The sequence below is a fragment of the Streptomyces sp. NPDC045026 genome, from assembly GCF_056432625.1.
In genome coordinates, this window is the sequence record NZ_JBWKIS010000008.1 from 1 (window position 1) to 56,103 (window position 56,103).

General features: G+C 70.9%; 51 protein-coding genes and 2 pseudogenes (1 of these 53 only partly in view). 26 read left to right on the forward strand and 27 right to left on the reverse strand.

Annotated features, from left to right (window positions below; genetic code table 11):
• From AC07EJ_RS18900 to pssA, 4 genes and pseudogenes are all read left to right on the forward strand, one after another.
• A pseudogene (locus AC07EJ_RS18900) lies at positions 1-135 on the forward strand (MaoC family dehydratase); the annotation flags it as partial.
• 2 nt (positions 136-137) lie between these two features.
• Entirely contained in the window at positions 138-1,343 is a 1,206-nt protein-coding gene (locus AC07EJ_RS18905) for an acyl-CoA dehydrogenase family protein (RefSeq protein WP_362901554.1), read from the forward strand.
• 172 nt (positions 1,344-1,515) lie between these two features.
• Complete coding sequence (locus AC07EJ_RS18910; protein WP_389483114.1) at positions 1,516-2,172, forward strand: phosphatidylserine decarboxylase; 657 nt, start codon at positions 1,516-1,518, stop codon at positions 2,170-2,172.
• Positions 2,159-3,013: a CDP-diacylglycerol--serine O-phosphatidyltransferase gene (gene pssA / locus AC07EJ_RS18915; protein WP_375983401.1), complete on the forward strand. Its 855-nt coding sequence runs from the start codon at positions 2,159-2,161 to the stop codon at positions 3,011-3,013. The genes AC07EJ_RS18910 and pssA overlap by 14 nt, the downstream gene beginning before the upstream one ends.
• 59 nt (positions 3,014-3,072) lie before the next feature.
• Here the strand turns inward: pssA and AC07EJ_RS18920 are convergent, their stop codons facing one another.
• Both AC07EJ_RS18920 and AC07EJ_RS18925 read right to left on the reverse strand, forming a co-directional pair.
• Positions 3,073-4,119: a zinc-binding dehydrogenase gene (locus AC07EJ_RS18920; RefSeq protein WP_478884568.1), complete on the reverse strand. Its 1,047-nt coding sequence runs from the start codon at positions 4,117-4,119 to the stop codon at positions 3,073-3,075.
• A complete protein-coding gene (locus tag AC07EJ_RS18925; protein ID WP_478884569.1) occupies positions 4,116-5,294 on the reverse strand; it encodes an LLM class flavin-dependent oxidoreductase in 1,179 nt (392 codons plus the stop codon). Before AC07EJ_RS18925 ends, AC07EJ_RS18920 begins: the two co-directional genes overlap by 4 nt.
• A 124-nt stretch (positions 5,295-5,418) precedes the next feature.
• Between AC07EJ_RS18925 and AC07EJ_RS18930 the strand changes: the two genes are divergently transcribed.
• Positions 5,419-6,282 carry a PaaX family transcriptional regulator gene (locus AC07EJ_RS18930; protein WP_478884570.1) on the forward strand — a complete coding sequence of 288 codons (864 nt, stop codon included), beginning with the start codon at positions 5,419-5,421 and terminating at the stop codon, positions 6,280-6,282.
• A gap of 65 nt (positions 6,283-6,347) precedes the next feature.
• Here the strand turns inward: AC07EJ_RS18930 and AC07EJ_RS18935 are convergent, their stop codons facing one another.
• On the reverse strand, positions 6,348-7,499 hold the full coding sequence (locus AC07EJ_RS18935) for a glycerate kinase (protein ID WP_393586286.1): 1,152 nt from the start codon (positions 7,497-7,499) through the stop codon (positions 6,348-6,350).
• A gap of 232 nt (positions 7,500-7,731) precedes the next feature.
• Between AC07EJ_RS18935 and AC07EJ_RS18940 the strand changes: the two genes are divergently transcribed.
• The 3 genes from AC07EJ_RS18940 to AC07EJ_RS18950 all read left to right on the forward strand — a co-directional run bounded on the left by AC07EJ_RS18940 (position 7,732) and on the right by AC07EJ_RS18950 (position 10,142).
• Entirely contained in the window at positions 7,732-8,790 is a 1,059-nt protein-coding gene (locus AC07EJ_RS18940) for an ADP-ribosylglycohydrolase family protein (protein ID WP_478884571.1), read from the forward strand.
• Positions 8,791-8,838: 48 nt separating this feature from the next.
• Positions 8,839-9,336 carry an NUDIX domain-containing protein gene (locus AC07EJ_RS18945; protein WP_389483128.1) on the forward strand — a complete coding sequence of 166 codons (498 nt, stop codon included), beginning with the start codon at positions 8,839-8,841 and terminating at the stop codon, positions 9,334-9,336.
• 68 nt (positions 9,337-9,404) lie between these two features.
• The gene (locus AC07EJ_RS18950; protein ID WP_478884572.1) at positions 9,405-10,142 is read left to right on the forward strand and encodes an SIR2 family NAD-dependent protein deacylase; all 738 of its coding nucleotides are present in this window, start codon (positions 9,405-9,407) and stop codon (positions 10,140-10,142) included.
• Between the two features lie 27 nt (positions 10,143-10,169).
• Here the strand turns inward: AC07EJ_RS18950 and AC07EJ_RS18955 are convergent, their stop codons facing one another.
• The 9 genes from AC07EJ_RS18955 to AC07EJ_RS18995 form a co-directional block, all read right to left on the reverse strand.
• Positions 10,170-11,408 carry a cytochrome P450 gene (locus AC07EJ_RS18955; RefSeq protein WP_389483133.1) on the reverse strand — a complete coding sequence of 413 codons (1,239 nt, stop codon included), beginning with the start codon at positions 11,406-11,408 and terminating at the stop codon, positions 10,170-10,172.
• A gap of 24 nt (positions 11,409-11,432) precedes the next feature.
• Positions 11,433-12,857 carry an NAD(P)/FAD-dependent oxidoreductase gene (locus tag AC07EJ_RS18960; RefSeq protein WP_478884573.1) on the reverse strand — a complete coding sequence of 475 codons (1,425 nt, stop codon included), beginning with the start codon at positions 12,855-12,857 and terminating at the stop codon, positions 11,433-11,435.
• Positions 12,814-13,038 carry a ferredoxin gene (locus AC07EJ_RS18965; protein WP_389483138.1) on the reverse strand — a complete coding sequence of 75 codons (225 nt, stop codon included), beginning with the start codon at positions 13,036-13,038 and terminating at the stop codon, positions 12,814-12,816. The genes AC07EJ_RS18960 and AC07EJ_RS18965 overlap by 44 nt, the downstream gene beginning before the upstream one ends.
• Before the next feature lie 111 nt (positions 13,039-13,149).
• Positions 13,150-13,788 (reverse strand): hypothetical protein, encoded by a 639-nt coding sequence (locus AC07EJ_RS18970; RefSeq protein WP_389483140.1) that lies wholly within the window; start codon positions 13,786-13,788, stop codon positions 13,150-13,152.
• Positions 13,789-13,892: 104 nt separating this feature from the next.
• Positions 13,893-14,411, reverse strand: coding sequence for a methylated-DNA--[protein]-cysteine S-methyltransferase (locus tag AC07EJ_RS18975; protein WP_389483142.1), 519 nt, complete (start codon positions 14,409-14,411; stop codon positions 13,893-13,895).
• Positions 14,412-14,424: 13 nt separating this feature from the next.
• Positions 14,425-15,891: an AlkA N-terminal domain-containing protein gene (locus AC07EJ_RS18980; RefSeq protein WP_478884574.1), complete on the reverse strand. Its 1,467-nt coding sequence runs from the start codon at positions 15,889-15,891 to the stop codon at positions 14,425-14,427.
• Between the two features lie 88 nt (positions 15,892-15,979).
• A complete protein-coding gene (locus tag AC07EJ_RS18985) occupies positions 15,980-16,495 on the reverse strand; it encodes an O-acetyl-ADP-ribose deacetylase (RefSeq protein WP_478884657.1) in 516 nt (171 codons plus the stop codon).
• Positions 16,496-16,506: 11 nt separating this feature from the next.
• Positions 16,507-17,916, reverse strand: a complete 1,410-nt coding sequence (locus AC07EJ_RS18990; protein ID WP_389483214.1) for a phytoene desaturase family protein — start codon at positions 17,914-17,916, stop codon at positions 16,507-16,509.
• Positions 17,917-18,307: 391 nt separating this feature from the next.
• Positions 18,308-19,159, reverse strand: a complete 852-nt coding sequence (locus tag AC07EJ_RS18995) for an inositol monophosphatase family protein (protein WP_393586300.1) — start codon at positions 19,157-19,159, stop codon at positions 18,308-18,310.
• 228 nt (positions 19,160-19,387) lie between these two features.
• Here AC07EJ_RS18995 and AC07EJ_RS19000 point away from each other — a divergent pair, with 228 nt between their 5' ends.
• Complete coding sequence (locus tag AC07EJ_RS19000; RefSeq protein ID WP_389483150.1) at positions 19,388-20,020, forward strand: DUF4956 domain-containing protein; 633 nt, start codon at positions 19,388-19,390, stop codon at positions 20,018-20,020.
• Positions 20,017-20,838: a VTC domain-containing protein gene (locus AC07EJ_RS19005; protein ID WP_389483153.1), complete on the forward strand. Its 822-nt coding sequence runs from the start codon at positions 20,017-20,019 to the stop codon at positions 20,836-20,838. The genes AC07EJ_RS19000 and AC07EJ_RS19005 overlap by 4 nt, the downstream gene beginning before the upstream one ends.
• On the opposite strand, the gene AC07EJ_RS19010 is transcribed toward AC07EJ_RS19005, so the two are convergent.
• Together AC07EJ_RS19010 and AC07EJ_RS19015 are read right to left on the reverse strand one after the other, a co-directional pair.
• Positions 20,762-22,174 (reverse strand): sensor histidine kinase, encoded by a 1,413-nt coding sequence (locus tag AC07EJ_RS19010; RefSeq protein ID WP_389483155.1) that lies wholly within the window; start codon positions 22,172-22,174, stop codon positions 20,762-20,764. The two genes, AC07EJ_RS19005 and AC07EJ_RS19010, sit on opposite strands and share 77 nt — an antisense overlap.
• Positions 22,174-22,887, reverse strand: coding sequence for a response regulator transcription factor (locus AC07EJ_RS19015; protein WP_389483157.1), 714 nt, complete (start codon positions 22,885-22,887; stop codon positions 22,174-22,176). Before AC07EJ_RS19015 ends, AC07EJ_RS19010 begins: the two co-directional genes overlap by 1 nt.
• Positions 22,888-23,045: 158 nt before the next feature.
• On the opposite strand from AC07EJ_RS19015, the gene AC07EJ_RS19020 reads away from it, so the two are divergent.
• Positions 23,046-23,555 carry a hypothetical protein gene (locus AC07EJ_RS19020; protein ID WP_389483159.1) on the forward strand — a complete coding sequence of 170 codons (510 nt, stop codon included), beginning with the start codon at positions 23,046-23,048 and terminating at the stop codon, positions 23,553-23,555.
• Between the two features lie 22 nt (positions 23,556-23,577).
• Here the strand turns inward: AC07EJ_RS19020 and AC07EJ_RS19025 are convergent, their stop codons facing one another.
• From AC07EJ_RS19025 to AC07EJ_RS19050, 6 genes are all read right to left on the reverse strand, one after another.
• On the reverse strand, positions 23,578-25,413 hold the full coding sequence (locus tag AC07EJ_RS19025) for a gamma-glutamyltransferase family protein (RefSeq protein ID WP_389483161.1): 1,836 nt from the start codon (positions 25,411-25,413) through the stop codon (positions 23,578-23,580).
• 19 nt (positions 25,414-25,432) lie between these two features.
• Positions 25,433-26,488: an ABC transporter ATP-binding protein gene (locus AC07EJ_RS19030; protein WP_389483163.1), complete on the reverse strand. Its 1,056-nt coding sequence runs from the start codon at positions 26,486-26,488 to the stop codon at positions 25,433-25,435.
• A complete protein-coding gene (locus tag AC07EJ_RS19035) occupies positions 26,485-27,510 on the reverse strand; it encodes an ABC transporter ATP-binding protein (protein ID WP_393586312.1) in 1,026 nt (341 codons plus the stop codon). The genes AC07EJ_RS19030 and AC07EJ_RS19035 overlap by 4 nt, the downstream gene beginning before the upstream one ends.
• Positions 27,507-28,328 carry an ABC transporter permease gene (locus AC07EJ_RS19040; protein WP_389483217.1) on the reverse strand — a complete coding sequence of 274 codons (822 nt, stop codon included), beginning with the start codon at positions 28,326-28,328 and terminating at the stop codon, positions 27,507-27,509. The genes AC07EJ_RS19035 and AC07EJ_RS19040 overlap by 4 nt, the downstream gene beginning before the upstream one ends.
• A gap of 50 nt (positions 28,329-28,378) precedes the next feature.
• Positions 28,379-29,332: an ABC transporter permease gene (locus AC07EJ_RS19045; RefSeq protein WP_389483220.1), complete on the reverse strand. Its 954-nt coding sequence runs from the start codon at positions 29,330-29,332 to the stop codon at positions 28,379-28,381.
• 80 nt (positions 29,333-29,412) lie between these two features.
• Positions 29,413-30,984, reverse strand: coding sequence for an ABC transporter substrate-binding protein (locus tag AC07EJ_RS19050; protein ID WP_393586313.1), 1,572 nt, complete (start codon positions 30,982-30,984; stop codon positions 29,413-29,415).
• A gap of 326 nt (positions 30,985-31,310) precedes the next feature.
• On the opposite strand from AC07EJ_RS19050, the gene AC07EJ_RS19055 reads away from it, so the two are divergent.
• From AC07EJ_RS19055 to AC07EJ_RS19065, 3 genes and pseudogenes are all read left to right on the forward strand, one after another.
• A complete protein-coding gene (locus AC07EJ_RS19055; protein ID WP_478884575.1) occupies positions 31,311-32,171 on the forward strand; it encodes an AraC family transcriptional regulator in 861 nt (286 codons plus the stop codon).
• A 517-nt stretch (positions 32,172-32,688) separates the two neighbouring features.
• Positions 32,689-33,955: pseudogene (locus tag AC07EJ_RS19060) on the forward strand (RNA-guided endonuclease InsQ/TnpB family protein).
• 262 nt (positions 33,956-34,217) lie between these two features.
• Positions 34,218-34,877: a hypothetical protein gene (locus AC07EJ_RS19065; protein ID WP_389483177.1), complete on the forward strand. Its 660-nt coding sequence runs from the start codon at positions 34,218-34,220 to the stop codon at positions 34,875-34,877.
• Here the strand turns inward: AC07EJ_RS19065 and AC07EJ_RS19070 are convergent.
• Together AC07EJ_RS19070 and AC07EJ_RS19075 are read right to left on the reverse strand one after the other, a co-directional pair.
• On the reverse strand, positions 34,874-36,394 hold the full coding sequence (locus tag AC07EJ_RS19070; RefSeq protein ID WP_478884576.1) for an NCS1 family nucleobase:cation symporter-1: 1,521 nt from the start codon (positions 36,392-36,394) through the stop codon (positions 34,874-34,876). The two genes, AC07EJ_RS19065 and AC07EJ_RS19070, sit on opposite strands and share 4 nt — an antisense overlap.
• Positions 36,395-36,502: 108 nt before the next feature.
• Entirely contained in the window at positions 36,503-37,522 is a 1,020-nt protein-coding gene (locus AC07EJ_RS19075) for a TIGR03842 family LLM class F420-dependent oxidoreductase (protein WP_478884577.1), read from the reverse strand.
• A 353-nt stretch (positions 37,523-37,875) separates the two neighbouring features.
• Between AC07EJ_RS19075 and rfbB the strand changes: the two genes are divergently transcribed.
• The 11 genes from rfbB (at position 37,876) to AC07EJ_RS19130 (ending at position 49,019) form a co-directional block, all read left to right on the forward strand.
• Positions 37,876-38,844 carry a dTDP-glucose 4,6-dehydratase gene (rfbB, locus tag AC07EJ_RS19080; RefSeq protein WP_389483185.1) on the forward strand — a complete coding sequence of 323 codons (969 nt, stop codon included), beginning with the start codon at positions 37,876-37,878 and terminating at the stop codon, positions 38,842-38,844.
• A 118-nt stretch (positions 38,845-38,962) separates the two neighbouring features.
• Positions 38,963-39,988: a zinc-binding dehydrogenase gene (locus AC07EJ_RS19085; protein ID WP_389483188.1), complete on the forward strand. Its 1,026-nt coding sequence runs from the start codon at positions 38,963-38,965 to the stop codon at positions 39,986-39,988.
• A gap of 82 nt (positions 39,989-40,070) precedes the next feature.
• Positions 40,071-41,504 (forward strand): MFS transporter, encoded by a 1,434-nt coding sequence (locus AC07EJ_RS19090; protein ID WP_389483190.1) that lies wholly within the window; start codon positions 40,071-40,073, stop codon positions 41,502-41,504.
• 169 nt (positions 41,505-41,673) lie between these two features.
• On the forward strand, positions 41,674-42,588 hold the full coding sequence (gene rfbA, locus AC07EJ_RS19095) for a glucose-1-phosphate thymidylyltransferase RfbA (RefSeq protein ID WP_389483193.1): 915 nt from the start codon (positions 41,674-41,676) through the stop codon (positions 42,586-42,588).
• Positions 42,589-42,600: 12 nt separating this feature from the next.
• Positions 42,601-43,209 carry a dTDP-4-dehydrorhamnose 3,5-epimerase family protein gene (locus AC07EJ_RS19100; RefSeq protein ID WP_478884578.1) on the forward strand — a complete coding sequence of 203 codons (609 nt, stop codon included), beginning with the start codon at positions 42,601-42,603 and terminating at the stop codon, positions 43,207-43,209.
• A 50-nt stretch (positions 43,210-43,259) separates the two neighbouring features.
• Positions 43,260-44,435 carry a macrolide family glycosyltransferase gene (locus tag AC07EJ_RS19105; RefSeq protein ID WP_478884579.1) on the forward strand — a complete coding sequence of 392 codons (1,176 nt, stop codon included), beginning with the start codon at positions 43,260-43,262 and terminating at the stop codon, positions 44,433-44,435.
• Between the two features lie 84 nt (positions 44,436-44,519).
• Positions 44,520-44,972 (forward strand): nuclear transport factor 2 family protein, encoded by a 453-nt coding sequence (locus tag AC07EJ_RS19110; protein ID WP_362901501.1) that lies wholly within the window; start codon positions 44,520-44,522, stop codon positions 44,970-44,972.
• A gap of 29 nt (positions 44,973-45,001) precedes the next feature.
• On the forward strand, positions 45,002-45,466 hold the full coding sequence (locus tag AC07EJ_RS19115) for a hypothetical protein (RefSeq protein ID WP_393586319.1): 465 nt from the start codon (positions 45,002-45,004) through the stop codon (positions 45,464-45,466).
• Positions 45,467-45,477: 11 nt separating this feature from the next.
• A complete protein-coding gene (locus AC07EJ_RS19120) occupies positions 45,478-46,590 on the forward strand; it encodes a DegT/DnrJ/EryC1/StrS family aminotransferase (RefSeq protein WP_478884580.1) in 1,113 nt (370 codons plus the stop codon).
• A gap of 177 nt (positions 46,591-46,767) precedes the next feature.
• Complete coding sequence (locus tag AC07EJ_RS19125) at positions 46,768-47,889, forward strand: epoxide hydrolase family protein (RefSeq protein WP_389489197.1); 1,122 nt, start codon at positions 46,768-46,770, stop codon at positions 47,887-47,889.
• An 8-nt stretch (positions 47,890-47,897) separates the two neighbouring features.
• Positions 47,898-49,019 carry a winged helix DNA-binding domain-containing protein gene (locus AC07EJ_RS19130; RefSeq protein ID WP_389489199.1) on the forward strand — a complete coding sequence of 374 codons (1,122 nt, stop codon included), beginning with the start codon at positions 47,898-47,900 and terminating at the stop codon, positions 49,017-49,019.
• A gap of 71 nt (positions 49,020-49,090) precedes the next feature.
• Here AC07EJ_RS19130 and AC07EJ_RS19135 read toward each other — a convergent pair whose 3' ends face one another.
• A complete protein-coding gene (locus tag AC07EJ_RS19135; protein ID WP_389489201.1) occupies positions 49,091-50,539 on the reverse strand; it encodes an alpha/beta fold hydrolase in 1,449 nt (482 codons plus the stop codon).
• Positions 50,540-50,662: 123 nt separating this feature from the next.
• On the opposite strand from AC07EJ_RS19135, the gene AC07EJ_RS19140 reads away from it, so the two are divergent.
• A complete protein-coding gene (locus AC07EJ_RS19140) occupies positions 50,663-51,130 on the forward strand; it encodes a hypothetical protein (RefSeq protein WP_389489203.1) in 468 nt (155 codons plus the stop codon).
• Positions 51,131-51,164: 34 nt separating this feature from the next.
• On the opposite strand, the gene hydA is transcribed toward AC07EJ_RS19140, so the two are convergent.
• The 4 genes from hydA to AC07EJ_RS19160 form a co-directional block, all read right to left on the reverse strand.
• Entirely contained in the window at positions 51,165-52,571 is a 1,407-nt protein-coding gene (gene hydA, locus AC07EJ_RS19145; protein ID WP_389489206.1) for a dihydropyrimidinase, read from the reverse strand.
• Positions 52,572-52,596: 25 nt separating this feature from the next.
• On the reverse strand, positions 52,597-53,439 hold the full coding sequence (locus AC07EJ_RS19150; protein WP_389489210.1) for a nitrilase-related carbon-nitrogen hydrolase: 843 nt from the start codon (positions 53,437-53,439) through the stop codon (positions 52,597-52,599).
• A gap of 102 nt (positions 53,440-53,541) precedes the next feature.
• The gene (locus AC07EJ_RS19155) at positions 53,542-55,125 is read right to left on the reverse strand and encodes a PucR family transcriptional regulator (protein ID WP_478884581.1); all 1,584 of its coding nucleotides are present in this window, start codon (positions 55,123-55,125) and stop codon (positions 53,542-53,544) included.
• 51 nt (positions 55,126-55,176) lie between these two features.
• Positions 55,177-56,103, reverse strand: the 3' portion of a protein-coding gene (locus AC07EJ_RS19160) for an aspartate aminotransferase family protein (protein ID WP_389489293.1). The gene runs 360 nt beyond the window's last position; the window shows 927 of its 1,287 coding nt (coding positions 361-1,287); its start codon lies beyond the right edge, outside the window; it ends in the stop codon at positions 55,177-55,179.

Consider the following 56,103-nt stretch of genomic DNA (forward strand, 5'->3'; position numbering starts at 1 on the left):
ACCAAGGGCTACAAGCAGGACGGCACGCTGGTCTGCGTGTTCCGCCGCAAGGTGATGGTCCCCACCGAGACGTACATCAAGGAGCGCGGCGGCGAGCAGCCCGGCCGCCCCCAGCTCAAGGAGCAGGAGAAGTAGCCATGGCGCGACTCGCCCAGACCGCCGGTCTCACCGACGTCCAGCAGGAGATCCTCTCCACCGTCCGCGACTTCGTGGACAAGGAGATCATCCCGGTCGCGACCGAGCTGGAGCACCGCGACGAGTACCCGCAGCAGATCGTCGACGGCCTCAAGGAGTTGGGCCTGTTCGGCCTGATGATCCCCGAGGAGTACGGGGGCCTGGGCGAGTCTCTTCTCACGTACGCCCTGTGCGTCGAGGAGATCGCCCGCGGCTGGATGTCGGTCTCCGGCATCATCAACACGCACTTCATCGTGGCGTACATGCTCAAGCAGCACGGCACGCAGGAACAGAAGGACCACTTCCTGCCGCGCATGGCGCTGGGCGAGACGCGGGGCGCGTTCTCGATGTCGGAGCCGGCGCTCGGCTCGGACGTGTCGGCGATCTCGTCGAAGGCGGTGAAGGACGGCGAGGAGTACGTCCTGAACGGCCAGAAGATGTGGCTGACGAACGGCGGCTCGTCGAATCTGGTGGCCGTTCTCGTCAAGAGTGACGAAGGACACCCCGAGGGCACGGCGCCCCACAAGTCGATGACGACCTTCCTCGTCGAGAAGGAGCCCGGCTTCGGAGAGGTCCGCCCCGGCCTCACCATTCCGGGGAAGATCGACAAGATGGGCTACAAGGGCGTCGACACGACCGAACTCATCATGGACGGACTGCGCATTCCGGCCAATCGGGTACTCGGCGGCGAGACCGGCCGAGGGTTTTACCAAATGATGGACGGAGTGGAAGTCGGCCGCGTGAACGTCGCGGCGCGTGGCTGCGGTGTCGCGCAGCGTGCGTTTGAACTGGGGGTTTCCTATGCCCAGCAACGCCACACGTTCGGCAAGCCGATCGCCCAGCACCAGGCCATCCAGTTCAAGCTCGCGGAGATGGCTACCAAGGTCGAGGCCGCCCATGCGATGATGGTCAATGCAGCACGCAAAAAGGACTCTGGGGAACGAAACGACCTGGAAGCGGGGATGGCGAAGTATCTCGCCTCCGAATACTGCAAGGAAGTGGTCGAGGACGCCTTCCGGATCCACGGCGGCTACGGCTTCTCCAAGGAGTACGAGATCGAGCGTCTCTACCGCGAGGCGCCGATGCTCCTGATCGGTGAAGGTACCGCCGAGATCCAGAAAATGATCATTGGCCGCCGCCTGCTCGAGGAGTATCGATTCCAGGGCTGAATGTCCGCTGCGGGGTGTTTTGTTCGAGAAGAAGATCACACCCTGTCAGCACTCTTCGGTCGCCGACTCAGCTTCCTGGCTTGCCCAGTTGTGGCCCGCAACCGATAGCATCCCGGAAAAGCCGCCGTCCCCCCCGTACAAAGCGCGGCATCATCCGCTACGAAGGTCATCCATGCCCCACAGCCAAACCTCTGCACCACGCGACGGCGTCCTCGGCGGACGCATTGCGCGCGGAGCATCGCCGTGGCTCCTGCCGACCGTCGCCACAGCCGCCCTGAGCCTGGCCCGTTCACGTCGCTCCAAGAAGGCCGCCGCAGTAGCCGTACCCGCCACCGCTCTGGCGGCCGGCATGCTGTGGTTCTTCCGCGACCCCGAGCGTGAGATCGCCTCCGGCCGGGTCATCTCCCCGGCCGACGGCGTGGTGCAGAGCATCATGCCGTGGAAGGACGGACGGACCCGGGTCGCGATCTTCATGAGCCCGCTGAACGTCCACGTCAACCGCGCGCCGCTGGCGGGCACGGTGACGTCCGTGGAGCACATCCCCGGCGGGTTCGTCCCGGCGTTCAACAAGGAGAGCGAGAACAACGAGCGCGTTGTCTGGCACTTCGACACCGAGCTCGGCGACATCGAGATGATCCAGATCGCCGGCGCCGTGGCCCGGCGCATCGTCCCCTACATCCCGCGGGGCACGAAGGTCGAGCAGGGCGAGCGCATCGGTCTGATCCGCTTCGGGTCGCGCGTCGACATCTACCTCCCCGAGGGTGTCGAGGTCGCGGTCGAGGTCGGTCAGAAGACCGTGGCTGGGGTGACTCGCATTGACCGTGACTGATCCAGAGACGCAGGCCGGGTGGGTGCCCGAGGCCGAGGAGGCGGACGAAGCGGAGGAAATGCCGCTTTCACTGCGCCTGTCGATAGCGGACACCCTCACGCTCGGTAACGCCACGTGCGGCTTCATGGCGGTGTACTTCACCACCACCGGCATCCTGATCCCGCACCTCCAGGGCAGCCAGGAGTCGGGCATGGCCCGGCACAGCGCGGCCACGGCCGTGATCCTGATGCTGGCCGCGGCGATCTTCGACCTGTTCGACGGTCTGGTGGCGCGCAAGCTCCGCTCGTCGCCGATGGGCGCCGAGCTGGACAACCTCTCGGACCTCATCAGCTTCGGCCTGGCACCCGCGTACTTCGTCCTCGTGTACGGCATGGTCGCGGACGACGCACATCAGCGGGTGGCGGCGGTGGGCGCCATCGTGGTGCTCCTGGCCGTCGTGCTCAGACTCGCGAGATTCTCGTGCGTGACGGTGAAGGACGGCACCTTCCAGGGCATGCCGAGCCCCTTCGGGGCGCTCACTGTCGTGTCGATCGTGCTCCTCGAGCTGCCGTTCGTGGCCACGGTCCTCGCGATCATCGGGACGGCCTGGCTGATGGTGAGCCGCGTCGAGTACCCGAAGCCGCGCGGTCCGCTCGCGGTCGCGATGCTGGGGTGGATCGTGGCGGCGATGGGGCTCCTGGCGGCCTGGGCGTTCGACGCCCCCGGCGGCCAGCTGCTGCTCCAGACCGGCTGCGCGCTCCAGCTGGTTCTCGGCGCCGTGATCCCGCTGTTCGCGACGGCCCGGAGGGTGAACAACTTCCGGGGCAACCGCCGCGAGGCACGCGCCGCTCAGCTGCCGTAACCCGTACCCGTACGTCCGAAGGGCCCCGAACCGCTTGGTTCGGGGCCCTTCGCTCTGTCTCAGGGCGCGGGGTGCAGGCCGGGGCCGGGCAGGCCGGGGCGCACCAGGACCTTCACGTGGTCGTCGGGCTGCCGCAGCGTGTCCAGGGCCGCGGACACCCCGCCGAGACCCACCTGGCCCGTCACGAGCGCGGCCGCGTCGATCGTGCCGTCCGCGATGCGCTCCAGGGTCCTGCCGAACTCCTCCGGCGGATACGCCATGCACATGGTCACGGTGATGTCCTTGTAGAGGCCGACGACGGGCATGAAGACGTCCTCCGTCATGCAGGCCCCGATCAGAAGCACTCGTGTCCTGCGCGGCGTCCTGTGCAGGATCTCGTTGAACATGCCGGCCCGGCCGGAGCACTCCAGGACCGTGAGCGGCGTGTCCGCGGGCGCGGCCGCCCGCCACGCGTCGAAGGGGTCCCGCGCCGCCGGGTCGACGCACACGTGCGCGCCGAAGCGCTCGGCGAGGGCACGCCGCCGCGGGGACGGCTCCGATACGACGACGGGCGCCACGCCCCGCTCCACGAGCGCGGCGACGGCGCCGAGGCCGATGGGCCCCGCCCCGATGACGACGGCCCCGGAGCCGAGCTCGGGCGCGGCCCGCGCGACGTTCCCGAAGCCGACGGCGAGGGGCTCGGTGAGCGCGGCGACGTGCGGCGCCACGTGGTCGGGCACGGGGATCAGCGCGGCCTCCTGGAGGACGACGCGCTCCCCGAAGCCGCCCGGGAAGGCGGTGGCGTATCCGACGGTGCGCAGGGTGCCGCCCGCGTCGAGCGCCCACGGCAGCCCGACGACGACGCGGCCCTGCCACTCACCCGGGCTCAGCACCCGCGCGCACAACTCGTGGCCCATGACCAGATCGGCATCCGGGTCGAACAGGAACGCCTCGGTACCGGAGTCGCGGGAGGCGCGCAGGAAGGCATCGGTGTGGCGCGCGGCGGACAGGTCGGAGCCGCAGATGCCCGTGGCGAGCGGCTCGGCAAGGACCTGCCCCGGGCCTGCCACGGGCTCGGGCACGTCGTCCTCGACGAACCGGCCCCGGCGCAGGACGGCGGCCCTCACCGGACCTCACCCCCGCCGCGCACCGCCGCCTCGACGGCGCTGCGCATCGCCCCGACGAACCGCTCGCTGTTCTCGTGGGCCCAGGCGGCCGACGCGGTCCGACGCCGGTTCGCGCCGGTGCAGTGCGGGACGACGTACTCGGCGAAGAGCTCGTAGCTGCGGCGCTTGGCGGCCGGTGTGCCGGTCGGCAGGTCGAGCAGGAGGAGCGTGCCGAAGCCGCCGCAGGCTTCGGTGAGCGCCTCGATACGGGCCAGGGCGTCGTCCGGAGTGCCGATGGTGGCGACCCCGAAGACCGGGAAGCCCTCGGACGTCCACCGGTCGAGCGCGTCCTGCGCGGTGCGGCCCCAGGGCAGCTGCGTGCCGGACAGGCCCTCGATGTAGCGCACCAGGTGCAGCACCCCGTACGCCGCCTGCTCGCGGGCCGCCTCGCGGGTCTCGGCGAGGTGCATCGGCACGACGAGGCGCCAGGCGGTGCGGTCGGCGGTGTGGCCGTGCCGGGCGCAGGACTTCTCGTACGCCGTCCAGTTCCCGTTCAGGGCGGCGAGCCCGGCCGGGTCGGCGGCGGCGAGGGACAGCAGGCCGATGCCGTGCCGGCCCGCCTGGACGGAGCCCGAGGGCGAGACGGTGGACGCGACGGCCATGTCGAGGCCCTCGGGCCGGTAGGGGCCGAGCTGGAGGCGCGCGTCGGCGAGCTCGTACCAGTCCGTCCGCTCGGTCACCGTCTCGCCGCGCACCAGACGGACGATCGCGTCGAGCGCCTCGGCCATCATGGCGCGCTGGCGCAGCGGGTCGATGCCCATCATGAACGCGTCGGAGGCCAGCTGGCCCGGACCCGCCCCGAACATCACGCGGCCCATCGTCTGGTGGTCGAGCTGGAGCAGCCGGTCGGCGAGGATCAGCGGGTGGTGGTACGGCAGGGAGTTCACGCCCGTGCCGAGCCTGATGCGGTGCGTGAGCTCGGCGGCCGCCGCGATGAACACCTCGGGCGACGCGACGGTCTCGTACCCGACGGAGTGGTGCTCCCCGATCCACGCCTCGTCGTAGCCGAGGGTGTCGAGATGGCGGACCAGGTCGAGGTCGCCGCGGATCTGGAGGGCGGGGCTGCCGTCGGTTCCGTGGTACGGGGCGATGAACGCGCCGAAGCGCGTGGGCGGTTGAGGCGCTGAAGGGTGCACGCGTACGCCTTTCGTCGGCCGGGACGTGAGACATAAGGTCGGGCATCGTGCCTCTTACGTCCTATAGTGGCGCGGCGTATAAATCAACAGAGGCACACGGCAACAGCGACTGAGGGAGCGGGAGTTGGAAGAGCCGAAGACCCGGCGGCGGGGCGACGGGTCGCCCAGTGCGCGCACGCTCGCGCTCACCGTCCTCGGCGAGTACGTCCGCTATCCCGGCGACGAGAAGGTGTGGTCGGGGGCCGTCGTGGGCGCGCTCGGCGCCTGCGGCATCGGCGAGGCGGCGACGCGGCGCGCCCTGACGCGGCTCGCACGCGAGGGCTGGTTGCGCACGGAGCCGGCCGGGCGCAGGACCCGCCTCGTCCTGGAGCCACGCCTGGTGACGCTGCTGACCGCGTGGACGCACCGACTGGAGCGCGCCGTCGAAGAGACGGCCTGGGGCGGCGAGTGGCAGCAGCTGCTGCTGCGCGTCCCGGCCGGAGAGTGGCGTGAACGGGCGCTGGTGGAACAGCAGTTGGCGTTCGAGGGGTTCGGACCGCTCGGGCAGGGCGTGTGGGTGGCCGCCGACGCCGGCGGGGTGCCGGTGCTGCGTGAGCTGCTGTCCGAGCAGGGCCTCGCCCCGTACGCGCTGTGGCTGACGTCGCGCACCCCCGACGACGCGCGGCTCATCGAGCGGGCCTGGGACCTGGCCGCGGTCCGGGAGGGCCACGAGCGGTTCGTGGCGCGCTTCGGTGACCTCCGCGCGGCGGGGAGCGCGGCCGGTGGCCGGGAGGGGGACGCGTCCGCTTTCGTGGCCAGGACCCGGCTGGTGCACGCCTGGCGCGGGACGTTCGAGCGGGATCCGCGGCTGCCCGGCGCGCTGCTGCCGGACGACTGGCCGGGCCGCGCCGCGACCCGGCTGTTCATCGACGCGTGGCGGGCGCTGCGGGACCCCGCCGACCGCTACTGGCGCGGCCTCACCGGGGTTCGGGCCACGGACGGCGGGTAGCCCTTGGCGACCTCCGGGGTGGGGGTCACCCCCTCCCCCGGCGCGCTCACCCGTCACATGTCACGTCACACCAGGAAATCCCGGGCGATCCGCTCAGCAACCGTCTCCAGGATCGGGCCCGCCTCGGCGATGCAGCGGGCCACGTCCGGCTCCACGTCCGTGAGGGCGTAGGCGCGGCGGATGCCCGCGCGGCCCAGCGCCTCCGGGTGAAGAGTGAGCCGGCCGCAGACCGCCACGACCTCGACGCCCGCCGCGCGGGCCGCCGCCGCGACGCCCGCCGGGGCCTTGCCGTGGAGCGTCTGCTCGTCGAGGGAACCCTCGCCCGTGATGACGAGGGTGGCGCGGGCGAGCGCGGGCGCGAAGCCGAGGACGTCGAGCATGACCTCGATCCCGGCCCGGAAGCCCGCTCCGAGGCCGACGAGGGCGCCGTAGCCAATGCCGCCGGCGGCTCCGGCGCCGGGCGAGTCGGCGTACTCGAGTGCCTTCGGGCCGATCGACTCGGCGAGGACCTGCGCGAAGTGGGCCAGCGCCGCGTCCAGGGCGGCGACATCGTCCGTCGTCGCGCCCTTCTGCGGGCCGTACACCGCGGGCGCGCCCTTCGGCCCGGTCAGCGGGTTGTCGACGTCGCTGGCGAGGACGATCTCCACGTCGGCCAGGCGCGGGTCGAGCCCCGAGAGGTCGGCCGTGGCCAGATCCGCGAGGGGCCCGCCGCCGGGGCCGACGGGCTTGCCGTCCGCGTCCAGGAAGCGCGCGCCGAGCGCGGCCAGCATCCCGGCGCCGCCGTCCGTCGTGGCGCTGCCGCCCACGCCGAACACGATGGAACGGGCGCCCGCGTCGAGCGCCGCGGCGAGCAGTTCGCCGGACCCGTACGTGGTCGAGGTCAGCGGCGCGAAGACGCCTTCGGGCAGCAGCTGGAGCCCGGACGCCTCGGCCATCTCGACGACGGCCGTGCCGTCCCGCAGGGCGTAGGTCGCCGTGACCTCGTCACCGAGCGGCCCTGTGACCCGTACCTCGCGGCGCTCGAAACCGGCCGCCACGGCCGCGGCCACCGTGCCGTCGCCGCCGTCCGCGACGGGCACGGACTCGACCGTCACCCCGGGCGCGATCCGCCGCAGACCGGCCGTGACCCGCTCCGCGACCTGCACGGCCGTGAGCGAGCCCTTGAACTTGTCCGCGGCGATGAGCACGTGCTCCGCCGTCACTCCAGCGTCCGCCACCTTGCATTCCCCTTGCTTTCGCGCCTTGCTCACACAAGGCAGTCGCGCCGCTGCGACCTTAACCGGAGGTGGGGGCCGCTGCCCATGGCCGTCCGGTCCGCGAAACGGCGTGCCGGGATGATAAGCCCCGATATACCCGCTCAAAGCGGGGCGTCATGAGCGCGGAAATGATCGATCAGCCGGGCGCGGTGCGGACGGTCGGGCGCGGTGCACCAGTGGGTACACCAAAGACATGACCCCAGTGGGCGGCGACCTCCAGGACCGCGTGCTCGGCGGCTGGCTCGGCCGGATCGCGGGCAACATGCTCGGCAAGCCGGTGGAAGCGGGCGAGCTCTGGACCCGGGCGCGCATCGACGGCTATCTGCGACGGGCCGCCGCCCTGCCGCTCACCGACTATCTTCCCGAGCCCGCCGACGAGTCCGACAGCCTCGCGCTGCGCCCCGAGTGGCGCCGGTGCGTGCGCGGGCGGATCCACGGCAGCTGCCGGGACGACGACGTGGACTACGCGATCCTCGGCCTGCACCTCCTGGAGACGCACGGCTTCGCCTTCTCCACGGAACAGGTGGGTGATCTGTGGCTGCTGAGGCTGCCGTATCTGCAGACGTTCACCGCTGAGCGTGCGGCGTACCGCAACCTCGCGAACGGGCTGAAGCCGCCGCTCACGGCGACCTACGACAACCCGTACCAGGAGTGGATCGGCGCGCTGATCCGTGCCGACGTCTTCGGGTGGACGTGTCCGGGCGACCCGCGCCGCGCCGCCTCCCTGGCGCGCCGCGACGCGGTCCTGTCCCATACGGGCAACGGCGTGTACGGGGCGATGTGGGCGGCGGCGCTCGTCGCGGCGGCCTTCACGGCGCCGGGCCCGCGCGCCGCGCTCGACTCGGCGCTCACCGTGATCCCGGCGAGCAGCCGCCTGGCCCGCACGGTGCGCCGCGCGGCGTCGCTCCACGAGTCGCGGCTGAGCTGGGAGGAGACGCTGGCCGCGCTGGAGGAGGAGACGGCCGGGCTCGGCTGGATCCACACGGTCCCGAACGCGGCCGTCATCACGGCCGGGCTCCTGTACGGCGACGGGGACTTCACCCGCACCCTCGCGCTCACGGTGCGCGGCGGCCTGGACACGGACTCGAACGGCGCGACGGCGGGGTCCGTGGCCGGTGTGCTGTGCGGGGCGGCGGCCGTCCCGGCACAGTGGAAGGAGCCGCTGGAGGACCGGGTGCGCAGCGCGGTGTTCGGGTTCGACGGCGCGCGGATCAGTGAACTCGCCGCACGTACGGCCGAGTTGGCCGGATGACAGTCCGGCGTACGCGGTCCCCGGCGCGCCCTCGTTACGCTTTCCCCCATGACCACCACTGCCGAGTTCGCCGCGTACATCGCGGGTCTCCCCCGTGTCCTGTGCGGCGCCGCCGCGCTCTTCCGCGACGTCGAGGGGCGTGTGCTGCTCGTCGAGCCGAACTACCGCGACGGGTGGGCGCTGCCCGGCGGCACCGTCGAGTCCGACACAGGTGAGACGCCGCGCCAGGGCGCCCGGCGCGAGACCCTGGAGGAGATCGGCCTCGACGTGGAACTCGGCCGGCTGCTCGCGGTCGACTGGGTGCCGGGCACGCCCGCACAGCCGCCGCTCGTGGCCTATCTGTACGACGGCGGGGTCCTGGACGAGGACCTCTTCAAGGAGATCAGGCTCCAGGAGGAGGAGCTGCTCTCCTGGCGCCTGGTGGAGCCGGCGGACCTGCCGGAACATCTGCCGGCCTCGCTCGGCCGTCGCGTCCAGGCGGCGCTCGATGTACTCACACGGGGCGAGGGAACGGCCGAGCTGGAGGACGGCAACCGCGTGAGCTGACCCGGCCCCGCGCGGCGGGCGCCCATACTGCCTCGCGGCCGCCCGGCCGGGCGCCTACCCTCGGCGGCATGAGCAGCCAGCCTCTCGTCGCGATTCTCAGTGGTGCAGGCATCTCCACGGACTCCGGGATCCCGGACTACCGCGGGCCCAACGGTCTGTGGCGGCGTGATCCGGAGCCGGAGAAGCTGGTCACGTACGAGCACTACATGGGCGATCCGGAGATCCGCCGCCGGTCGTGGCAGATGCGGCGGAAGAACCGGACCCTTGCCGCCGAGCCGAACGACGCGCACCGGGCCGTCGCCGATCTGGAGCAGGCCGGTGTTCCGGTGCGGGTGATCACGCAGAACGTGGACGGGCTGCACCAGCTCGCCGGGATGCCCGCCCGCAAGGTCCTCGAACTGCACGGATCCGCACGGAGCTTCGTGTGTACCGGCTGTCAGGCGCGTGGGCCCATGGAGGACGCCCTCGCCCGGGTCGAGGCCGGCGAAGACGATCCGCCGTGCCTGGAGTGCGGGGGGATCCTCAAGTCGGCGACCGTGATGTTCGGGGAACAGCTCGATCCGGTGGTCCTTGGCGAGGCCGTCGCGATCACCAAGGCGTGTCAGGTGTTCGTCGCCGTGGGGAGCAGTCTTCAGGTGCAGCCCGCCGCCGGGCTCACCGGTGTTGCCGCGGATCATGGGGCGCGGCTCGTCATCGTCAACGCCGAGGCGACGCCGTACGACGCATTGGCCGACGAACTCATCCGCGAACCCATCGGCACGGCGCTGCCGAAGCTGCTGCGCCAACTCGGCAGGGCGCACCCCTAGGGACAGCCCCAAGGCCAGGGCAAGGCCCTAAGGGCGGATCCCGTCGCAGGAGATGTGCAGATGCCGCGGCCCGCGCAGCACGGCGTTCTGCCGGTAGGGCGGCGGGTCCTCTAGGAGCCGTGGGTTTTCCAGCCTCCGGGCCAGTTCCGACAGGGCGAACTGGGCCTCCAGCCGGGCGAGAGGTGCGCCGAAACAGCTGTGGATGCCGCTGCCCAGGCCGAGATGCTGGATGTCCCCGCGGTCCGGGTCGAAGCGGTCGGGATTCTCGAAGCGCTGAGGGTCGCGGTTGCCGGACGCCAGGACCAGCCAGAGGGAGGCGCCCTTGGGGATGGTGACGCCCCGGACCTCGATGTCGGCGAGGGTGGTGCGCTGCGGCACCAGTTGTACGGGCGGCTCGAAGCGCAGCAGTTCCTCGACGATGGGTACGGCCAGCCGTGGATCCGCACGCAGCCGCTCAAGGACGTCGGGGTTGCGCAGCAGGGTCAGCATTCCGTTGGTGACCAGGTTGACGGTCGTCTCGTGGCCCGCGATCAGCAGCAGCGCCGCAGTGCTGAGGAGTTCCATCGTGGTCATCGAGCCGTCTTCGCCCTTGGCCGTCGCCAGCTCGGAGAGCAGGTCCTTCCCGGGCTTCTTGCGGCGCTCCTCGATCAGGCCGGCCAAGTACATGCCCAGTTGCATCCGGGCGTCGTTCGACTTCTTGCCCCGCTCGGCGGGATCCGCGTCCGGGTCGGGGTCCAGGCTCGCGGCGATCGTGTCCGCCCAGACGTGGAAGCGCGCCTCGTCCTCGCGCGGAATCCCGAGCAGCCGGCAGATCACCGTCACGGGGAAGGGGTAGGAGACCTGGTCCACCAGGTCGATCCGGCCCGGGTCGCCGATGCCGTCGATGAGGCCGGAGACGATGCCATGGAGTTCTCCGCGCATCCCGTCGATCAGGTGGGGGGAGTGCGGCGGGCCGAAGGGCCGGTTCGTCATGCGTCGCAGCCGGTCGTGTTCCGGAGGGTCGAGCCGCAGGAAGCTGGGCGGCAGGGCGCTCTCCTCCTCCTGGGCCGACGCGGCCAGCGGGTCGAGGGCGGTCGAGGCCAGATTGCGGGCGTCGGAACTGATCCGAGGATCGTGCAGGAGGCTGCGGATCTCGTAGTAGGTGCTGACGACGAACGGCCCGTCCTCTTCGTGGTGGACCGGCGTCTTCCGCAGCTCTTCGTAAATCGGGTACGGATTGGCGCGGTTGGCGTAGTCCAGGATCTGGTGCAGGAAGGATTGCGTCATGGCGAGTCCTCGTGGCCGTGCGGGTCAGTGCGCAGGGATGAACGTGATCCGGCGGTCGGCCGGGGAGTATCCGCTGAGGGTCACGGTGGGGCCGTGCGTGGGAACCGACGGGTCGGGGAAGTCCGCGTCCATCGGCTGCTGTCCATCCGAGCGCCGGTCGACCGTGGGGAACGGCGGCGGGAACGGCGCGGTGGTCTCGATCAACTCCTGGTAGAACGGCATCCACTTGGCCTGGTCGAAGCCGACCGCCCCGATGACGCGCCCCTGGTACCCGTAGACGCCGACGAACCGGTGCTCCTCGAGCGAACCCTGTGAGATGAGGATCTCCGTCCCCAGTGACGGCACCCCGACCGACTTGATGTTGACCCCGAACTGCGAGGACCAGAAGGCCGGCATCCACATGTGGGGGACGCGGTCGGTGCTTTCGCTCAGCATGTTGTGCGCCGCGATCTCTGCCTGGGCGACGGCATTGCCCCAGTGCTCCAGGGACAGGAACTGGTAGCCGAACAGGGCGTGCGGGGAGCGGGCGACGTCGCCCGCCACGTAGATGTCGTCGGTGACGATTCCCCGGATGTCGAACGCGCGGCAGCCGGCGTCGCACGCGATCCCGCGAGGGCCCGCCCCGAGTCCGGATCCGGCGAGCCAACCGGTGTTGCGGGTGGCGCCGAGCGAGACGACCACCACGTCGGTCTCCACGGTGGAGCCGTCGGACAGGTGCGCGGCGCGCACACGTCCCGTGGCGTCGCCCTCCAGAGCGGTCACCATGACTCCGCACCGCAGGTCCACACCGTGGCGGCGCTGGAGTTCGGCGGCGACCGCGCCGACCACCCCGCCGAGTGCGCCGACCAGGGGTGCCGCGGCGCGTTCGGCGACGGTGACCGGGAGGCCGCGTTCGCGGCAGGCGGAGGCGATCTCCGAGCCGGTGAACCCGGCGCCGATGACGAAGACCCGTTTGGGTCCCTCGTCGAGCCGCCGTGCGAGCCCGGCTGCGTCGTCGCGGGTCCGCAGTACGAAGACGCCGTCAAGTTCCGCCTCGGCCTCACGAGGCCACGGTCGCGCCCGCACCCCGGTGGCGATCAGCAGCCGGTCGTACGGCACTTCGTCGCCGTCGGCCAGCCGCACCCGCTTGGCGGCCATGTCCAGGCCGGTGGCCGGGACGCCCAGCCGCCAGGTCGCGTCGACGGACCGGCGCCTGGGCAGCGCGGTGCCGTCGGCGGTCGCCCTGCCCAGCAGCACCTGCTTGGACAGCGGGGGCCGGTCGTACGGGTCGTAGGGCTCGTCACCGATGATGGTCAGGGAGCCCGCGAAGCCCTCGTCACGCAGGGTTTCCGCAGCCCGCAGGCCCGCCAGCGAGGCACCGACGATGACGATGCGGCCTTCGCGCTTGAGCCGTTCCAGGCATCCCTCACTGCTCACGGGACGCCGCCTCGGCCGGGGCGTCCACCGCATCGACCAGGATGGCCTGAACGGGGCACGCCGCGGCGGCCTGAGCCAGCTTCTCGCGCTGTGCCTCGTCGGCCTCCGGGGTGTACAGCAGGGCCTCCTCGCCGTGCATGACGAAGATCTCGGGCGCGAGGAACGCGCACTGCGCGTACCCCTGACAGCGGTTCAGGTCGACGGCAACGCTCACCACGGGATCGGTCCTCTCCAACGGCCCGCTCAGCCCCCTGTGACCACCCTCGGTGTCCGGACGGGATGCGGCGATGGGAAGGCGGCCGTTGGAGTGAGCGGTGTGGTCGGCTCAGACCGGTGTGGCCGGCTGTGACCGGGCGGAACGCCGACCCCGCAGGATGTCCAGGCTGACGAGCAACGCCCAGACCGGGAAGATCAGTTCGGACCAGGGCACGTTCGCACCCACCACGAGCAGCGCAAGGCCGGCCAGGTAGCCGAGGACGATGAGCGGGCGCGGGAGGGCGCCTGTTCGGCGGCCGATGGTCGAGGTCGTGATGATGAACACGGCTGCCATCCGCATGGCGTACGTGGTCAGCAGGGCGTAGGCGAACTGCCGGCCGAAGGGAGGGTGCTGCTGACTCTCGCCGAGCACGGTTCCGGCTGCCGCGGCGGCGCCGAACAGGGTGGCGACGAAGATCAGGCCGCTGCCCAGGAACACGGTGGAGACGAACCGGTCCTCGCCCTCGCCGGCCTGCTCGCGCAGGGCGCCCATGAACCACAGGAAGGCGATCCCGGCGAACGGGACCAGCGCCAGTGCCGTCCGCACGGCGCCGCGCTGCGCCGCATCGGCGGTGACGTCCTCCCCGCCGGTGCCGCCGGGCAGAGCGATGCGCATCAGGACGATCGCCGCGGCCATCAGGATCGCGAACACCACCCCGGCCACTCCGGCGGCCCAGGGTGTCGCGAGGCGCTCGTGCTGTCGCTCCATGGTCTCCCGCTTTCTGCCTGGTCCTCCTTCGTACAGACACCAGCGATCCGGGGACTCGCGCCACCGGAGTCACTCGGGAGGAAGACCGCGGTGCGCCATACGGGCTATGGCCGCCGGTCGGATTCGGACCCGACCTGGAACAGCGCCGCGCCCTGCTCGAAGTCGAGGAGGCGCCGCTTGCGTTCCAGGCCGCCTCCGTAGCCGGTCAGGCCGCCGCTCGCGCCGATGACGCGGTGGCAGGGGACGATGACGCCGACGGGGTTCTTGCCGTTGGCGAGGCCCACGGCACGGGACGCGTTCGCGTTGCCGAGGGCCTCGGCGAGCTCCCCGTAGGTGCGGGTCTCCCCGTACGGGATGTGCTGGAGCTGCTCCCAGACGCTGCGCTGGAACGCGGTGCCTTCGAGGCGCAACGGCAGGTCGAACTCTTTCAACTCGCCCTGGAAATAGGCCTCCAGCTGGTCGATGACGGCCCCGAAGGGCCTGCCGTCGCGCTCCCCGAAGGTCTCTTGTGCGGGGCGGTGACGCTGGTCGGTCATGTAGAGGCCGCTGAGTGTGCCGTCGGTGGCGACGAGCGTGAGCGGCCCGTAGGGGCTGTCGATGACGTGGTGCTGCTTGCCGGTCATGGTGGTACGTCCCTTACGCGGGAAGGAAGTTGATCGGGTGGTCGTCGGTGGCCCACAGGTACTGGACGGCGTACGCGCGCCAGGGGCGCCAGGACGCGGCGCGCGCGGTGAGCGCGGCCGGGGTGTGGGGCAGCCCCAGCTCCTGTGCGGCGCGCCGCATTCCGAGGTCGGTGGGCAGGAAGGCGTCCGGGTCGCCGAGGGCGCGCATCGCGATGGCCTCGACCGTCCAGGGCCCGAACCCGGGCAGCGCCATGAGCTGGGCCCTGGCCTCGTCCCAGTCGCTCTCGGGGCCGAGGACGAGGGTGCCTTCGGCGAGCTCGCGCACCAGCGTGGTCAGGGTGGTGCGGCGGCTGCGCGGCAGCGCGAGCGCCTCGGGGTCGAGGGCCGCCAGGGACGCCGGTGCCGGGAAGAGGTGGGTGAGGCCGCCCTCAGGGTCGTCCACGGGCTCGCCGTGCGCGGTGACGAGGCGCGCCGCGTGGGTGCGGGCGGCGGCCGTGGACACCTGCTGGCCGAGTACGGCGCGTACCGCGAACTCGGGCTCGTCGACGGTGCGCGGCACCCGGCGGCCCGGGGCCTTGCCGACGAGCGGCGCGAGCAGCGGGTCCGCGCGCAGCTGCTCGTCGACGGCGACGGGGTCGGCGTCGAGGTCGAGCATGCGGCGGCAGCGGCTGATCGCGACGGTCAGATCGCGCTGGTCGGTGAGGAGGAGGCGGCAGCCGATGTGGTCGGGGGCGGGGGTGAGGGTGACGATGCCGTGCCCGTAGGGGAGGCGCAGCGTGCGCCGGTAGGCGCCGTCGCGCCACTCCTCGACGCCCGGTACGGCGGTCGCGGCGAGGTGACCGAAGAGGTTGTCGGGGTTGAGCGGGGCGCGGAACGGGAGGCGCAGCGTGATCGCGCCGGGCGCCGTCGCGCCGTTCCTGGGCGCGCGGGTGCGCAGCTCGCTCGGGGAGAGCGCGTAGACCTCGCGGACCGTGTCGTTGAAGGTGCGGATCGAGGAGAAGCCGGCGGCGAACGCGATGTCGGCCATCGGCAGCCCGGTCGTCTCGACGAGGATCCGTGCGGTCTGGGCGCGCTGGGCGCGGGCCAGGGCGAGGGGGCCCGCGCCCAGCTCGGCGAGGAGCTGACGCTCGACCTGGCGGGCGCTGTAGCCGAGGCGTCCGGCGAGGCCGGGGACGCCCTCGCGGTCGACGACGCCGTCGCCGATGAGGCGCATGGCGCGAGCGACCAGGTCGGTTCGCTGGTTCCATTGCGGGGAGCCGGGGCTCGTGTCGGGGCGGCAGCGCTTGCAGGCCCGGAATCCGGCCTGCTGGCAGGCGGCGGCGCTGGGCAGGAAGGTCATGTTCTCGGGCTTCGGAGGCACTACCGGGCAGCTGGGCCTGCAGTAGATCCGGGTCGTCAGGACGGCGGTGAAGAACCAGCCGTCGAAGCGGGCGTCCTTGGACTGGACGGCCCGGACGCATCGGTCGGTGTCGGTGTGCATGCAGCAAGCATGGCCGATGGCCGCCGCCCTCGGCTGGCGAGAATCCGACATCAACGTGCGGGCCGCGCGGCCCCTCGGCGGGGAGCGGTCAGTCGGCGAGGGCGTCCGCGAAGGCCGCGTACGCCCGGTCGTCGAAGAGGACGAACCGCACCTCTTCGACCGGCGGCCCGGCGACCTCCCGCACCGTGCGGACCGCGATGCGCGCCCCGTCGCCCAGCGGCCAGCCGTAGATCCCGGTCGAGATCGCGGGGAAGGCCACGGTCCGCGCACCGAGGCCGGCCGCCACGCGCAGCGACTCGCGGTAGCAGGAGGCGAGCAGCTCGGACCGGTCGAGGGACGCGGACCAGACGGGGCCGACGGTGTGGATCACATGGCCGGCGTCGAGGTTCCCGGCCGTCGTGGCGACCGCCCGTCCCGTGGGCAGGCCCTTGCCGTAGCTCGAAGCGCGGAGTCTGCGGCACTCGGCGAGGATCTCGGGGCCGCCGCGCCGGTGGATCGCGCCGTCGACCCCGCCGCCACCGAGCAGCGAGGAGTTCGCCGCGTTCACGATCGCGTCGGCGGTCTCGGCGGTGATGTCGCCCTGGACCAGCGTGATTCGGATCATGTCGCGTCGGGTCATGTCGCGCGGATCCTCCTCCATACGGCCTTGGCCGCGTTGTGCCCGGACATGCCGTGGACGCCCGGCCCCGGCGGGCTCGCGGACGAGCAGATGAAGACGGCGGGGTGCGGGGTCGTGTACGGCGACAGGGACAGCTTCGGCCTCAGCAGCAGCTGGAGCCCGCTCACCGCGCCGCAGGCGATGTCACCGCCCACATAGTTCGCGTTGCGCGCGGCCAGCTCGGGCGGTCCGGCCGTGGCCCGCGCCAGGATCCGGTCGCGGAACCCGGGCGCGAAGCGCTCCAGCTGCCGCTCGACGGCGTCGGTGAGGTCGCCGTCCCAGCCGCTGGGGACATGTCCGTACGCCCAGAAGACGTGCCGGCCCGCAGGGGCCCTGGTGGGGTCCATGACGCTGGGCTGGACGGTGATGAGGAAGGGCTTGTCCGGGGCGCGGCCCTCGCGGGACGCGGCGCGCAGGGCCGCCGCGATGTCGCGGCTGCCGGGCCCGATCTGAACGGTGCCCGCGCTCCTGGCCTCCTTGGCGGTCCACGGCACGGGTCCGTCGAGCGCGTAGTCGAGCTTGAAGACGCCCGGGCCGTACCGGAAGCGCTCGTAGTAGCTGCCGAGCCCGGCGATGCGGGCGAGCGCCGTGGGCGAGGTGTCGAAGACGTAGGCGCGGGCGGGCGGCAGGTCGTCGAGGCGCTTGATCTCGTAACTGGTGTGGACGGCTCCGCCGAGGTCCTTCAGGTACGCGGTCAGCGCGTCGGAGATCGACTGCGAGCCGCCGCGCGCGACGGGCCAGCCGCGCGCGTGGGCGGCGAGCGCGAAGACGAGGCCGACGGCTCCGGTGGCGAGGCCGCCGAGCGGCGCGATGGCGTGCGCGACGAGCCCGGAGAACAGGGCGCGCGCCCGGTCCTCGCGGAAGCGGCGCATCAGCCACGTCGACGGCGGGAGGCCCACGAGCCCGAAGCGGGCCAGGGTGACCGGGTCGCGCGGCAGGGAAGTCAGCGGCAGCGCCATGAAATCCCGTACGAGCGCGTCCCACTTCGGCAGGAGGGGCGCGACGAGCCGGCGGTAGGTGCCCGCGTCGTGCGGCCCGAACGAGGCGGCCGTCTCGGCGACGGAGCGTGACAGGACGGCCGCGCTGCCGTCCGGGAAGGGGTGGGCCATGGGGAGGTCGGCGTGCAGCCACTCCAGGCCGTACCGGTCCAGCGGCATGGCTCTGAACGCCGGCGAGTTGATCCCCAGCGGGTGGGCGGCCGAGCAGGGGTCGTGGCGGAATCCGGGGAGGGTGAGCTCCTCGGTGCGCGCGCCTCCGCCGACGGTGTCCCTGGCCTCGAAGACGGCCACGGAGAGCCCTCGGCGGGCCAGCTCCACGGCAGCGGTCAGGCCGTTCGGTCCCGCACCCACGACGACGGCATCGAGCATCGACGGCACCTTCGGACTCCTTTGTCAGCCGAGGCCACTGACGGCCAGGATATGCCGCAGGACTGACAGACCCGGGGCGCGGGGCGAACCGGGACGGAAGGGTACGGGCGTGCGCCGGCGGTCGTCGCTGGTCAGCCCTGGTGGGCTCGGGCGGGAGCGTGGGCCTGACCTTGGGCGGCAGCAGCGGGAGCCAGGGCCCGAGCCTGGGCGGCAGCAGCGGGAGCCAGGGCCCGAGCCTGGGCGGCAGCAGCGGGAGCCAGGGCCCGAGCCTGGGCGGCAGCAGCGGGAGCGAGGGCCCGAGCCTGGGCCGGCTCGGGCGAGAACGCCGGCCCGGCCTCGGCCGGCGTCGGTCATGCGGGCGGGCACCGCCGCGGGGCGCCCAGCCGTCGCCTTACTCGCCGCCGACCAGGTCCATCACGCGCCGCGCCGTGGCCGCGTCCCTGGCCGCCGTGAACGGCAGTGCGTTCCCTCCGGTGATCCGGAAGGGCTCGCCCGCCTTCGTCAGGTGCGTACCGCCCGCCTCCTCGACGAGCAGCAGGCCCGCGGCGTGGTCCCAGGCCGCTTCCCACGAGAAGGCCGTGGCGTCCAACTCGCCGCGTGCGACGGCCAGATACTCCAGACCGGCCGACCCGCACGGGCGCGGGCGCACCCCGTCGGTCCACAGGCCCAGCAGGGCGCGCTTCTGCTCGTCCGTCGTGTAGTCGGGGTGCGAGGTCGCCACGTCGATGACCTCGTCCTGACCGGGTGACCCGGCGTGCAGCGCCTCGCCGTTGAGCCGGGCGCCCTTGCCGCGGACCGCGACGGCGAACTCGCCGAGCGCGGGGGCGAACGTCCAGGAGGCGAGGACCGTGCCGTGCTGGGCGAGCGCGACGAGCATGCAGAACCCGGGGTCTCCGTGGACGAACTGGCGGGTGCCGTCGACCGGGTCGACGATCCACACCGGGGCGTCCTCGCCTATCGCGTCGTAGACCGCGTAGTCGGCGTGCACCGCCTCCTCTCCGACCACGACGGAGCCGGGCAGCAGAGCGCCCAGCTCACGGGTCAGATACTCCTCGGCCAGCCGGTCGGCGATGGTCACGAGGTCGTGCGGGCCGCTCTTCTGGGAGACGTCACCCTCGGCGAGCTGCCGGAAGCGGGGCATCACCTCTGCGGCGGCAGCGGCGCGCACGGCGCGCTCCACCTCGGTGACCCCGTGTACGAGAAAGTCGTCGATGCTTTCCGTCGTTTCCTGTGCTTCGATCATGCATCCATGAGAGCACGCTCCACTGACAATCCGTACCCGCCTGGTGTACGAGGGGTGGAATCGCCATGAATTCGCCTCTCCGCCCGCTCCGGCAGAGGCCGGTCCGGGCGGCGGCACACTGCCGCCCGCGCCGGCCACCCATGTGAGCCACCGGCCGCAGCCAGGCGGAACGGCGAGGTTAACCGTGCAGTGGGGCGGTCTTAACCGTTCCGTTCCTACGGTCCTGGCATGCAGAACATCCAGAGCCTCCTACCGCTCGTCGTTCACCTCGCGCTCGATCTCGCCTCCGTGACCCTGCTGACGTTCGGGGTCTTCTATCCCAGGCACCGCAGACGCGAGCTGATCCCCGCCTATCTCGCCCTGAACGTCGCCCTGTTCGCGGTGGTGGCCGCGCTCGCCCGCGGCGGGACGGGCGGCGGACTCGCGGTCGGGTTCGGGCTCTTCGGAGTGCTCTCGATCATCCGGCTGCGCTCGGACACCGTCCAGCACCAGGAAGTCGCCTACTACTTCACGACCCTGGTGCTCGGCCTGATCTGCGGCCTCCCGGGCCTCGCCCTCGGCACCGCCGCCGCGCTGTGCGGCGTCCTGCTCCTCGTGATCTACGCCTCCGACCACCCTCGCCTCTACGCACGTGACCGCCGGACGATCGTCACCCTGGACGTCGTGCACCGCGAGCCGGCCGGGCTGCGGGCCGATCTGGCGGCGCGGCTCGGGGAGCCACTCGGCTGGACGGTCCAGGAGATCGACTACGTACGGGACTTGATGGTCGTGGAGGTGCGTTACCGCCGGCCGGAGGACGTCAGCCGGCCGACGCGTCCCGTACGCGCGTCCTCGCGGTCGCTGGTCAAGGGGGGCGTATGAACCCCGCCGTGCGCGCGATCAGCCGGGCGGCGCTCGCCGCGCACCCGATCGCGCTCCAGGAGGTCATCGCGCGGGCCGAGTTGCTCGCCCGCTTCGACAACAGCTATCTCGTGCCGTTCGACGTCTTCGAGGACTTCGCGGCACTGCTCACCGACCCGCGCCGCGCCGGCGGCGCCTTTCGCGCCCTGTCCATCAACGGCAAGCGCTCCTTCGCCTACCACTCGGTGTACTTCGACACCCCTGAGCTGCGCACGTTCCACGATCACCGGATGGGGCGACGGCTGCGGTTCCGGGTGCGGGAACGGCTGTACCGGGACACGGGGGAACGGCAGTTCGAGATCAAGCTGAAAGGGAGGCGCGGTGAGACCGTCAAGCACCGGCGCCGGCTGACGGCGGGGCAGCAGGCTCTGGACGCCCCACAGCTGGACTTCCTCGCGGGCGTGCTGCGCGACGCCTACGGGATCGAACCACCGCAGCAGCTCACGCCGTCCCTGGAGACGGACTACCACCGGACCACGTTCGTCGCCGACGGACAGCGGGTGACGTGCGACGCGGGGCTGGTGGTGTGCGAGGCGGCGGGTGGGCGGTCGGTGCGGGCGGACAGCGGCCTGGTGCTCGTGGAGACCAAGACACGGGGGCGGCTGACCGAGGCCGACCGGGTGCTGCACCGTTTCGGGGTGCGGGCCTCGGACTTCACCAAGTACGCGGCCGGGTTCTCCGCCCTGCGTCCGGAACTGGGGATCAACCGCTGGGTGCGGACGGTACGGGAAGTGTTTCCCTCGGGTGTTCGGCAGCCCGCGGTGCCTGCGGGAACGTGAGGGACACCACCGTGCCCCCGGCCGGCCGGCGGCCCGCCTCGAAGCGGCCGCCGGCCTCCAGCGCCGTACGGCGCGCGATGTCCAGGCCGAGCCCGGTGGAGCCGGCCCCGCTGGCGCCGCGTTCCGCGACGTACTCGGCGGGTATCCCCGGGCCGTGATCGGTCACGGTGAGACGTACCCCGTCGGTGCTGTCGACTCTGTTGTTGCAGTTGTTGCTGTCAGTGCACTTGTTGCCGTCGTTGCTGTCGATCGTGGACCGGGTGACCGACACCTGGAACGGGACGCCGTGCGGGGTGTGGTCGAGGACGTTGCCGATCAACGCATCCAGCACGGCGGCCAGTTCGTCCTCCGGAGGCGCGACCAGGAGCGCGACGGCGGGGGCGTCGACCTCCACCTCCCGGTCCTGATCCTCGGCCAGCGGAAGCCAGAACGCCGTGCGCTCGCGGGCGACCGCCGACAGATCCGTCGCGGCCCGCACGTCGGCCAGGGGGCGGCGGGCCTTGCGGATCACGTCGTCCACACCCCGCTCCAGTGCGGCGACCCCGGCCGCGATCCGCTCCGCCTCCGCCGGGTCGCGCACGCCCTCGGCGTCCAGGCGCAGGGCCGCCAAGGGGGTGCGGAGGCGATGCGCGAGGTCGGCGGCGTTCTCGCGCTCGGTGACGAGGAGGTCGCCGATGCGGCCCGCCAGGTGATTCAACTCGGCGGCCACCAGGCGTAGTTCAGGTGGCCCTTCGGGCCTGGCGCGGGCAGTCAGATCGCCGGTTGCCAGTTGCTCGGCCACCCCGGCGAGCCTGCGGGTCGCGCCCACGAGGCGGGTGCCGAGCCGGTCGGCGATCAGCAGGGCGACCAGGAGCAGCCCGACACCGATGCCGCCGAAGGCCAGCCAGGAGGCGAGCATGCCGTCGTACAGCTGCTTCCGGCTGAGCGACACCCGTACGACGGCGGTGCCGCCCTCGGTGCCCTGCACGGGAAGGAGGACGGTGCGGCCCCCGGTGGGCGGGGCGTAGGTGAAGGCGCGGCCGGTGCGGGCGAGGCGCACGGTGTCGTCGATGCCGCCGTCTTCGGGCCCCAGGACGGACCCGTCGCCCAGGATGACCGAAGCCACGGGCTGCGAGGGGCTGTTGACGCCCTCCACCAGCGACGCGGCGGTGTCCCGGCCGGACGGCGACCCCAGCGCGGCCCCCACTCCGGACGCCAGCGACTGGGCCCGCGTGGTGGCCTCGGTGGTGGCCTGGTCGGCGGCGTGACTGCGCGCGAGCAGCGCCAGCGGCACGAGCAGGGCGACCAGGACCAGGGCGGTGGTGGCGGCGGTCAGCAGCAGGAGACGGCGGCGCATCAGACGGCCTCCGAACCGCCAGGGCCCGCCGAGGCCTCCGGAGCCGCCAGCTTCACCCCCACCGTGCGAACGGTGTGCAGGTAGCGCGGAGCCTGCGCGGTCTCGCCCAATTTCCTTCTCAGCCACGACAGATGGACATCGACCGTCTTGTCGGCCCCGCCGAGCGGTTGCTGCCACACCTCGGCGAGCAGCTCACGGCGCGACACCACCTGCCCTGCCTTGCGGGCCAGGTGGGCGAGCAGATCGAACTCGCGCGGGGTCAGGTCCAGGGCCCGGCCGTCGAGGGCGACCTCCCGGGCCGCGGGGGCGACGGTGAGGCCGCCGACCCGCAGCGGTTCCTCGGCCTCGGCTACGCCCGCACGGCGCAGCACCGCTCTGATCCGCGCGTCCAGCTGGGCCGCGCCGAACGGCTTCACGATGTAGTCGTCCGCACCCGATTCCAGGAGTGCCACCATGCCGGGCTCGTCGTCGCGGGCGGTCGCCACGATCACCGGCACGTCGCTGACGGCGCGCAGCATGCGAAGTACCTGGGCGCCGTCCACGTCCGGCAGGCCGAGGTCGAGCACCATCAGATCCGGGCGGTCGGTCACCGCGGCGTCGAGGCCCGCCATCCCGCCTGCCGCGGTCGCCACCGCGTGCCCCTTGTCGCGTAGGGCTCGTACCAGGGCGGCGCGCAGTCGGTGATCGTCTTCCACGACCAGGAGATGGGGCATGTGCCCACCGTAATAAGGGCGCTGGGACCCGGCGCGGGGAGGGGGTGGGCCTTGTACGGGCCTTAACCGGGCGTTAGGAAACGGTGCGAGAGGCTGTCCGTAATGACAGTGCCGAGGGCGATGGTGACGACAGTGCCGAGGGCGATGGTGGAGTCCCGATGAAATGGCGCAGTGCCGCGGTCACCGCGGTGTGGGCCGCCGGGGCGACGGCCGTCGGCGGGCTCGGCGCGTGGTCGCTCGCCGGAATCGACGGGACCGATCACCCGGGACGACCGCTGGACGACGCGGCAGTGCACCGCGCCCTGAGCCACGCGTCGGCCAACTCCCCCATGCCCTCCGGCCCTTCGTCGTCCACCTCCTCCGGGCAGCCGTCCTCCCGCCGCGACACCGTGCGGTTCCCCGGCGGGACGGCCACGGTGGAATGCCGCCCGGGGGGCCTCGTCTACCTGGTGTCGTGGAGCCCTGACGACGGCTACCACGTGGACGAGTTCGCACGCGGGCCTGCGGCCGTGGCATCCATCGAGCTGGAACGCTCCGACGACGATGCCGACGAACCCGATAATGACGCCGACACCGACGAGCCGGACGACCCGGACGACGCGGCATACGAATTCCGCTGCGCACACGGCGAGCCCGAGGCCGGCCCGGCCCTCGACGACGACCAGTAGTTCCGCCGGCAGAGGTTCCGGCTCAGCGGCCGACGGCGTACCCCTGCATCCCGCGCGGGTTCGCCGCGGCCGACAGGACGCCGGTCTGCGGGTCGCGGGCCACGGCGCACAAGCGGCCCTCCGACCAGGGGTCGCCGACCGTCACGTCGTGGCCGCGGCGGCGCAGCTCCTCGATGACGTCCTCGCCGACGCGGGACTCGACGGTGACGCTGCCGGGCCGCATGCCGCGCGGGAAGAAGGAGCCGGGGAAGGAGTCGTTGTGCCAGTTCGGGGCGTCGACGGCGCCCTGGAGGTCGAGCCCGCCGCGCACGGCCGCGCGCAGGGCGACGGCGAGGAAGAAGTGGACCTGCCACTGGTCCTGCTGGTCGCCTCCGGGCGTGCCGAACGCGAGGACCGGCACACCGTCCTTCAGGGCGAGCGACGGCGTCAGCGTCGTACGGGGACGGCGTCCCGGCGCCAGTGAGTTCGGCAGGCCCTCGTCGAGCCAGGCCATCTGGAGGCGGGTACCGAGCGGGAAGCCGAGCTCGGGCACGACGGGGTTCGACTGGAGCCAGCCGCCGGAGGGCGTCGCGGCGACCATGTTGCCCCAGCGGTCGACGATGTCGAGGTGGCAGGTGTCGCCGCGGGTCGCGCCGTCCGCCGCGACCTCCTGCTCGCCGCTCTTGGCGACGGTGGGCTCACCGGCTCCGGCGCCCGCGATCCCCATGGCGTCGAACCCGTCCTCCCCGGCCGCGACGGCGTGCGCGTGCGCGGAGATGCGGGGCTCGGTGCCGAGCGGGCTGCCCGGCCGCAGCTCGTGGGACGCCTTGTCACCGATGAGGGCGCGGCGCGCGGCGTTGTACTCGTCGGACAGGAGCTCGGCGACGGGCACGTCCTCGGGACCGGCGTCCCCGTACCAGGCCTCTCGGTCGGCCATGGCGAGCTTGCAGCCCTCGATGAGCAGGTGGACGTACTCGGCGGAGCCGTAGGCGGGCAGTTCGTCGGGGAGCAGGGCGAGCTGCTGGAGGAAGGCGGGGCCCTGGCTCCAGCCGCCGGCCTTGCACAGGGTCCAGCCGTTCCAGTCGTACGTGGCCGGCGCCTCGTAGGTCGCGGACCAGCCGGCCAGGTCGGCGGCGGTGAGCGTGCCGGTGTGGCGGGTGCCGCTGGTGTCCATGGTGGGCCGGGCGGCCTGCCGGACGAGGGCCTCGGCGATGAAGCCCTCGCGCCAGATCGCGCGGGCGGCCTCGATCTGCGCGACGCGATCGTCGCCCGCGCTCTCCTCGGCCTCCTCGATGACGCGCCGCCACGTCGCGGCGAGCTGCGGATTGCGGAAGAGCTCGCCCGGCTTCGGGGACGCGCCGTCCTTGAGGTAGACCTCCGCCGAGGAGGGCCACTCGTCCTCGAAGAGGGCGCGCACGGTCTCGACGGTCTCGCCGACGCGCTCCACGGGCGCGTGCCCGTCCTCGGCGTACCCGATGGCGTAACTCAGCACCTCGGCCAGGGACTTGGTGCCGTGGTCCTTGAGGAGGAGCATCCAGGCGTCGAAGGCGCCGGGCACGGCGGCGGCCAGGGGACCGGTGCCGGGGACGAGGTCCAGTCCGAGGGAGCGGTAGTGGGCGACGGTGGCCCCGGCGGGCGCGACACCCTGCCCGCACAGGACGCTGACCTCCCCTCCGGCGGGGGCGAGGATGATCGGGACCTCACCGGCGGGGCCGTTCAGGTGCGGTTCGACGACATGCAGGACGAAACCCGCGGCGACGGCGGCGTCGTAGGCGTTTCCGCCGCTCTCCAGGACGGCCATGGCCGACTGGGAGGCGAGCCAGTGGGTGGACGAGACCATGCCGAAGGTGCCTTGCAGGGTCGGCCGGGTGGTGAACAAGAGGGGTGCTCCTCGGGCGTCAGGCGGATGCGGGGCGGCTGTGAGGGATCGTACGAACCGGCTCGTCGGCGCCGACGGGTCGGGGTGCCGCGGCGTCGGGGGCGGTGCCGTCGTCGGCGACGAGGTGGCAGGACACCTCGCGGCCGCCGGCCGGGCCTTCGAGGGTGCGCAGTGCCGGGATCTCGGTGCGGCAGCGGTCGACGGCGAGCGGGCAGCGCGTGTGGAAGCGGCAGCCGGGCGGCGGCGCGAGCGGGCTGGGCAGTTCACCGCTGAGGACGATGCGTTCGCGGGTGCGCTGGGTGACCGGGTCGGGGACGGGCGCCGCGGACAGGAGGGCCTGTGTGTAGGGGTGCTTGGGGTCGGCGAACAGCTCGGCGGTGGGTGCCTGTTCGACGATCTGGCCCAGGTACATGACCGCGATCCGGTCGGCGAGGTACTCGACGGCGGCGAGGTCGTGGGTGATGAACAGGCAGCCGAAGCCGCGGTCGCGCTGGAGGTCGGCGAGCAGGTTGAGGACGGAGGCCTGGACGGACACGTCGAGGGCGGAGGTCGGCTCGTCGGCGACGAGGAGCGCGGGGTCGACGGAGAGGGCGCGGGCGATGGAGATGCGCTGGCGCTGGCCGCCGGACAGCTCGTGCGGGTGCCGGTCGGCGTGCTCGGGGCGCAGGCCGACCTGGGCGAGGAGTTCCGCCACGCGCGCGCGGGCCGCCTCGCCCTTCGCGATGCCGTGCAGCCGCAGCGGTTCGGCGACGATCTGCCCGACGGTCATGCGCGGGTCGAGCGACGACGAGGGGTCCTGGAAGACGAGGTGGAAGTCCTTGCGCAGGGGGCGCAGGGCGCGCCGGGACATGGTCGTCACGTCGGTGCCGTTGATGTGTACGGTGCCGCCGGTGGGGTCGTCGAGGCGTACGGCGCAGCGGCCGACGGTGGACTTGCCGCTGCCGGACTCGCCGACGAGGCCGACGACTTCGCCGCGGCCGACGGTCAGGGTGACGCCGTCGGCGGCACGTACGGTGCCGCCGGATGCGGTGAAGTGCCGCTCCAGGGCGTCGAGTTGCAGAACCGGGGTGCTCACTGTGCGGCCTCCTGGAGGGTGTGCGGGTGCCAGCAGGCGGCTCTGTGCGGGGCGTCGGTTCCGGCGTCGCCGGTGACGGCCTCGAAGCCGGGCCTCGCCGTCGTGCAGCGCTCGTCGGCGCGGGCACAGCGCGGGGCGAAGGTGCAGGCGTCGGGCTGGAAGTCGAGGCTCGGCACGAGGCCGGGGATCTCGGGCAGGCGCCGCTTGCCGCCACCGTCCGCGGCGGCCGAGGCACCGGGCCGCAGGACGGCGGAGAGAAGTCCGCGGGTGTACGGGTGGCTGGGCGCCGCGAACAGCTCGTCCACGGGGGCCTGCTCGACGGGCCGGCCCGCGTACATGACGAGGACGCGGTCGGCGATGTCGGCGACGACGCCGAGGTCGTGCGTGATGAGGACGATCGCCGTGCCGAGGCGCTCGCGCAGCGACTGGAGGACCTCCAGGATGCCCGCCTGCACGGTGACGTCGAGAGCGGTCGTCGGCTCGTCGGCGATGAGGACGGCCGGGTCGCAGGCGACCGCGATGGCGATCATCACGCGCTGGCGCATACCGCCGGACAGCTGGTGCGGGTACTCGTCGACGCGCTGGGCCGGGGCGGGGATGCCGACGAGGTCGAGGAGTTCGACGGCACGCGCGCGTGCCTCCTTCTTGCTCAGCCCCTGGTGCCGGCGCAGCACCTCGCCGATCTGCCGGCCGATGGTGAGCACCGGGTTCAGGGAGGTCATCGGCTCCTGGAAGATCATCGCGATGTCCTTGCCGCGGATCTTCCCGTACGCCTTGTCGTCGCCGCCCGCGAGTTCGCGTGTCCCCAGCCTGATCGACCCGGTGATGTGCGCGGTCGGCGGGAGCAGGCCCATGACGGCCATGGAGGTGACGGACTTGCCGCAGCCCGACTCGCCCACCACGGCGAGGACTTCACCGGCCGCCAGGTCGTACGAGACGTGGTCGACGGCGTGGACGGTGCGGGTGTCCGAACGGAAGGACACCGAGAGGTCGCGGACACTCAGCACGGGGTCGGGGCTCATCGGGTCGCTCCACGGGGGTCGAGTACGTCGCGCAGGCCGTCGCCGAGCAGGTTGAACGCCAGGGTCGCGGCGACGACGGCGAGGCCGGGGAAGACCGCCATCCAGGGCGCGGGCGCGAGGAAGGACTGGGCGGAGGACAGCATCACGCCGAGGGACGGCTCGGGGGGCTGGACGCCGAGGCCGAGGAAGCTGAGCAGGGCCTCGCCGATGATCGCGGCGGGGATGCCGACGGTGGCCTGGACGACGAGCGCCGAGCTCGCGTTGGGGAGGATGTGGCGGAACAGGACGGTGGAGTCCCCTCCTCCGTTGGCGACGGCGGCGACGACGTAGTCGACGTGCTTGAGCCGCAGGGTCTCGGCGCGGGTGATGCGGATGACGGCCGGGATCTGCGAGATGCCGATCGCGATGGTCGCGTTGGTGAGGGACGGGCCGAGCACCGCGGCGAGCCCGACGGCGAGGACCAGGAAGGGGAACGCGAGCATCGTGTCGGTGACGCGCGAGACGACGCTGTCGGCGAGCTTGCCGTAGTAGCCGGCGAGCAGCCCGAGCGGTACGCCGATGATGAAGGCGAAAACGACGGCGAGCACGCCCACCTGCATCGAGGCGCGGGCCCCGTAGACGACGCGGGACAGCTGGTCGCGGCCGAGGTCGTCGGTGCCGAGCCAGTGGCTCCAGCCGGGCGCCGCGAGAACGTTGTCGAAGTTCGGCTGCGCGGGGTCGTAGGGCGCGACGAGCGGCGCGAACAGCGCGGCGAGCACGAAGACCGCGGCGATGACGGCGCCCGTCATGGCGAGCTTGTTCCTGCGCAGAGCGCGCAGCTTGCCGCTCTTGGCCGCGCGGACCCGTATTCCTGTGAGGGCGAGCGTGGTCACCGGGCACCTCCGAGCCGGATGCGCGGGTCGATGACCGAGTACGCCACGTCGACCAGCAGGTTGATGAAGATGTACGCGGCCGACGTGCACAGCACGACGCCTTGCAGGGTCGCGTAGTCACGCGTGAAGACGGCGTCGATGGTGAGCTTGCCGAATCCGGGGAGCACGAAGATCTGCTCGGTGACGACCGCGCCGGAGATCAGGTGGCCGAGCTGCAGACCGAGCACGGTGACGACCGTGACCAGGGAGTTCCGCAGGGCGTGGCCGCCGACGACCTCGCGTCGGGACAGGCCCTTGGCGCGGGCGGTGCGGACGTAGTCGGCGGACAGCGAGTCGAGCATCGCGGCGCGCGTCTGGCGCATGACGACGGCGGCGAGCCCGGAGCCGAGGACGATCGCGGGCAGCACCATGCGGCGCAGGTTGTCGAGCGGGTCGGTACCGAAGGGGACGAAGCCGGAGGCCGCGAAGACCGGGACGACGATCGCGAAGGCGAGCACGAGCACGATGCCGAGCCAGAACGTGGGGACCGAGAGGCCGAGCAGGGCGAGGCCGTTGGCGATCCACTCGGCAGGCCTGCCCCGGCGGACGGCCGCGACGATGCCCGCGCCGATGCCGAGGACGATCGCAAGCAGCAGGGAGAGCGCGGCGAGTTCGAGGGTGACGGGCAGTGCCTGCCCGATGGCGTCGGCGACCGGGAGGCCGGTGCGCGAGGACGTGCCCAGGTCGCCCTGCAGGGCGTGGCCGATGAAGCGCCCGTACTGGATCACGATGTTGTCGTCGAGTCCGTACTCGGCACGGATCGCGGCGAGCGCGGCGGGGCTGCGCTCCTCGCCCGCGAGCGCGAGGGCCGGGTCGCCGGGCAGGGCGCGGATCCCCGCGAAGACGACGATCGAGACGAGGATGAGCGTGATGACCGACTGCCGGAAGCGGGTCAGGACGTACTTGGCCATGGGGTGCCCGGCGAGCAGCCCCTGCCCCTTCGGTGAGGCCTTTTTCAACGTGGCCTGCTTTTCGGTGAGTTGAGCGGTCGTCACTTGGCGTACCCCGCATCCTTCACGCGGATCAGTCCGTCGCCGTAGACGCGTACGCCTGCGACGTCCTGCCCTGCGACGACGTAGTTCTTCTGGCGGTAGAGGTAGATGAGCGCGTGGGCGTCGTTGGCGCGGCGCGTCAGCTCGCCGTAGATCTTGGCGCGCTCGGCGGGGTCGGCCTCGGTGCGGCCGCGCGCGATGAGGGCGTCGATCTTGTCGTCCGAGAGGCCGTACGCGTTCATCGCGCCCTTCGTCTGCAGGAAACTGGCAATGTTGCCGTCCGGGTCGAGGCGTCCGGACCAGCCGCTGTTGAACGCCTGGTAGTGCCCGTCGTCGGTCTCCTCGAGCATGGTGGCGTACTCGGTGGGGCGCAGGGTGACGGTGAACCCGGCGTCCTTGGCCATGGCCTGGATGACCTGGCCGATGCGGCTCCACTCGGGCGTCGTGGAGGTCTTCAGCTCGACGTGCACGGGGGTCTTGACGCCCGCCTCCTTCAACAGCCGCTTGGCCTTGGCCACATCGCGCTTGGGGCACTGCGAGGCCTTGACGCCGGGCGCGAGCGCGGACTCCGGGGAGATCGGGCCGCATGCGGGCTCGTACATACCCTGGAAGACGACCTTGTTGATGAGTTCGCGGTCGATGGAGAGCTCGAAGGCCTCGCGGACACGGACGTCGTTCGCCAGCGGGCTGTCGACGTGGCCGGGCGCCTGGCCGAGGCCCTTGACGTTGCCGACGTTGATGCCGATTCCCTGGTAGCCGAGCGACGGCGAGTTGAAGAGCTGGAGCTTGTTGTCGGTGAGGGCGCTCTTCACATCCACGGGCACCATCTGGTCGCCGACCTGGATGTCTCCGGAGCGCAGGTTGGCGAGGCGGACGCTGCCGTCGGGGATCGGCTTGTAGATCACCTTGTCGAGGTGGACGTCGCGGGCGTCGTAGTAGTTCGGGTCCTTGGCGAGCACGATGCGGTCGCCGCCGACGCGCTCGACGAACTTGAACGGGCCGACGCAGGAGGGATGGTTGGTGAAGTTCTTGCCGTACTTCTTGAGCGCGGCCGGGGACATCACCATGCCGGACCGGTCGGCGAGCACGGCGGTGAGCGGGACGTAGGCCTGCTTGAGGGTGAGCTTCACGGAGTAGGCGCCGGTGGCCTCGGCATCCTCGAGCGGGGCGAGTTCGGTGGCGCGGGCCGATCCCGGCAGGTCGCGGTGGCGCAGCAGCGAGGTGACGACGGCGGCCGCGTCGAGGGAGGTGCCGTCGCTGAACTTCAGGCCCTTGCGGACGGAGAAGGTGACGGTGCGGCCGTCCGGCGAGGTCTTCGGCAGCGCGGTGGCGAGCTGCGGGACGACCTTGCCCGCCTCGTCGACGTCGAAGAGCTTCTCGCACATCCCGGCGAAGACCGTGCGGCCGACGAGGGTCTGGGCGAGCGAGGGGTCGAGTTTGTCCGGGTCCGCGTTGAGGGCGACGGTGAGCGTGCCGCCGTCCCGTACGGGCCGGTCGTCGGTCATGCGCTCCCCGCCGACCTCGGTGGCCGAGGACTGGAGGGAGCCGCAGCCCGCCGTTGTGGACAACACCAGGGCAACTGCCGTGCAGGCAACCGCTGTTCGGCGCACGAGGAGATACCTCCGCCAGGGGACGAGTGTGCGGGACATCCTGTGGGTGATCCGCATGTGATCAAGGAATACCGCAGAACGTATTTCGCATACAGTCCACAGGCAAGAGGGTTGTCCGCATGGCGGAACACATTTGATGAAGATTGAATAACCGGCCCCGACAAAGCAGGTCACAAGTCCCCCAACCACCTGGAACGGGCACGTCCGACCGCAACGGGCACAGGATGTCGGGTCCGCGACCATGGGTCCTCCCTAGCGTGAGCGATGTCAACAGGAAGGAGCCCGGGGTGCTTGACCGGCTCAACGAGGCCATGGACCACATCGAGCGCCACCTCGACCAGCGGATCGACATCGCCGATCTGGCCCGGATCGCGGCGACGTCGGAGTACCACTTCCGGCGGATGTTCTCCGCGCTCGCGGGACTGCCGCTCTCCGAGTACATCCGGCGCAGGCGGCTGACCGTCGCGGGCGCCGAGGTGCTCTCCGGGGAGCCGACGCTCCTGGAGATCGCGGTGCGCTACGGCTACGGCTCGGGCGAGGCGTTCGCGCGGGCCTTCCGGGGCCTGCACGGCGTGGGCCCCGGCGAGGCCAGGCGGACCGGCGCGGCCCTGCGGTCCCAGCCCCGGATGTCCTTCCGGCTCATCATCGAAGGGAGCAGCACCATGCGATACCGAGTGACGGAGAAGCCCGAGTTCCATGTGGTCGGTAGGAAGGCGCGGGTCCCCCTCGTCCACGAGGGCATGAATCCGGCGATCGCCGACTTCATCCGGGGCATCGACAAGGAGACGGTGCAACGGATCCACGCTCTGTCCGACCAGGAGCCCGAGGGGATCGTCTCAGTGAGCGACGACCTCGACCCGAGCCGCGCGGAGGGCACCGAACTCGACTACTACCACGCGGTGGTGGCCTCCGCCGCCGGCCCCGACGACCTGAACACGCTCACCGTCCCGGCGGGCGCGTGGGCCGTCTTCGACAGCTCGGGCCCGTTCCCGCAGACGCTCCAGCACCTGTGGCGGGACGTGTTCACGCTGTGGTTCCCGTCCAACCCCTACCGAAGCCGGCCGGGCCCCGAAATCCTCAGCACACGTCTGTCGCCCGACGCGACACAGGCGGAAGCGCAGCTGTGGATCCCGGTCGAGCGGGAGTGACGCGAGCCGCCCCGCCCGTCACTGTGTACGTGCGGTGACGAGGCCCGATCCGATCCCGGGCCCCGCCTGGGCGGCCCGGCACGACCGTGGGCCCGGCGTGTGCCACGCTGCTCGACGCCGCGTACACGGGCGCGGGCCTCCTCGACGACGTCGACATCGCCTTGGTCGGGGAGGCAGTCGCCGCCTGGGACGGCTCACTTCCCCCGCTCGCCTGGGACGAGTTGCCCGACCGCGACCGGCGGCCCGGGGCGCGCCTCGCGGTGCTGGCCGCCATCGCCCCGTACCGCATCACGGACGAGGACGTGGCGGCCTGGCTGAAGCCGCCCTTCACCGATCACCGGACTCCTCCGAGGGTGCCCCGGACTTCAGGCCGGGGAGGAATCGGACTCCTGCGGAGCTGGGCAGAAGAAGCCGATCCGCCGGCAGGACGGATCGGCGTCCACCCGTCGTGGTGGTTAGGCAGCCCTCATTGGATCAGAACTCTCAACTGTCAGTCCTCCCGGATAGGTTGCTGTTCATGACGACCGCGGCGCAGGAAACGGCAGGTGTCGGGCATGCCCGCTACACCTTCCGCCTTCGTGTGTCGTCCACTGCGACTGGCGCTCTCGAAGCGGAATGGGCGCGGTGCCGGTGGCTGTGGAATGAGTGCTGTGCCCGTTCGAAGAGGGCGCACGCCGAGAACGAGAAGTGCGGTCCGGCCCGGCTGGACAAGATGCTGACCGAGGCGCGTGCCCGTATGGGCTGGCTGCGCGAAGGCTCCAGTGTTCCTCAGCAGCAGGTGATACGCGATTTTGCGAAGTCGCGGGCGAAGGCGCTGAAGGACATCAAGGCCGCTTTGCCGATGCGGCAGCGGGCCGGAATGCCCAAGTACAAGAAGAAGCACCAGGACGACCTGTCTTTGAACTACACCCAGCGGGGTTTTCGGCTCAAGGACGGCCGCCTGCACCTGGCAGGCGGCATCGCCGTGACGGTCGTGTGGTCGCGTGCCCTACCCAAGCCACCCTCCAGCGTCCGCGTCTACCGCGACAGCGTCGGGGCTTGGTACGCGTCTTTCGTCGTCCCGAACATGACCGAGACGCTGCCGGGAACCGGCCGGGTGATCGGGATCGACTGGGGTGTGAAGGAGACCGCGACCACCACCAGCAACGACCATGACCTTGCCCACCCGCAGCACGGGAAGAACGCTGCCCAGCGCTTGGCGCACTATCAGCGGATGATGTCCCGGCGTAAGCCGACGCGTGGACACGCCGGATCGAAGGGCTACCGCGAGGCGAAGCGGCAGACGGCGAAGCTGCACAAGAAGGTGGCCCGGCAGCGTCAGGACACCGCCCGAATGGGGTCTCCCCCTGCTCGAACGAAGTTGAGAGCTTGGGGAAGGGCCAAGAAGGTCGTCCGCGACCATGACGCCCTGGCCGTGGAGGACTTCCGGCCGAAGGTCCTCGCGAAGTCCACCATGGCAAAGAAGGCCGCTGACGCGGCGATCGGCGCGACCAAGGCAGCCCTGGTCGAGATGGGCCGTAAGCACGGCCGCCGGGTGCACCTGGTACACCCGGCGCACACCACGATGGACTGCGCAGACTGCGGAGCGAGAACCAAGCACGCACTACCTCTGTCAGAACGAACGTATACGTGCACCACGTGCGGAGTGTCCCGACCCCGGGACAAGAACTCAGCCCGTGTGATGCTCGTCCGGGCTGGTCTCTGTCCCGGCTAGCGCTGAACGTGTAAGACCTGTAACCCCGCCGGAGATCAGGCGACGTGAGCTAGGAATCCCCCTGTTTTAGCTGGGGGAGGTTTCAATGCCTGGTCCATCTGATCGCGTACGGCGCCTTCGCCGCGATCGACCGGATCGAGTCCGCCCTGCCCCTGCCCGCCTTCATGGAGAGGCCCTGACCGCACACCCGGAGGCCTCTTTGGGGTGAAGGTCCGGCGGTGCGGCCGTGCTGAACTGCCCGTGTGACGCATGAGGGGGCAGGGGGCGGTGTTGTCCCGGGGTAACTCGTGTGACACTGGCGTCCCCTCCCCCTCGCACAAGGGGCGTACGCCGTGCGTTCTCTCCCTTTCCCTCTCGCGCTGACCGTGCGCGTCCTGCCGGTCGCGGTGCTCGCGTGCGCCGGCTGGGCCTGGACCTCGGGCTCGATGGCGGATTCGTCCGGGCAGCCCGCCGCTGCCCCGCAGCCCTCGGCGAAGCGTGCCGCGCAGTCGGCGGCGTCCGCGACCGGCCGCGCCTACGACAAGCCGCCCGAGCCGTGCTCCGCCGTCACGGCGAACACGGTCGCGGACCTGGTCCCGAAGGCCGACCCGGCGGGCAAGGAACTCGCCGCCGCCGACCGTTCGTTGCGCCGCGGCTGCTCGTGGAGCGCGCTCAAGGACTACGACTACCGCTGGCTCGACGTCTCCTTCGAGATCAAGGAGTCGGCCGCCGCGGCCAACACCTCCTTCGCCGCGCGTGGCAAGGGCGAGAGCGCGCCCGGCCTCGGTGACGAGGCCAGGGTCGCCGTCGCCCTCACCACGCACGACAAGCAGAACACCCGGGAGGCTGTGGTGACGGTCAGGGCCGGCAACGCCCTGGTGACCGTCACCTACAACGGCAGCAACTTCGAGTCCCACGGCGCGCCCGGGACGGACGGCATCTACAAGGGCGCCCTCAAGGCGGCCGGGGACGCGGTGGCGAAGCTGACCGGCAAAACGGGCCCGACCAGTTAGATCCGGACCCCGCGCGCCTTGGTCAGGACGACGTACAGGATCAGCGAGGATCCGAGCCCGACCGCCCAGCCGTAGTCCGCGAGCGGCTTGAGGAACGGGATCAGGCCGTCCACCGGGAACGGGCCCGCCTTCACGCCCTTGGCGTCGACCGTCGAGTACGAGCCGCCCACCGCGAGAATCCCGCCCACGGCGAAGGCGGTCACCGCGTTCCAGTTCCAGCCGCCCGAGTACCAGTAGCGGCCGTTCGGCAGGTACAGGTCGGCGAGGTGGAGCACGGTGCGGCGGATGATCCAGTAGTCGGCGATGAGGATGCCGGCCACGGTGCCGAGCAGTCCGCCGACGACGCCGAGCCAGGTGAAGATGTACAGCTCGGGCGTCGAGGTCAGCTTCCACGGCATGACGAGGACGCCGATGACACCGGTGATGAGCGCGCCGGTGCGGAAGTTGATGAGCTTGGGCGCGAGGTTCGCGAGGTCGTACGCGGGTGACACGACGTTCGCCGCGATGTTCACGGAGATGGTCGCGACGAAGACCGTGATGAGCGCGAACAGCAGCCCGAAGACGTTGTCGGTCTTGCCGGCCAGCGCGACCGGGTCCCAGATCGCGGCGCCGTAGACCTTCTCGGACCCGGACGTCACCAGGACGGACATCAGGGCGAACAGCGTCATGGTCGTGGGCAGGCCGAGGGTCTGGCCCCATACCTGGGCGCTCTGCCCTTTGCCGAAGCGCGTGAAGTCCGGGATGTTGAGGCTGAGCGTGCTCCAGAAGCCGATCATGCCCATCAGGCCTGGGAAGAAGATCTTCCAGAAGTCGGCGCCCCAGCCGACCTTGGACGGCTCGTCGAGGAGCGGGCCGAAGCCGCCGGCCTTGTTCGCGATCCACACGAGCAGGACGACCGCGCCGACGAGGACGAACGGCGCCGCCCAGTTCTCGAAGCGGCGCAGGGTGTCCATGCCCCGGTAGATGATGGCGAGTTCGAGGACCCAGAAGAGGACGAAACAGAGCCACAGGGTCCAGGGGTAGCCGCCGACCTGCGAGACGTCGGCCCAGCCGCCGAAGACCTTCCCGAGCAGGACGAACACGCCCTGCCCGCCGATCCAGGTCTGGATCCCGAACCAGCAGCAGGCCACCGCGGCCCGGATCAGCGCGGGCAGATTGGCGCCGCGCAGGCCGAACGAGGCGCGGGCGAGGACGGGGAAGGGTATGCCGTACTTGGGTCCCGCGTGCCCGGTGAGCAGCATCGGCAGGAGCACGATGACATTGGCGAGGGCGATGGTGAGGACGGCCTGCTTCCAGTCCATGCCGAGCGCGACGAGGCCCGAGGCGAGGGTCCAGGACGGGATGCAGTGGGCCATGCCGATCCACAGGGCCACGAAGTTGTAGGTGGTCCAGCGGCGTTCGGCGAGGGGGACGGGGCGCAGGTCGTCGTTGGCGTAGCGGCTGTCGGAGGGGTAGGCGTCGGCGCTGAGGTCGATGCCGCCGCCCGCGGGCAGCGTGGGTGGCGCGGTGTCGGTCATGAGCAGGCCATTCGTTCGGGAGCCGGGGGCTCAGTCAGCGGGGAGGTGCGAACGGGCCGTGCGGGTGCGGGCGGTGGGGACCCTGGCTGAGGGGTACGGAAAGGGCGGTCAGGCGTTGACCACGGGGATGATCCGCTCCCCGTACGCGTCGATCACCTCCTCCTTCGCGTCGTGCATGGCGTAGAGGGCGAACTGGTCGACGCCGAGGTCCCGCAGGGCGCGCAGCTTCTCGACGTGGTCCTGGGCCGTGCCGATGAGGCAGAACCGGTCGACGATCTCGTCCGGTACGAACGCCGTGTCGGGGTTCCCGGTCCTGCCGTGGTGGGCGTAGTCGTAGCCCTGTCGGGCCTTGATGTAGTCGGTGAGTTCGTCGGGGACCATCGACGAGTGCTCGCCGTACTTGGTGACGAGGTCGGCGACGTGGTTGCCGACCATGCCGCCGAACCAGCGGCACTCCTCGCGCGCGTGGGCGAGGGCCTCGGGCGAGTCGTCGGCGGTGACGTACGCGGGCGCCGCCACACAGATCTTCACCTCGGACGGGTCGCGGCCCGCGCCGGCGGCCGCGTCCCGCACGGCCTTGATCATGTACTGGGTGAGATACGGGTCGGCGAGCTGGAGGATGAACCCGTCGGCCTCCTCACCCGCCATCTTCAGGGCCTTCGGCCCGTACGCGGCCATCCAGACCGGCAGTTGGGCGCCGTCCCGCACCCACGGGAAGCGGATCGCCGTGCCGCCGAGGTCGGCCTCGTCGCCGCGGCCGAGTGCCCTGATGACCTTCATGGCCTCACTGATGCGGGCGAGGGTGTTGGGCTTGCGTCCGGCGACGCGCATCGCGGAGTCGCCGCGGCCGATGCCGCAGATGGTGCGGTTGCCGTACATGTCGTTGAGGGTGGCGAAGGTGGAGGCGGTGACCTCCCAGGTGCGGGTGCCCGGGTTGGTGACCATCGGGCCGACGGTCAGGTGCGACGTCTCGGCCAGGATCCGGCTGTAGATGACGAAGGGTTCCTGCCACAACACGGCCGAGTCGAAGGTCCACCCGTAGGTGAAGCCCTCGCGTTCGGCGCGCTGCATGAGGGAGACGACGCCGGAGGCCGGGGGGTCGGTCTGGAGGACGAGTCCGAAGTCCATGTGATCCGCCAATTTTTCTAGTTCAGGTACTGGCAGGTGGAGCGCGGGATGTACACGCCGTGCCCGGCGCGCCTCGTGAACTCCCGCTCGGAGATGGTGAGTTCAGATGGCGAGTTCACCCCCCGGAGTGCCTCCGAGGCGATCCGAGGGGGCCCAATCCTGGACGTTCTCCGCGGGCTTGGCAAGAGCGACTCTACGCGCGCCCACCACTGTTTCCTGGAGAAGCGGAGGGCCCTGACGATCGGTGTCACGGAGACGCGCATCGAAGGGGCGGACCTTGCCTGCGGGCGTGCACGCGGCCGGGCCCCTCCGGCTCAAGTCAGCTTCGAGTCCCGCCCCCTACTGTCACCCACATGCGGATCTTTGTTACCGGCGGTGCGGGATTCATCGGGTCACAGTACGTAAGGGCACTGCTGTCCGGCGAGCTTCCGGGGGCGGACCTCGATGACGCCCGGGTGACCGTCATCGACACGCTCGGCCACGGCAGCGATCTGCGAAACCTGGCGCCGGTGGCGGAGAATCCTCGTTTCCGGTTCGTCCGCGGCGACATCTGCGACGCGGAACTGGTCGACGAGGCCGTGCGCGGGCACGACGTCATCGTTCACTTCGCCGCCGAGTCGCATGTCGACCGGTCCATCGAAGACGCCCGTGCATTCGTGACGACGAACGTGCTCGGCACGCAGGTCCTGCTGGACGCGGCCCGGCGGCACGGAGTCGGGCGTTTCCTGCACGTGTCGACGGACGAGGTCTACGGTTCCATTTCGGCCGGGTCATGGACCGAGTCGCAGCCGCTGGCGCCGAATTCACCCTATGCGGCGTCCAAGGCGAGTTCCGATCTGCTGGTGCTGTCCGCGCACCGGACCCACGGCCTTGACGTCGTGATCACTCGTTGCTCGAACAATTACGGCCCCTATCAAAACCCGGAGAAGGTCATTCCGCGGTTCGTGACGAACCTTCTGCAGGGACGGCGGGTTCCGCTGTACGGGGAAGGCGACAACGTGCGTGAATGGCTGCATGTCGCGGACCATTGCCTGGCCATTCAACTGGTTCTGCGCGGTGGCAGGCCCGGCCATGTCTACAACGTGGGCGGCGGCACGGAGTTGACCAACAAGGAACTGACCTCGCTCCTGCTGGAAAGCTGCGGAACGGGATGGGACATGGTCGAACGGGTCGCCGACCGGCTCGGCCACGACCAGCGGTACTCGCTGGACATGACCAAGATCCGAAATGAGCTGGGTTTCACCCCGCGGCAATCATTCGACACGGGCCTCAAGGCCACCGTCGAGTGGTACAGGGAAAACACTTCCTGGTGGAACCAGTAGAAAGCCCGCCGGCGTTCGAGCGCCGCTCAGACGATTTTCCAGTGCTGCGATGTAGACACTGAATCGCTCGGACCTCGGTCATATCGAGATGAACCACATGAACCAAAGGGGATAACCAATGACTGCCCAGACTCTCCCGGCCACCGGCAAGGAAGTACGGCTGGCGCGCTATGTCGTGGACCAGCCCGCGAAGGACGACTTCGAGATCGTGGAGGTGGATGTCACCCGGCCCACCTCCGGCAACGTGCTGGTGCGCAACCTGTACCTCCAGGTGACCGCCGTCATGCGGGACCTGATGACCGAGGACCCCGGGCTGCCCATGATGCCGGCCTACAAGGTCGGCGAGCGGCCGTGGGGCGGCGCGGTCGGTGTCGTCGTGGCCTCGGAAAGCCCCGACCTCGCCGTGGGCGACACCGTCCAGCACATGGACGGCTGGACCGAGTTCTCCACCGGCCCCGCCGCTCAGTACTTCAAGGTCGACCCCTCGTGGTACCCCGGCCCGGAATACTTCCTGAACCAGGGCATCACGGCGTACCACGGCATGGCCGACGTCGCCGAAGTCGGCGAGGACGACGTCGTGTTCGTGTCGAACGCGGCCGGCGGTGTCGGCTCGCTCGCCGGCCAGATCGCCAAGGCCCGCGGCGCCAAGCGCGTCATCGGCTCGGCCGGCAGCGCCGAGAAGGTGGAGTACCTCACCAAGGAACTCGGCTACGACGCCGCGTTCAACTACAAGGACGGGCCCGTCGTCGACCAGCTCCGGGAACTCGCCCCGGACGGGATCAACGTGTTCTTCGACCTGGTCGGCGGGGAGCAGTTCGAGGCCGCCGTGCAGGCGTCGGCGCAGGGAGCCCGGCTCGTGCTGGGCGGGACCGTGTCCGCGCAGACCGGCAACGCCGAGGGCGCGTTCCCGAAGCTGGACATCATGGCCGGGATCATCCGGCAGATCGTCATCAAGCCCTTCTCGACGTACCACACGCCGGAGCAGATCCAGGCGTGGAACCAGCACTTCGCCCAGTGGCTGCAGGAAGGAAAGATCGTCCTGCCCTACACCGTGGTGGAAGGCGGCGTCGACGCCGCGCCCGAGGCGCTCACCGCACTGCTCCGCGGCGCCTACAAGGGCAACGTGCTCGTCAAGATCTCGTGATGGCCGACGCAGGACGGGTGCGGCCCGCGCGCCGGGACCCGGGTGCGGCGCACTCATTCGTCCGAACGAGGAGTCCCCTCCGATGATCGATCAGGTTGCACTGGACGCCCCGGCCCAGCCGCGCCGGGCCGGATTCGTCCTCGCGGTGTGCTGCCTCGCGCAGCTGACCGTGATCCTCGACGCGTCGATCGTGAACGTCGCCATCCCGTCCATCCAGAGCGCGCTGCACTTCACACCGGGCAGCCTGACCTGGGTGTACGACGGGTACCTGATTCCGTTCGCCGGCTTCCTGCTGCTGGCCGGGCGGATGGTGGACCTGTTCGGCGGGCGACGGCTGCTGCTCATCGGCCTCGCCGTGTTCACGGCGTTCAGCCTCGTCGGCGGCATCGCGACGCACTCGGCGACGCTGGTACTCGGTCGCGCCGGGCAGGGCTTCGGCGGCGCGATCATGGCGTCCGCCTCGCTGGCCGTGCTGACCTCCACGTTCACCGAGCCGATGGAGCGGGCCAAGGCGCTCGCCCTGTGGGGCGCGGCGTCGGGCAGCGGCGGGGCGATCGGCGTACTCAGCGGCGGAGCGATCGTCGAGTGGATGTCGTGGCGCTGGGTCTTCCTCATCAACGTGCCGCTGTGCCTGTTGATCGTGGGAATGGCGGTCTCGTCGGTCGCCGCCACCCCCCGTGGTGACACCCGCAAGGGGGCGAAGCTCGATGTGCTGGGCTCCGTGTCGGTCACTCTCGGGATCGCCGCGCTCGTCTACGGGCTCGCCGAGGGACAGCGTTACGGGTGGGGGTCGACGCGCATCGTCGGGTCACTGACGATCGGCGTGGTGCTCCTCGCGGTGTTCGTGCTCGACCAGGCCAAGCTGGCCAAACAGCCGTTGATGGAGCTGAGCCTGTTCCGCAACCGCTCGGTGTGGGCGGCCAACGTCACGATGCTGGCGTTCGGGGCGGCATTGCCCACGACGTTCTACTTCCTGACGTTGCTGTACCAGTCGGTGCTCCATTACAGCGCCATGCGTACGGGGCTGGTGTTCCTGCCCCTGACGGTCTTCGCGTTCATCGGTGCCGCCGCCTCCTCGGTGGTCGGACCGCGGACCGGTCCCCGGCCGATGATGCTGATCGGTCTCCTGCCGATGATCGGCGGACTGGTGTGGCAGTCGGCGGCGAGCGAGCACGCCACCTACGTCGCCGACCTCATGGGCCCGAGCCTGCTGTTCGGCCTGGGCCTCGGCATCGTGGTGACCTCGGTGGCGGGCGCGGCGACAGCGGGTGTGCCGGAGGACAAGCAGGGCCTGGCGTCCGGGGTGCTGAACACCTCGCAGTCGCTGGGCGGTGCGGCCGGCCTCGCGGTCATGGTCGCGCTGGCTCAGGTCCGTACTGCCGACATCGCCGGTGACGGTCCTCCCGACGCCCACGCGTTCGCGTCCGGCTACGGGGTCGCGTTCCTGGCGACCGGTGTACTGCTCGCCCTCAGCCTCGCGGCCGCGGCCGCGGTGCCGCGCGGGGCGCAGCAGTAGGCCCCACGGCAGACAGGCACGCGCCACGCGCCCGCCCGGTTCCCACCGGGTGGGCTCGTGGCGCGTGCCTGTGCCGCGCGGCGCGCCGGTACCGGCTGCTCACGGTGCCGGCTGCCGGACCCACCCGGCCTCGATCGTCCCTATAGCCGCCGTCATTAGCTTCCGAGACATGCGAGGAATAATTCTGGCCGGCGGAACCGGCTCCCGCCTGTGGCCGATCACTCAAGCCATGTCGAAGCAACTCATGCCGGTGTTCGACAAGCCGATGATCTACTACCCGCTGTCCACTCTGGTGCTGGCGGGCGTGCAGGACATCCTCGTCATCACCACGCCGTCCGACCGGGACTCCTTCGAGCGGCTGCTGGGCGACGGCTCGCACCTGGGCCTGCAGATCCAGTACGCGACGCAGCCCAGGCCCGGGGGCATCGCCCAGGCGTTCCTGATCGGCGCGGACTTCATCGGGGACGAGCCGGTGGCGCTCATCCTCGGCGACAACATCTTCCACGGAGCCGGCCTCGGGGATCAGCTGAAGGCACACGCCGACCCGGAAGGCGGTCACATCTTCGCCTACCCGGTGGCGAACCCGGGCGACTTCGGCGTCCTGGACTTCGACCTCGAAGGCCGCGTCGTCTCCATCGAGGAGAAGCCGGCGCACCCGAAATCGCGATACGTGGTCCCCGGCCTGTACTTCTACGACAACCGGGTGGTCGACATCGCCAGGTCCCTGCGGCCCAGCGCGCGCGGCGAGCTGGAGGTCACCGAGGTGAACCAGACCTATCTGCGCCGCGGTGAGCTCGGCGTCACCGTGCTCGACCGCGGCACGGCGTGGCTCGACACCGGGACCTTCGCCTCGCTGGTGCAGGCGTCGGAGTTCGTCCGGGTGATCGAGGAGCGCCAGGGACAGAAGATCGGCTGCGTCGAGGAGGCGGCCTGGCGCAACGGGCTCATCGACAGCGACCGGCTCCGGGAGCTCGCGCAGCCGCTCCTGTCCAGCGGCTACGGGGAGTACCTCATGGGGCTGCCCGACGCCGCCACCCAGGACATCCAGCGGCTGGTCCCGGCCGGCGCCGGCGCCACCGTGTGACGAGGAGGCCTGATGAACTTCGAAGAACTCGGCATCGAGGGCGTCCACCTCGTCGAGCCACAGGTGTTCGGCGACTCGCGCGGTGCGTTCCTGGAACTGTTCGTCGGCCACCGGCTGTCCGCGGCGACCGGCCGTCCGATGGACGTTGCGCAGGTCAACTGCTCGGTCTCGCGACGCGGGACGATCCGCGGCATCCACCTCACGGCCGCCCCGCCGGGTGAGGCGAAGTACGTGACGTGCGTGAGCGGTTCGATCGTCGACGTCGTCGTCGACGTCCGACTCGGCTCGCCCACGTACGGCGCGTCCCTCGCGATCCCGCTGGACGACGAGCGGCGTCGCGCCGTGTACATCCCCGAGGGGCTCGGCCACGGGTTCGCGGCGGTCAGTGACACCGCCGTGGTCACGTACCTGTGCGACAACGTCTACACCCCCCGAAAGGCGATCTCGATCAACCCGCTGGACCCCCAACTCGCCCTGCCGTGGCCCGACCTGGGCGGCGTCGGCGCAGTCCTGTCGGACAAGGACAGGACCGCGCCGACGCTGGCGGAGACGGAGGCCCTGGGCGTGCTCCCGAAGTACGCGGACCTTCGCGCCAAGACACCGATCCGGCCGCTGGGATGACGCGGCCGGCGTCCCCGAGCGAGTCGACGACACCAGGAACAGGACTACTCATGAAGAAGCACATCGCCTTCCTGAACATCCCCGCGGCGGGTCATGTCACCCCGACGCTGGGCGTGGTCGAGGAGCTGGTCAGGCGCGGTCACAAGGTCAGCTACCTGGCCGCCGACGGCTTCGCCGAGAAGATCGCTTCGACGGGCGCCGACGTCATTCCCTACGCCACGACGCTCGACCCGCGCACGATCGCCCCGACCGGCGCGGAGGACTGGCTGGCCCGTGTCCTGTTGGGCGCGGTCCGGGAGGCGGCCGCCACGGCGCCGACGCTGGAGGCCCACTTCGGTGACGACCTGCCGGACTGCCTCGTCTACGACATATCCATGCAGTTCCTCGGCCGTGTGATGTCGCGCAAGCTCGGCGTGCCGGGGATCCAGCTCTATCCGGTCCTCGCGTCCCACCAGTATTTCTCCGAGGCGGAGGGTGCCGCCGAGGGGATGTTCGGCCAACTGACGCGCGAGCTGCGGGAGTTCGCCGACGCGCACGGGCTGCAGGACGTCACGCTGGACGAGCTGATGTCGGACGCGCCCCGCAACATCTCGTTCATGCCGCGCGAGTTCCAGTCCGACGCCGACTCCTTCCCCGAGGACCAGTACACGTTCGTCGGGATCCCGCTGCGGGAGAGCGACCTGCAGGGCACGTGGCGGCCGTCCAGCGACAAGCCCGTGGTGCTGATCTCTCTGGGCACGACGTTCAACACCCAGCCCGAGTTCTTCGCGATGTGCGCGAAGGCCTTCGAGGGGTTGCCGTGGCACGTGGTGATCGCGGCGGGCCCCGGCGTGGACCTGGAGGCGGCGGGCGAACTGCCCCCCAACGCCGAGATCCACACGTGGCTGACGCTGCAGGCGGTCCTCGAGCACGCCGGCGCGTTCGTGTGCCACGGCGGCGCCGGCAACACCATGAACGCCCTGTACGCGGGGGTGCCCCTAGTGTCCGTACCGCACAACGGCGACTCGGAGATGATCGCCGCGCGGACGGGCGAGCTGCGCCTCGGCCGTGTCCTGCCCCCCGAGGAAGTGACCGCCGAGACCCTCCGGGAGGCCGTCCTCGAGGTCGCCGCCGACGAGACCGTGCAGGCAAACCTGCGCGACATGCGCAAGTACATGAAGGAGGCGGGCGGCGCACCGCGCGCGGCCGACACGATCCTCGGCCACCTCCACACCGCGTCGAAGTAACCACCTGGACAACCACCGGGCGAACACCGACGTGACCACCAGATCAGCCACCGAAGCAGCCACTGAAGTCGACTGGAGAAACTGATGAATTCGCACGATTTCAGCACCAAGCTCGTCCCGAACGACCTGTACCTGGAGATCCAGCAGTTCTACGCACTGCAGCTCAAGGTTCTCGACCGTGGTGACGGCGAGCAGTGGGCGCAGACCTTCACGCCGGACGGTGTGTTCCAGGCCGCCGACATGCCCGAGCCCCTGGTCGGCCGCGACATACTCGTCAAGGCGATCGAGATGCAGACCGCCAAGCACGAGGGGCTCGTCCTGCGCCACTGGGTCGGGCAGCTGACCGTCGAGCAGATCGACGACGACACCGTCCGCGCACAGAGCTACGTCATGGTCTACGTGACCCCCGACCGCACGCTCCTGAGCGGAGAGGTGCACTTCCGCCACCACACCCTCTGCGACGACGAGCTCGTCCGTTCGAACGGGTCGTGGCTCGTGCGGAACCGCTTCGTCGAGACCGACGGCGAGTACAAGTGAGCACCGCGCGAGCCGGAAGGTCGTCCGACATGAAGAAGATCCTCGCCACCGTGGTGTCCGCCGGTGTCCTGTCCGCCCTGGCCGCAGGCACCGCGCACCCGGCGCCCTACGCGGGCGCCGGCTCCACCGATTCCTCCCGCCGGCTCGTGGGCAAGTGGGCCGGTACGGTCACCCATGGGGGCGACACCGGTGACATCCAGCTCATATTCACCACGAGCGGCAAGGCGTGCCTCATCACGTCCGCCGGCGTCAGCAAGGGCAGTTGGAAGTCCACCGGCGGTGCCGGCGACTTCAACTACAAGATCGCTGAAGCGATGACCGACGCGTCCGGCACACAGCAGGGCTGGATCTACATAGACCAGACCACCCATGCGGTGAGCAACGCCTTCACCAGCACCGGCGTCTCACACGTCTACGACATGGCCGGGAACCCCCAGTTCACCCAGGTCGCCGACGTCAGTGTCCACCGCATCGCCGGCAACCCCAGCTGCTGAGGACACGACACATGATCCCTCTCTTCAAGGTGGCGATGTCCGAGAAGGCGTCGGCGCTGGTCGGTGAGGTTCTGGACAGCGGCTACATCGGTCAGGGCGCGAAGGTCGACGAGTTCGAACGCGCCCTGGCCGAGCGGCTGGACAACCCCCGGATCCTGACCGTCAACAGCGCCACGTCCGGGCTGCACCTGGCCCTGCACCTGGTCGCGACGGAGTCGGGGCGGGACGGCGAGGTCCTGGCGACCGCGCTGACCTGCACGGCGACGAACTGGCCGATCCTGGCGAACGGGATGCGGATCCGCTGGGTGGACACCGACCCGGCGACCCTGAACGTGGACCTCGACGACCTGGCCCGGAAGATCACGCCCACGACCCGGGCGATCGTCCTCGTGCACTGGGGCGGCTACCCCGTCGACCTCGACCGCCTGAACCGCGTTCTCGACCAGGCCGAACGCGTCCATGGGGTCCGGCCCCGGGTCATCGAGGACTGCGCCGACGCGTGGGGCGCCACGTACCAGGGCGTCCCACTGGGCGGGCACGGCAACATCAGCGTCTACAGCTTCCAGGCGATCAAGCACCTCACGACCGGTGACGGCGGCCTGATCGTGCTGCCCGACGACGAACTGCTGCACCGCGCCAGGATGCTGCGCTGGTACGGCATCGACCGCGACGGCGGCGGGGCCCGGTTCAAGAACGACATCCCCGAGTACGGCTTCAAGTTCAACATGAACGACATCAACGCGGCCATCGGTCTCGCGAACCTCGAGACCGTCGACGACCTCGTCGCCCGGCACCGCGAGAACGCCGCGTTCTACGACGGCGAGCTGGCCGGGGTGGGCGGGATCGAGCTGACGGAGCGGGCCTCCGACCGGAATCCGTCGTTTTGGTACTACTCCCTCAAGGTGGACGACCGCGACGCGTTCGTCCTGCGCATGAAGGAGGCCGGAATCGCCACGAGCGAGGTCCACGAGCGCAACGACGTCTACGGCGCCACCCAGGACTCCAGAGCGGTCCTGCCCGGACTCGACGCCGTCGCCGGGCGGCACATCGCCGTACCGGTCGGCTGGTGGGTGTCGGACGACGACCGGACCCACATCGCGCGGACCATCAAGGGCGGCTGGTGACCGTCGCCGGACAGGGCGGGATCGAGGAGGCGGGGGCGCCGGTCGGCGCCCCCGCCTCCTCGTCCCGCCTCGGCCCGAACGCGGGCGCCGGCGCAGCGGCGGCTCGACCGCGGTTGTAGCAGCCGTCCCTAACCTCGGGTCACCCGACTGTCTCGGGCTGACAAGGAGGCCTCAAGCATGGGCACAGAGATCACACCGTTCCGGGTGCACTTCCCCGACGACCAGCTGCAGGAGTTGCGTCGGCGCCTGACCGCCGCGCGCTGGCCGGACGCCGAGACGGTCGACGACTGGGAGCAGGGTCCGAAGCTGTCGTACATGAAGGATCTGTGCGCCTCGTGGGCGCGGGACCACGACTGGCGCGCCACCGAGAAGCGCCTCAACGCCGTCCCCCAGTTCCGCACCGAGATCGACGGCCTGGACGTGCACTTCCTGCACGCGCGGTCCCCCCACGCCGGCGCCACTCCCCTGCTGCTGACCCACGGGTGGCCCAGCTCGGTCCTGGAGTTCCTGGACCTGATTCCCGAGCTCACCGACCCCGACGACCCGTCCCGGGCCTTCCACGTGGTGTGCCCCTCGCTCCCGGGACACGGATTCAGCGGCAAGCCGTCCTCCGCGGGCTGGACGGTCGCCAGGACCAGCAGGGCCTGGGCGCAGTTGATGGCGCGGCTCGGCTACCCGCGATACGGCGCGCACGGTGGTGACTGGGGTTCGTGGGTGAGCGCCGAACTCGGCACCGCCGACCCGGACCACCTCCTGGGCATCCACCTGACGATGCCGCTGGCCAAGGCGCCCGAACACCCGGTGGAACTGGACGCGCGCGATCAGCAGGCCATGGCCCGGATGAAGAGTTTCGGCCAGAACCGCTCGGGCTACGCGGCCATCCAGTCCACGCGCCCGCAAGCGCTCGGATACGGTCTCGCGGACTCACCGACCGGTCAACTCGCCTGGATCCTGGACCGGTTCTGGGAGTGGGTCGACCACGACGGCACGCCGGAGAAGGCGCTGCCCCAGGGCGCGCTGCTCGACATGGCCACCGTCTACTGGCTGACGGGCACCGGAGCCTCGTCGGCACGGCTGTTCTGGGAGAGCTTCAACAAGGAGCCGATGAATCCCACGAACGTGCCCGTCGGATGCTCCGTCTTCCCCAAGGACGCGTGGCTGCCCCGCGCATGGGCCGAACAGCGCTTCACGGATCTGCGTTACTGGAAGGATCTCGACAGCGGCGGACACTTCCCGGCCCTGGAGAGGCCCTCCGTCCTCGCCGATGAACTGCGCGCGTTCTTCGCTCTCCTGAACTGAGAGGTCAGATGGCCACCACTCCGTCCCAGCCCGCCGACGTGCTCGACCGGCGGGCTCTCAACCGTGCTTTCCTCGCACGCCAGTTGCTGCTCAACCGGCGCACGATGCCGGCGCAGGCAGCGCTCGAGCACCTCGTGGGCCTCCAGGCACAGGCACCCTTTCCGCCGTACTACGGCCTGTGGACCCGGCTGGAGGACTTCCGTCCTACGGAACTGGCCGGCCTCCTCACCGGACGGCAGGCCGTGCGCGTCCCGCTGATGCGCGGCACCGTCCATCTGGTCACGACCTCCGACTGCCGCAAACTGCGGCCGTGTGTGCAGCCGTTCCTGGAACGAAGCCTGATCACGACCTTCGCCAAGGACCTGCACGGACTGGATCCGGCCAAGGTGGCGGCAGCGGGCCGGGAGCTCCTGGAAGAGGCTCCGCACACCGTCGGCGACCTGACCGCTGCCCTGCGTACGACGTGGCCCGACCACCCCGCCAACGCGCTCAGCAACGTCGTGCGCAGCCTGCTGCCGGTGGTCCAGATCCCGCCCCGCGGGGTCTGGGGACAGGGCGGACAGCCGACGTACGCCCTGGCGGAGGACTGGATCGGCGCCCCGCTGGACGCGGAGCCGGACCTCGACGACCTGGTCCTGCGCTATCTGGCGGCGTTCGGCCCCGCGACCGTCAAGGACATCCAGGCGTGGTCGGGTCTCACCCGGCTGCGCGCGGTGACCGAACGCCTGCGTCAGCGGCTGGTCTGCCTGCGCGACGAGGAAGGCAGAGAGCTCCTGGACCTGCCGGACGCCCCGCGGCCGGGCTCCGACGCGTCCGCACCGGTTCGCTATCTGGCGCCGTACGACAACGCGATCCTCTCCCACGCGGACCGCACCCGGATCATCAGCGATGAGCACCGCAAGGCCATCGCGACGAAGAACGCCGTGATTCCGGGGACGATCCTCGTCGACGGATTCGTCGCCGGCGCGTGGCGGGTCGACCGTGCGCGCACGTCGACCACCGTCGACGTACAGCTCTTCACCGCGGTGAGCAAGCGGGTGCGTGCCGAGCTCGTGGAGGAGGGCGAGCGCCTGCTGCTCTTCGCCTCGGACGGCACCGCACCGCGTGAGCTTCGCATCGCCGACGCCTGACGCGGCAGACGAAAACCCCTGGCGGGCGGTGGCCCTCGATCGCACACCGTCTGCCAGGGGTTCTCGTTGTGTCAGCTCAGCGTCGAGTCCGCGGGGACGTCCGGCCGGGCCTCGCCGGGCAACTCCACCCGCATGGGCGGCAGTTCACCATCGACCAGGTACGCGTCGACGAGAGCGTCCACCTGCGGGTTGCCGCCGAGCCGGTAGATCTCGTGGGCTCCGGAGTCGGTCACCAGGATCAGGGGGTGCCGCAGGCGCTCGGCCATGGCCACCGCCCCGGGGCAGTGGTCCAGGGGGTCGCCGTCGGCCTGCACGACAAGCCCCGTCGGGTAGTCACCGCGGGTGACGGCGGGGCGCGGCTCGACGGGTGTGCACGTACCGAAGGCGGCCACCCAGGGCTGGGCGCGCATCACGCCGAAGCCGTACGGGTAGCGGTCCCTGAAGTCGCGCATGTCGCGGTAGTAGATCTCCAGGTCGGTAGGCCACTCGGTCTCGCACGTCACGGCTTCCAGTACGGCGTCGCGCAGTCCGCCCGCCGCGGTGCCCGGCCGCCAGCGGGTCTGGCCCGCGAGCAGTTCGCGGGCCCGCTCCGCGTCGGCGGCGCCGGTCGCCTTGCCCAACTCCCCTATCAGCACGCCGAGTTCCTGCCAGCGCCCGCGAGCCGCACTCAGTGTGCCGACGACGCCGTCGAAGGCGGTGCGCAATGACGCGCCCTCGCCGATGGAGGCCAGGGCCGCCGCGGCCTCCTCCACGCTTGCCAGCACCCGCGCGGCGTCGTCGCCGAGACCGAAGAACCGGTCGCGCTGTCCGGCCCACTCCGCCCACAGGTCCACGTTCTCGCGCACCGCGAGCGCCTGCGAGGCGAACTGCTGCCGCCAGTCCCAGTCCGGATGGACCGAGGAGTCGAGGACGCTGCGGTCCAGATGCGCTCCGAACATCGCCCCGTAGACCGCGCCGAGCAGCGTGCCGTAGGCCCAGCCCACGAAGCTGATCTCCGCTTCGCCGAGCAGGACGCGGATCACGTTCATGTCGCGGGCGCTGTTGGCCGTGGTGGTGTGGCGGCGCAGGTTGCCCCCGGCGCGCACGCACCCCTGGTCGCGTTCCCACATGTCCGCGGCGATGGCGGCGAAGACCGAGTCGGGGGGACGCGAGTCGAACGGCACGGTCGTCGGACTCGCCTCGCCCTCGACCCGGGTCGAAGCGCCTGTCCCGCGAGGGTCGAATCCGATCAGGTCGTAGACCTCGTGGGGCGCGGTGCCCGCCAGACGCGTCGGCAGCAGCCTGCCGAGACCGCCGTCGCCGCCCGGGCCACCGTTGAGGGACAGCAGGACACCACGCCTCCGGTGCGGGTCCAGCGCCCGGATCCGGCTGAGCGCCAGCTCGATGCGCTCACCGGAGGGGTGCGCATAGTCGAGCGGCACTTCGATGAAGGCGAGTTCGAGGCTGTCGTCGAATTCGCTTGGCTTCCACGTCAGTTGCTGCGTCAGAAAGTGGCGCAACCCGGATTCGTCCCATGTCATGAGGGCACGGTCCGGCTCCGCGCTAGAGGCACTCCGGAGCCGGCATGGAGCTGTGCCGCGAGCCGCGGCCCGCTACGACGATCCTCCAGCAGCGCTAGAGGCCAATCAGCCATTCTCATCGCCATGAAGACGAGACTCTGCCTCACCGTGACGGCGGCCGCGCTCATGAGCGTGGTGGCAACGACCGGCACCGCCGGGGCGTCCCAACTGTGCGCCCTCACTCCCGTCGGAACCTGGTCGGGTACGGTCACCCGCCCCGGAGCGAGCGACCAGATCCAGCTCTCCTTCGGCTCATCCGGTCATGCGTGCCTGATAACCACCTCCGGGTCCGGCACCGCGACCAGCACCGGAACCTGGAGCCGAAGCGGATCCGAGCAGTTCAACTACAAGATCAAGGAATCGCTGACCGACGAGAACGGGACGGCCACCGGCTGGATCCAGATCAACCAGGACGCCGTCCAGCAAGGGACGGGCTTCAGCAGCTCCGGTACTTCACGGATCTACGACCTCAACGGCAACCTGCAGGGGTCCGTGACCTCCCACGTCACCGCCACCAGAACCTCCTCCACCGCGCTTCCGTGCGCCTCCTGAGCGGGAGCGTTCGTTCTTCGCCGGTACGGGCCCGCTAGCCGACGTACTGCGTGATGCCGCGAGGAACGTACACGCCGTGCCCGGCGCGCCCGGTGAACTCCCGCTCGGAGATGACGAGTTCGCCGCGCGAGAGCACGGTGTCGACGCGGCCGGTGATCCGCTTGCCCTCGTACGCCGAGTAGTCGACGTTCATGTGGTGGGTCTCGGCGGAGACGACCTGTTCGGCATGCGGGTCGTAGATGACGACGTCGGCGTCGGCGCCGGGCGCGATGGTGCCCTTCTTCGGATACAGGCCGAACATGCGGGCCGGCGTCGCGCAGGCGATCTCGATCCAGCGGCGGCGCGAGATGTGTCCGTCGACGACGGCCTGGTGCAGGAGGTCCATGCGGTTCTCGACGCCCGGCATGCCGTTGGGGATCTTCGAGAAGTCGCCTCGGCCCAGCTCCTTCTGCCCGGTGAAGCAGAACGGGCAGTGGTCGGTGGAGACGACCTGGAGGTCGTTCGTGCGCAGGCCCCGCCACAGGGCCGCCTGGTGGTCCTTGGGCCGCAGGGGCGTGCTGCACACGTACTTGGCGCCCTCGAAGTCCGGCTCGGCGAGGTTGTCCGTGGACAGGAAGAGGTACTGCGGGCACGTCTCGCCGAAGACGTTCAGGCCCTCGTCACGGGCGCGCGCGATCTCGGCGAGCGCCTCGCGCGCCGAGACGTGCACCACGTACAGGGGCGCGCCCGCGACCTGGGCGAGCTTGATGGCGCGGTGCGTCGCCTCGGCTTCGAGGAGCGCCTTCCTGACCTCGCCGTGGTAGCGCGGGTCGGTCTCGCCGCGCTCCAGGGCCTGCTGCACGAGGACGTCGATCGCGATGCCGTTCTCGGCGTGCATCATGATCAGGCCACCGTTGTCGCCGGCCCGCTGCATGGCGCGCAGGATCTGCCCGTCGTCGGAGTAGAAGACTCCGGGGTACGCCATGAACTGCTTGAACGACGTGACCCCCTCGGCGACGAGCAGGTCCATCTCCTTGAGCGTCTCGTCGTGCACATCGGAGACGATCATGTGGAAGCCGTAGTCGATCGCGCAGTTCCCGTCGGCCTTGGCGTGCCAGGCGTCCAGGCCTTCGCGCAGGGTGTGCCCGACGGACTGGATGGCGAAGTCGACGATGGTGGTCGTGCCGCCCCAGGCCGCCGCCCGGGTGCCCGTCTCGAAGGTGTCGGCGGCGAAGGTGCCGCCGAACGGCATCTCCATGTGGGTGTGCGCGTCGACGCCACCCGGGATGACGTACTTCTGGCGGGCGTCGATCGTCCGGTCCGCGGTCCAGGATTCCGCGGCATCGGTGCCGGCCGCGGCGAGGGCGGCGATGCGCCCGTCCTCGATGAGTACGTCGGCGTGGATCTCGTCGGCGGCGGTGACGACGAGTCCGCCGCGGATGACGGTACGGCTGCTGCTCATGCTCCCTCTTCCGTGTCTACGCTGCCTATGGGTTGGTCAGCGGCGTGTAGGCGCCCGGGGCGCGGTCGCGGTAGAACTGCCAGCGGCTGCGGACCTCGCGCAGCTTGTCCATGTCGAGATCACGGACGACGAGTTCGGGCTCCTTGTCCCCCGCGACCTCCCCGACGAACTGCCCCTCCGGGTCGACGAAGTAGCTCGTCCCGTAGAAGTCGTTGTCGCCGTACTCCTCCTGGCCGACGCGGTTGATCGCGCCGACGAAGTACTCGTTCGCGACGGCGGACGCCGGCTGTTCCAGCTGCCACAGGTAGCCGGACAGGCCGCGCGAGGTCGCCGACGGGTTGAAGACGATCTGCGCGCCTTCGAGACCGAGCGCGCGCCAGCCCTCGGGGAAGTGCCGGTCGTAGCAGATGTAGACGCCGATCTTCCCGACGGCCGTGTCGAAGACGGGCCAGCCGGAGTTCCCCGGCCGGAAGTAGAACTTCTCCCAGAATCCCCGCACTTGAGGGATGTGGGTCTTGCGGTACTTGCCGAGGTAGGTGCCGTCGGCGTCGATCACGGCGGCCGTGTTGTAGAGGACGCCGGGCTGCTCCTCCTCGTACATGGGCAGGACCAGGACGATGCCGTGTTCGGCGGCGAGCGCCTGGAAGCGGCGGACGATGGGGCCGTCGGGGATCGCCTCGGCGTACTCGTAGAACTTCGCGTCCTGCACCTGGCAGAAGTACGGGCCGTAGAACAGCTCCTGGAAGCAGAGGACCTTCGCCCCCTGCGCGGCGGCGTCGCGGACGGCCTGCTCATGGACCTGGATCATGGACTCTTTGTCGCCGGTCCAGGCGGTCTGGAAGATCGCGGCGCGGATCACGGTGCTCATCGGGGACCTCCGGTCACTCGGTGTGCCGTGAGCCTAGGAAGTCCTTGCCGCGCACCGGAGTTGCACCGTGTCACGTCTGGAGCCGTACGGCGTTCCACGCTGTCACCCTCTCTGCGCGTCGTGGGCGAGGAGGGCGATGTGGACGGACGCGGCCTGCTCGAAGTCGTCGAGGTCGAGGCCGAGGAGCGACTCGATGGCCTCCAGCCTGCGGTAGAGGGCGGGGCGGCTCATGTGGTGGAGCTGCGCCGTGCGCGACTTGTTGCGCCCGGTGGCGAGGTAGGTCCGCAGCACGGGCAGCAGGCCCGGGTCGTCGGCGTACAGGAGCCCGTCCAGCTCGCGTTCGGCGAAGGCCTGGAGGTGCGGGTCGTCACGCAGGAGCCGTACGAGGCCCCGCAGGCGTACGTCACGCAGGCGCACGACGGGCGGGACGTCCGGGGTGTCTGCCGCGGCCTGGGCGATGTGCAGCGCCTCGCGCAGCCCGGCGGGTACGTCGTCCCAGGCGGTACACGGCTCGGCGGCCGCCACCACGACCGGCTCCCCCGCCCCTGCGCGCAGGCGGGCCGCGAAGTGCTCGGTGAGCGGTCCCGCGGCCTGGTCGCGGGCGAGGCTGAGCAGGACGGCGGTGATTGGTGTCTCCCCTGCTCGAACGGAGCTGAGAGCTTGGGGAACGTCCGCGAGTTCGGCGGCGAGTCCAGGGAGGCCCAACAGGCGTAGTACGCGGCCGAGTTCGGCCGGGTCGCCGTCGCGGACGACGAGCGGGACGAACGTGCGGCGGTTGACGGGGAGGCCGGCGGCCCTGGCCCGGGGCAGGAGCTGGCGGGCCGGTACGACGCCGGAGACGAGGTCGGTGAGGATGCCCTGCGCCGACTGCTCCTCCCAGCTGTGGGCGGCGCCGCCGAGCATGCGGTGCAGGACGAGGGCCTCGGCGGCGCGTTCGGCGAGGAGCCGTCCGGTGGGGCCGTCGCCCCGGTAGCCGCACAGCACGACGCTGCCCCAGCGTTCGCCGCGTCCGTCGAGGCCGGCGCGGTACCAGTCGGCGCCGTCGGCGCAGCCCGCCCGGCGCGCGATGCGTTCCCAGTCCCGCAGCACGTCGTCGACCGCCGACCGTTCACCCGCGGTGGCGAGGACGCGGTGGGCGAGGTTGGCGACGACGACGGGGCAGCCGCTGTGCGCGGCGATCTCGTCGAGGAGCCGCTGCAGCGGGGCGCCCGCCGTGATGAGTCCGGTCAGCGCGGTGCGGATGCCCTCGGAAAGGCTGACGGCGGCGAACTTCCTTCTGACAAGCCGGGATTGGACCTCCTCGGTGAGCTCGGCGAACGGGAAGGGACGGTGCAGGACGACCATCGGCAGGCCGTACCGCTCGGCCGCGCGCCGCATGTCCTCGGGGGGTGCGGGAAAGGCGCGGCCGAGCCCGAGGACGACGGCGGCCGCCTCCGCGCGGTGCAGGGACTTGATGTACTCGGTCCTGACGTGGGCGTCCCCGGCGAGCAGGACCCCCGTGGTGAGGACCATCTCGCCGCCGCTGAGCATCACCCCGACGTCGGCGGCCTCGGCGACGTGCACCCAGCGCACGAGCCGGTCGAGGTGACCGGCCCCCGCGACCACCTCGGGGTCACCCGCCGCGATCCGCTCCAGGGCGAGTATCTGCCGTACGGACAGGGCCTGTTCGGCGGCGGTGACGGTCATCGGGGCCCCTTCCTTACCACTGCCTTCGGCCGGCAGACCCGCTGGCTTGGGCTAACAGACGCTGCGCAGGGCCCTCTCCAGGATGGCCGCGCCCTCTTCCGCCTCGGCGACGGTGAGGGTCAGCGGCGGCGCGATGCGCAGCACGCTGGTGTTGTGCCCACCGCCCTTGCCGACGAGGAGTCCGCCCTCCCGGGCCGCCTCGATCACACGCGCCGCCGCCTCCGGATCGGCCTCGTCCGTGCCGGGTTTCACCAGCTCGATGCCGATCATCAGGCCCCGGCCGCGCACCTCGCGTACGCACTCCGTCGTGGCGCCGACGGCCCGCAGCCGCTCGATGAGGAGGCCGCCGACGCGGCGGGCGTTGCCCTGGAGGTCGTGTTCGAGGAGGTAGATGAGGTTGGCGAGGCCGGCGGCCATCGTCACCGGCGAGCCACCGAACGTCGAAATGGAGTTGGAGTCAAGGCAGTTCATGACCTCGGCGCGCGCGACGACACCGCCGATGGACATGCCGTTCCCGATGCCCTTGGCGAAGGTCAGGATGTCGGGCGGACCGTTCTGCGCGTGCGCCTGCCAGCCCCAGAAGTGCTCGCCGGTGCGCCCCCAGCCCGTCTGCACCTCGTCGGCGATCCACAGGATGCCGTGCTCCTGGAGCACCTCGCGGAACGCCGCGTACAGGCCGTCGGGCGGCGAGGTGAACCCGCCGACGCCCTGGATGGGTTCGGCGATCAGCGCGGCGACGCCGCGGGTCTGGCCGAGGATGTCGCGCAGGTCGTCGACGCACGCCTCGATGAACTGGGCGTCGGTCAGCTGGGCGTACGGGCCCCGGCTGCGCACCCCGCCGTGGACGTACAGCGTCTGGAGGGGGGAGAGGCTGGTCGGGGACCAGCCTTTGTTGCCGGTGATGCCGACGGCGGAGAAGGACCGGCCGTGGTAGCTGTTGCGCATCGCGAGGATCTGGTTCGAGCGGCGGTACGCGGT

Excerpts from the sequence above, each read along its gene's own strand:
- AC07EJ_RS19085 (WP_389483188.1), top strand. The coding sequence starts at position 38,963 with ATGACTGCCCAGACTCTCCCGGCCACCGGCAAGGAAGTACGGCTGGCG.
- AC07EJ_RS19070 (WP_478884576.1), bottom strand. The coding sequence starts at position 36,394 with ATGACCGACACCGCGCCACCCACGCTGCCCGCGGGCGGCGGCATCGAC.
- AC07EJ_RS18985 (WP_478884657.1), bottom strand. The coding sequence starts at position 16,495 with ATGATCCGAATCACGCTGGTCCAGGGCGACATCACCGCCGAGACCGCC.
- AC07EJ_RS19115 (WP_393586319.1), top strand. The coding sequence starts at position 45,002 with ATGAAGAAGATCCTCGCCACCGTGGTGTCCGCCGGTGTCCTGTCCGCC.
- AC07EJ_RS18980 (WP_478884574.1), bottom strand. The coding sequence starts at position 15,891 with ATGCACACCGACACCGACCGATGCGTCCGGGCCGTCCAGTCCAAGGAC.
- AC07EJ_RS19005 (WP_389483153.1), top strand. The coding sequence starts at position 20,017 with ATGAACCCCGCCGTGCGCGCGATCAGCCGGGCGGCGCTCGCCGCGCAC.
- rfbB (WP_389483185.1), top strand. The coding sequence starts at position 37,876 with ATGCGGATCTTTGTTACCGGCGGTGCGGGATTCATCGGGTCACAGTAC.
- AC07EJ_RS18990 (WP_389483214.1), bottom strand. The coding sequence starts at position 17,916 with ATGCTCGATGCCGTCGTCGTGGGTGCGGGACCGAACGGCCTGACCGCT.
- AC07EJ_RS19140 (WP_389489203.1), top strand. The coding sequence starts at position 50,663 with ATGAAGACGAGACTCTGCCTCACCGTGACGGCGGCCGCGCTCATGAGC.
- AC07EJ_RS19110 (WP_362901501.1), top strand. The coding sequence starts at position 44,520 with ATGAATTCGCACGATTTCAGCACCAAGCTCGTCCCGAACGACCTGTAC.
- AC07EJ_RS18940 (WP_478884571.1), top strand. The coding sequence starts at position 7,732 with ATGACCCCAGTGGGCGGCGACCTCCAGGACCGCGTGCTCGGCGGCTGG.
- rfbA (WP_389483193.1), top strand. The coding sequence starts at position 41,674 with ATGCGAGGAATAATTCTGGCCGGCGGAACCGGCTCCCGCCTGTGGCCG.
- AC07EJ_RS19135 (WP_389489201.1), bottom strand. The coding sequence starts at position 50,539 with ATGACATGGGACGAATCCGGGTTGCGCCACTTTCTGACGCAGCAACTG.
- AC07EJ_RS19035 (WP_393586312.1), bottom strand. The coding sequence starts at position 27,510 with ATGAGCCCCGACCCCGTGCTGAGTGTCCGCGACCTCTCGGTGTCCTTC.
- AC07EJ_RS18905 (WP_362901554.1), top strand. The coding sequence starts at position 138 with ATGGCGCGACTCGCCCAGACCGCCGGTCTCACCGACGTCCAGCAGGAG.
- AC07EJ_RS18975 (WP_389483142.1), bottom strand. The coding sequence starts at position 14,411 with ATGACCGGCAAGCAGCACCACGTCATCGACAGCCCCTACGGGCCGCTC.
- AC07EJ_RS18970 (WP_389483140.1), bottom strand. The coding sequence starts at position 13,788 with ATGGAGCGACAGCACGAGCGCCTCGCGACACCCTGGGCCGCCGGAGTG.
- AC07EJ_RS18910 (WP_389483114.1), top strand. The coding sequence starts at position 1,516 with ATGCCCCACAGCCAAACCTCTGCACCACGCGACGGCGTCCTCGGCGGA.
- AC07EJ_RS19120 (WP_478884580.1), top strand. The coding sequence starts at position 45,478 with ATGATCCCTCTCTTCAAGGTGGCGATGTCCGAGAAGGCGTCGGCGCTG.
- AC07EJ_RS18945 (WP_389483128.1), top strand. The coding sequence starts at position 8,839 with ATGACCACCACTGCCGAGTTCGCCGCGTACATCGCGGGTCTCCCCCGT.
- hydA (WP_389489206.1), bottom strand. The coding sequence starts at position 52,571 with ATGAGCAGCAGCCGTACCGTCATCCGCGGCGGACTCGTCGTCACCGCC.
- AC07EJ_RS19105 (WP_478884579.1), top strand. The coding sequence starts at position 43,260 with ATGAAGAAGCACATCGCCTTCCTGAACATCCCCGCGGCGGGTCATGTC.
- AC07EJ_RS19125 (WP_389489197.1), top strand. The coding sequence starts at position 46,768 with ATGGGCACAGAGATCACACCGTTCCGGGTGCACTTCCCCGACGACCAG.
- AC07EJ_RS19090 (WP_389483190.1), top strand. The coding sequence starts at position 40,071 with ATGATCGATCAGGTTGCACTGGACGCCCCGGCCCAGCCGCGCCGGGCC.
- AC07EJ_RS19075 (WP_478884577.1), bottom strand. The coding sequence starts at position 37,522 with ATGGACTTCGGACTCGTCCTCCAGACCGACCCCCCGGCCTCCGGCGTC.
- AC07EJ_RS18950 (WP_478884572.1), top strand. The coding sequence starts at position 9,405 with ATGAGCAGCCAGCCTCTCGTCGCGATTCTCAGTGGTGCAGGCATCTCC.
- AC07EJ_RS19020 (WP_389483159.1), top strand. The coding sequence starts at position 23,046 with ATGAAATGGCGCAGTGCCGCGGTCACCGCGGTGTGGGCCGCCGGGGCG.
- AC07EJ_RS18960 (WP_478884573.1), bottom strand. The coding sequence starts at position 12,857 with ATGCGGTGGACGCCCCGGCCGAGGCGGCGTCCCGTGAGCAGTGAGGGA.
- AC07EJ_RS19155 (WP_478884581.1), bottom strand. The coding sequence starts at position 55,125 with ATGACCGTCACCGCCGCCGAACAGGCCCTGTCCGTACGGCAGATACTC.
- AC07EJ_RS19010 (WP_389483155.1), bottom strand. The coding sequence starts at position 22,174 with ATGCGCCGCCGTCTCCTGCTGCTGACCGCCGCCACCACCGCCCTGGTC.
- AC07EJ_RS18955 (WP_389483133.1), bottom strand. The coding sequence starts at position 11,408 with ATGACGCAATCCTTCCTGCACCAGATCCTGGACTACGCCAACCGCGCC.
- AC07EJ_RS19000 (WP_389483150.1), top strand. The coding sequence starts at position 19,388 with ATGCAGAACATCCAGAGCCTCCTACCGCTCGTCGTTCACCTCGCGCTC.
- AC07EJ_RS19150 (WP_389489210.1), bottom strand. The coding sequence starts at position 53,439 with ATGAGCACCGTGATCCGCGCCGCGATCTTCCAGACCGCCTGGACCGGC.
- AC07EJ_RS19015 (WP_389483157.1), bottom strand. The coding sequence starts at position 22,887 with ATGCCCCATCTCCTGGTCGTGGAAGACGATCACCGACTGCGCGCCGCC.
- AC07EJ_RS19100 (WP_478884578.1), top strand. The coding sequence starts at position 42,601 with ATGAACTTCGAAGAACTCGGCATCGAGGGCGTCCACCTCGTCGAGCCA.
- AC07EJ_RS19130 (WP_389489199.1), top strand. The coding sequence starts at position 47,898 with ATGGCCACCACTCCGTCCCAGCCCGCCGACGTGCTCGACCGGCGGGCT.
- AC07EJ_RS19045 (WP_389483220.1), bottom strand. The coding sequence starts at position 29,332 with ATGGCCAAGTACGTCCTGACCCGCTTCCGGCAGTCGGTCATCACGCTC.
- AC07EJ_RS18995 (WP_393586300.1), bottom strand. The coding sequence starts at position 19,159 with ATGATCGAAGCACAGGAAACGACGGAAAGCATCGACGACTTTCTCGTA.